A 57,671-nucleotide genomic window follows, 5' to 3' on the forward strand; every position below is an offset into this window, starting at 1 on the left:
TTTGGGTGACCGTCTGCTCTCATTCCTTCTCACTTTATAATGCAAATCTATTTGCTTATATTTTGACAACAAACATAGGAGGGGCAGAACAAGCATAGCGATGTTCGGGGTGAGTCGTCTGCGCCATGCGATATACATCATTCCCACTTTCCCAGGCCCCGGATTTTACCACTCGCAATGAGGATTTTTTAACGTACAGGGTAATAACGCAGATGCGTAATTACATTAATCAGATGTGTAATTACATTAATGCGCCCTGTTTTGCTCGCTATCGGCACCGCCCGTGTTACGTTTTTGCGGATTATTAGTCAATTTGCCGAAACTATAAGTAAATGCCAGCGTGGCTACCTGTGTATCTAAATAATTATGATAGGTTGATGTAGCGCCCACAATATTGGTGATCCTGCCACTTGGGCTAAAGGAGTGGAAAATATCGCGCATGTTTAGTTTAACAGTACCCTTGTTGTTTAATATTTTTTTCTGAATAGCGGCATTAAGCATACCGGTAGGTATGGAAACAAACTGCCCGTAAGTGCCGCTTGTGTTGAAGAACCCGCTCAGCTCCGCGCTCCAGGTTTTTGATATGGTAAACTGGTTACTGCCATTTGCGCTAAAAGTGCTTTTAGATTCATTTAAGTAGCCCGAATAAAATAGCCCCTGGTAAGTGTTTTTATAAACCTCGGCATATAAATTAACCGACCACCACTTGGCAGGCTGCAAATTGGTATTTATAGAAAAATCAATTGTTTTTTGCTGCCCGATATTACCTGTGGTGCTAATGAATACATCCCCGCTTTTGTGAATAGTTTCGTTTTGCACGTCGGTGGTGTAGTTATAGGCTACCGCAATGGTAAACAGGCTTTTAAAACTGTAAGCCAGTTTATAATTATCGGTGAACTGCGGTTTAAGGAATGGATTACCAGAAAAGTAAGTGTATTTATCTACAAAAAAAGTAAAGGGATTTAGGCTGCCATAATTAGGTCGGCCAATTCTGCGACCATAAGATGCCACAAATACATTGTGCCCCGCGGTATCAAGGTTGTAGGAAAAATAAGCCGTAGGGAACAGGTTTGTATAATGATTAGCAAATGATGAATCGGGCTTTTGGGCATTTCCTAACTGATGGCCAGAGCCATTGGTATTCTCGGCCCGTAGGCCTGCCTGTACTGAAAATCTGCCAAAGTTTTTATTGAAGTTAACGTAAGCCGCGTTTAAATTCTCTTTATATAAAAAGCGGTTGGTGTTGTTATAATCAATGGTGTTTACGTTATCAATTATGTTGAAGTAATTGGCGGCATTATCGGTATTTACATAGCTGCTTTTAATGCCGGCCTCTATTTTGGCTTTACCTTTTAGCGGATGGGTATAATCGGCCTTAGCCGAGTAAATATTGATGGTAGCAGGAAGGTTGTCGTTAATAGTTTGCGAATTGGTTAAAGTACCATCGGGCAAATAGGTGGTGTTTATAAATTGCTGGGTGCTGCCAGATGCATCACGAATATAATCCAAATCGAAGGAGAACACCCTGCCCGTGCTGTCAAACTTATGGGTATAATTTAGGTTAATGCCGTTGCTGTTGAAATGATTTTTAGATGAGTTTTGACTGGTAACGGTTGAATCCAGTTGGCCGGTTTGACCATATAGCAAGCTGTACACCGGGCTGTTGTCATGATCGCGTGAGATGTTGCCGGTGTACACTATTCCCAAAGTTGTTTTTGGCGATACATAGTAATCCATCCCTGCTTTAACATTGGTGTTTTTATTGGTTGGTCTGAAATAGGAGATATCCTTTAGGGATGATGTCGGCGTGCCGTTTTCGTCAAAATAATTACGGTCAATTTCAAGTCGCCTGTAAGTTTTTTGCTCGTTGTAGGCAACGTTGGCAAACAGGTTAACCTTGTTTATCCGGTAGTTGAAGTTGATGCTCTCGTCATTACGCCCGTAATGTCCTTGTGCAAAATCGGCAGAGATCACGGCATTGAACCCGCGGGTGGTATTCTTTTTAGTTTTAATGTTGATGACGCCCGCGTTTCCGGCGGCATCATATTTGGCCGGCGGGTTGTCCATAAGTTCTATCTGATCTAAAGATGATGAAGGCAACGAACGTAGGTAAGTGGCTAAATTTGCTGCCGATAGATAGGTTGGCTTATCATCAATCATCACCAGCACGCCCCCTTTTCCCTTAAAGGTAATATTACCATCGGCATCAATCTGCACACCGGGACTTTTTGATAGCACTTCTAATGCATTGGCACCGGTATTGGAAATCAGCGCGCCAACGTTAACTATGGTGCGGTCTATCTTTTGCTGCACGTAAGCTTTTTGGCCTACTACGGATACCTCTTTTAGGGTTTTCCCGGCGGGGGATAAAATGAATGCCGGCAAGCTAACAACTTTTTGCTGGCTTAAAACCACCGGCGCACTTCGATAGTTTTTGTAGCCTATGTAAGTGGCTTTAATAATATAAGTATTGTCTTTTAAACTTTTGAAGACGAAACTACCATCGGCATTAATAAGCTGGCTGCTTACTACGGCCGAGTCTTTTACGGTAAGTAAAACTACCGTCGCGCCATCAAGGGGCTTCTTGCCTTCATCTAAAATAAAACCAGAAATTTTACCTCCCGGAGTTTGTGCCCAAGTATTGTTGAATGTAAATAGCGTGAATAAAGTGAAAAAGAATATGTACAAAAATCTCATAAGCTAAAGACACCGCCCCGGTTACTTTAGTTACACTATTTTTGTAATTTTAAACTGCTGTTGTGTAAACGTTTAGTTACAACCATTTGCTAAACCAATCCAGCGTCATTTTAAAATGCTCCGGCGTGGAGGTATGGAACAGCTTAGGTGTTACATCGCGCATAATTTTATCGCTCGCTTTTTGGGCTGCATAAGCTTGCACGGCCGAGGCATAAGCGATGTTTGCGCCGGGTAGGGGGCAGTTAGGGTCATTCTCGGTACCTACAACCAATAATGCCCGTGGTGCCATCAATCGTAACAGTGATGGGCAATCAAATTCGCCGGTGATGTTGGGTAGTAATTTATCCCATACCGCTTTTACGTTCCGTTTATTTAAAGCGGTGTCGCCAAGGTCTTTGGCGGCCTGTAAATGCGCACCTTGTATGGTTCCTGCCCGTCCCTGCCATTTATCGTTATCTAACGACCATTTGAAACTTTGTACCGAAATATCCAGCACGATCACTTTTATCCTGCTATCAACAGATGCGGCAAGCCATGTTTCGATACCACCCATAGATATACCGCCCATGCCAATACGTTTGGCGTCAACATCGGGCCGGCTAACCAGGTAATCTGTAACCGGCCACAAATCAAAGGCGGTATCAAACAAAAACGGATGGGTTTGGTGGGCTTTGTCTTTATTTTCCCAGGCGGCTGTCGCGGCAGCTACGTATTCTTTTGAGCCATGAGCTCCGCCAGGAATACGTTCGCCATGAAAGCGGGCATCAATAGCCACACCCATAATGCCTCGTTTAACCAACTGGTACATGAACTTTTTGTTGTCTTCCTTACGCCCTCCTGTACCGTGTAAAAAAATTACAGCAGGATATGCTTTAGCTCCGGTAACCGGTTTATAAATGAGGATGGGAACCCTTTCATTTTTTTGGCTGTAAATAAAACCATGCTCTATGATAACCGAATCTGTTTTGGTTATTTCAAAAGATGGATTTAGGGGTACGCGCGGTCTTTCCAGTAGTTTTTTAAAATCAGTAGCAACTTTATCAACAGGAGGATAATTTATTTGCTGTGCGAATGAAACCACCGAGCACAATAATAATATAGTGGCTGCGCAAAATGTTTTGATTTTAAATAACATACGTGGATAGATTTAAGGTTGCAATTTATTAAAGGCACCGCTTAATTATTGTAACAATACTACGATGCAGAGCATTTTGAAAAAGTAGTTATTTTTCGGTATGGATGTGGTTTAGCAGGCAGTAACAACAACGAAGAGGCCCGATGCAAATCAGGCCTCTTGTCAATTTCGGGAAGTTGTTTAAATTTTAATCTATTCTGCTTGCTGTTTCATCAGTTTCCTGGCGCCAAGTAGTGCCAGTAACGTAACGGTTGCCGCGGTTGTTAAGTAATAACCTACATACGCAAGGCCATATTTATGTGCCAATGTTGTTGCCAGGTAAGGCGTAAGCGAGGCACCTAAAATGCCTGCCAGCGTAAAGGCGAGCGAAGCGCCGGTATAGCGTACAGACGCCGGGAAAATACCCGCGAGCGCGGTACCTATCGGCCCATAGGTAAGGCCCATCAAAAACATACCTATCGATAAAAAAACAGCCGTGGTGAACAAGTTACCAGCGGTAAATAAAGGAGCGAAAACAATACCGAATAATATGATACCCGTGGTTGCAACGATGAGCATTTTATTGCGACCGTACTTATCGGCCAGCACAGCGGATAGCGGGATACCCAGGCCGAAAAACAGCATAGATATCATTTGGATGATCAAAAAACTACTTTTAGGGTAATGAAGTGCCGATGTGCCCCAGCTTAAGGTAAATACCGTCATCAAATAAAACAGCAGGAAAGTGGTAATTGTTGCCAGGGTGCCTAAAGTAATGGCAGCGGTATGTTTAACAAAAACATCGGCAACAGGTACTTTTGAGCGCTCGTTATTGTTTATGATCTTCATAAACTCGGGCGTTTCTGATATTTTTAGTCGTATGTATAAACCCAGCCATACCAGCATGGCGCTGGCAATAAAAGGGATGCGCCAGCCATAGGCTATAAAATCGCTTTCGCTCATTGTTTTGCTCAATATGAAAAACGAACCACTGGATAACAAAAAGCCTATTGGGGCACCTAATTGCGGAAACATGCCATACCAGGCTTTTTTGTTTGCCGGCGCGTTTTCTGTAGCCAGTAATACCGCGCCACCCCATTCGCCCCCCAAGCCCAAACCTTGTCCAAATCTAAATGTGGCCAGTAATATTGGCGCTGTAATGCCTATAGCCGCGTAACCGGGTAAAAGCCCGATAGCAACGGTTGATGGCCCCATGGTTAACAATGCGGCAACAAGGGTAGCCTTTCTGCCTTTACGGTCGCCAAAATGCCCAAATAAAGCTGCGCCTATTGGGCGTGCTAAAAAAGCTAATGCGAAAGTAGCCAGCGACTCCAACGTAGCGGAAGTTGGATCGGCCGAAGGGAAAAATAGCTTCGGAAACACCAGTACTGCCGCGGTGGCATAAATGTAAAAATCAAAAAATTCAATTGTGGTGCCAACCAGGCTTGCCGTTAGTATGCGGCTTACCGGGTTTGCTGGGGTAGGTTGCTGGTTCATAGGTTCAAACATATCAAATTTGAACCAATACGCAAATTCGATATGTTTTTAACAGGATGCAAAAAACGTTAGGATAATAAAAGGTTCGACAATAATTTCCAACCGGATTACCCGCTGCTGTTTTTTATCGGGAATGTATTGTAGGCGACCCCTATATATGTTAAGTTTGATGATGAGTACCACACCAAATAGGCCTGCCAGTCTGACTTACATTTGTTGTTAATTATCCGGCATCCGATTTAATAGGGGTATGATTTATAAAAATACTAATGGATACAACAATCGATCAAAATTGCCCCCAGAAAATAGGAATTGCACTATCCGGGGGCGGTGTAAGGGGCGTAGCTCATTTAGGAGTAATGCAGGCTATGATTGATCATGGGATTCAGTTTTCTCATATCTCGGGTACCAGCGCGGGTGCTATTGGGGCTGCCTTTGTCGCCGAAGGATATGCCCCTAAAGAGGTGTTGCGTATTATAAAGGAAAACAGGTTGCTTAAGTTACTGCGCCCGGCTTTTGGCAGCAGTGGTTTAATATCAATTTTACATGCCCGCTTTTTAATATCAAAATACATTCCGCACAATTCATTTCAGGGGCTTAAAACAAATATTACCATTTCGACTGTTGATTTGGGTGAGGCCAGGCTGGTTTATTTTACCAGTGGCGAACTGGATTTGGCGGTATTGGCTTCGTGCTGCCTGCCTGGTATTTTCAAACCTATCGAAATTAATAATCATATGTACGTAGATGGCGGGATATTGAATAATTTCCCGGTAGAGCCACTGGTGGGTAACTGCGACCTGATCATTGGCTCATCATGCAATCATCTGCCGGTGGTTACCTCAATTAAATCTTTTGGTGAGCTGGTTGACAGGGCCGCGATGATTGCCGTTAACTCAAGCCTCAACACCCATAAAATTTTATGCGATATAGTTATTGAACCCCATGGTTTGGGAGGCTACGGCATTTTTGATACAGATGCCGCCGAAGAAATTTATATGATAGGCTACGAAGAGGGACTAAAAACCATCAACGGTAATCAAAAACTAAAAGATATTATCCAGGCAAAAAAAAATAAACCGGCGCTGTAAGTGCACTTGCTTCAATGTTAGAAGCTGTTTTAAAAATGAAAAAAATACCGTTATCGCTTCGTCGCTCTTTATAATGATGTAATTGTAATCGGTTCATTATCAATAATAAAATAGCGTCATTGCGAGGAGGTACGACGAAGCAATCCCCAATTATACAGGGCGAATTTGTAAGCGCACCTGCTTGTTGGGGATTGCTTCGTACCTCGCAATGACGCGTTTTCTTTCGTTATTTAAAAGCTCCCTATTAGGGAATCAAACCATCACTCTGCCTCCAAAAATGAGACTATCTGTATGAATTTTGAGACTATTTGTTGGAGTTGGGCTAAGCTATTTATTTAGTTTTACCATTTGATTAAACCCAAAATTACCTGTTCAACTACCCATGAATAATAATAGTCTTTCTGCAAAGCCGCATTACCCTATACTGGATGGATTACGTGGTGTGGCAGCCATTATCGTTGTTACTTTCCACCTCACCGAACCTTTAGGAACCGGCCACCTGGATATCCTGGTGAACCACGGTTACCTGGCCGTCGATTTTTTCTTCCTGTTATCCGGTTTTGTTATCGGCTATGCCTATGACGACCGCTGGCAAAAAATGACCATCGGCACGTTCTTTAAACGCCGAATAGAACGGCTGCAACCGATGGTGGTATTGGGGATGACCCTTGGGGCGATAGGGTTTTATTTTACAGATTCAACCATATGGCCGCTCATACATACCGTTCCGCTTTGGAAAATGCTACTGGTGATGCTCATTGGTTATACCATTTTACCTGTACCCTTATCAATGGATATACGGGGCTGGCAGGAGATGCACCCGCTCAATAGTGTAGGCTGGTCGTTATTTTTTGAATATGTTGCCAATATCCTGTATGCCATTGGCATCCGCAAGTTATCCAAACCAGCGTTGGGTATATTGGTGTTTATAGCGGCCATAGCGCTGGCGCAACTGGCTATAACCAACGGCGATGTAAGCGGCGGGTGGACGCTCAACGTGGAACAAGTCCGTGTAGGTATTACCAGAACAATTTACCCTTTCTTCGCAGGCCTGCTACTTTCACGCATAGCTAAACCCATCCGCATTAAAAATGCCTTTTTATGGTGCAGCCTGCTGGTAGCCCTTATTTTATACATGCCGCGCATAGGTGGAGCCGCGCATTTATGGATGAACGGGGTGTATGAGTCGGTATGCATCATCATTGTTTTTCCGCTCATTGTTTATTTGGGTGCCGGCGGGGTGATACAAAGCCAAACTGAACTTAAAATATGCAAATTTTTAGGTGATATATCTTATCCGCTTTACCTGTTACATTATACGCTGGTATACTTTTACGTGGCCTGGATCAGTAACCATAAGGGTGTAACCATAGTACAAGCCTGGCCTTATGCGTTGTTAATTTTGATAGGGAGTATCGTTTTGGCATACATCGTCTTGAAATGGTATGATGAGCCGGTTCGTAAATGGCTACGGAAAAAAATGGGATAATATAGCAGGGATAAATTCTGTACCCCCTAAATAAAACGCCGCCCCATCTTGTATTGATGAGGCGGCGTTTTACTGTTTTAGTCAGGGTGAAATTACCAACCCAATTTATGGGAACTTAACCCCGTTGTAATCGGATATATTTACCTCTGGTATAGTGGAGTTGTATTTATTGTTGATCGCCTTAATAAACTCGTTGGCAACTATGGCGTAGCCGCGTGGCGTAAGGTGCACGCCATCTAAAGAGAACAAACCACCGCTTATGTAGTTAGAGTTAATACTTACGCCGTCAACCACCATGCCGTTCTTTTTTATGTTTAGCAGAAAAGTGTACGCGTCAAATACAGCAAGACCTTTTGCTGCAGCTATGGTTTTTATGGTGGTATTGTACGCTGTTACATAATCCTGGGTAAGGGCAATCTCTTTTTCGTCGAGTACGTACTGGTTATCTATAGGAGTATAAGGAGTTAAGCCGTAAGGCAGGGGCCCATATGGCGTTGAAACCGTTTGGCCAATTTTGCTGGTAGGGAAGGTGAGTACTATCAGATCGTTGGCTGTTGCCGCGCGTGGCGCGTAGGTGCTGCCTGCCACCAGCGCGTTAATATATAAAGCCTTCGCGGCCGGGTTTATTTTTTGTACACCCGTCAGTATCGCCGAAACGGTGATGGTGTTAAAGTAAGGGATTGAAGTTACATCTGGTATGGTAGCAACCACGCCCTTTTGGCCTTTGGCGGTAAGGGTATTGATCAAAACATTGTACAAATACGCAAAGGTACTTTTGTCGGTAAGTACATCGCCCGCGCCGCCAGATGTGGCGTAGCTTAAAGCATCGTTATTACCCAGCCAGTTGGAAAAAAAGGTAAACGGTTTGGCCGTAACAAAATCAAGATAAGTGGTGGAGTTTGTTGGCGAATTACCGGGTAAAAGGCGTTCAAAATAGCCGTTAAGGTTGCCGTAAGGCGCATAAGTGATATGCATCAGCTTAATGCCGGGTACACCGTAGTTATTGATATCGCCCGTATATTTAGTGTAAAGGATAACATTGCCAAAACCCGGGATAGCCTGCTGACCCCTGATAGCCAGGTTTGTAGTAACCGGCGTTGTAATTGGAGTGCCATCGGCATTAAAACCGGTTAAAGATAAATAGCCCGATCCGTTTGCCTGGCTGCTGCTAAATAATGGCTGCGCGAAGGTGCCACCGCCAACGGCCTGCATTTGTTTACCAATAATACTTGGATAGGATACCTGCTGGCCAGCCAGGTATAAACCACCATCGGCATAGCCGGCGGTAAGCGAGTTGCCTACCGAAATGTATCTCGAAAAATCTGCCGAACCTGCAACAGGTTTGGGTGTATGAATTTCGGTTTTGCAGGCACCCAATAAAAGTAACCCTGCAATAATATAGATATGCTGTTTAAACGTTTTCATGTAATAATTTCTTTAAGGGTTACCAATGATAGGCCAATGAAACACCAGGTATATATACATTGGTTTTAAATGTGCCCGATAACTGCGATTCGATATTGGTTTGGGTGCGCTGCATTAAATGTTCGTACTCAAAAGATATATCTATATCAAGGTGTTTGGCAAATGTGTAACCCAGTCCAAGGGTGCCGTAAACGCGGTTGGCATCCGGCGCTTCGGGAGTTACATAACCATCTGCAACGGCTGTACTGGCGTAGCCACCTCCAAAACGAAGAGCCAAATTAGTAGTAGCCTTGTATTGCGCGCCACCACGTACGCTTACCGCCTGCTGGTAATTCCTGGCCGAGTGGGTATCCTGTAATGCCGCGGTATTGTTTTTATAATCAAATGATAGTGTTTTGTAAACATCCCATTGAACCAGGTTTACATCAAGGGCCAATATCCACTTACGGCTGGGGTAAAAGCCAAAACCTATGGAGTTTGTAGCCGGTAGCGGAATGGTTGAAGTAAAACTATTAGGCTGCGGAAAGCTGCTTTGTAATGATGTGGGTACGGTAAAAATTGCGTTGCCGCCGGCAATGGTTGTATTCACCTTCGACCGGTGGGTGATACCTATAGTAACGCCGGATTGTGTTTTGAAATAAAGGCCTGCATTCCATCCGTAGCCTTTACCGCTGCCCTTTAGCTCGGCCTGCCCTGGGTCGCCCGAGCTGTTGGCCACAGGGATGGCGCGGGTCAAATCAACACTGCCATGATTATAAACAAAACCGCCGCCAATGCTCAGGAAGTCGGTTAGTTTAAAACTTAATGTAGGCTGAAAATAAACAGCTTTTAGGTTTAGGCTTTCCAACACATATTTGCCCTGCCAGGTATTGCCCCAGTCTGTTAAACCGCCAAACGGTGTATAAACGCCAAGGCCAAACTTCCAGAAGGACGATTTTGGTCCCCAAACGCCGTAAAACTCAAACGGAGTTGCAACCTTGTTAGCGGTTCGGTTTTGTACCGATGTTCCTGAAGGGTTAAAATCTGATTTGAAAAACAGCGGACTGATGCCGCCTTGCAGGTAATTTTCGGGCAGCATGGCTACCGCGCCGGGGTTAAAAAATACCGATGCGCCATCCTGAAGGGTGCCTACCCCGGTATGGCCCATTCCAATTTGCTTTTGTCCCTCCAGGTTAACCTGGAAACCCTGGGAAAAAGCCATCAGCGGCGCTAAAAACAGCGCCAATAGTAAAACTTTTTTCATAAGAATATAATTGGTTCATAACAGGCAAGTGTATGAGGAATACACCTTGCAACTATCAACAATAAAATTAGTGCGGATTAAAAAGAAAAAAAGGGCTATAATGCGGAGATATTAGTCAAAAAGTCGGATAACGTTTTAATATCATGTTAACCGTGAAAAATAGTTAAGATGACTGTGTTTTTTGCGGGTGTTTTTTTAATAATTACATTAAAAAGTTTATATATTGAAAATGTATGAATAATAAGATTGGACAGTTAAGCCTATCAAAATTTGCACACCTTTATGCCGACAAGCTGGCCGGTGCCGATTTTTTTGTAGTTGATGAAAAGCAGTTATTAAGTTTAAGCGAATATCCTTATCGCTCAGACGGGTATATTATAGGCATCTGCACACGAGGCACGGCTAAGGTAGAAGCCAACCTACAAATTTACGATGCCCGGCCCGATGCCATGTTGCTGGCTACCCCATTCCACGTATTGAGGATTTATAACAGCAGCGATGATTTTTTATGCCGCTTTGTTGTTTTTAGCAAAGCTTTTTTAACGGAGAATAGTGTTAACAGTCATTTCCTGGAATCGTTCAGTTATTTTAAAAGCGCATCTATCCCGGTAATTTATCCCGATAGCGCGGATGCAAGGATGATACTGGAAATTTATTTACTAATACAAAAAAAACTGGAGCGTGAGGGGCATCCCTACGATGTGGAAATATCCAGGAGCATTTTAACAACCCTGCTTTACGAAATACAGGCTATTTACGAAAAGCAGCATACCATTATAAAAGGCAAACAAACCCGCAAACAGGAGCTGAACGTACTTTTCCAGGACCAGGTTTTTCATCACTATAAAGAGCATCGTAACGTACAGTACTATGCCGACGCGCTTTGCGTATCGCCCAAGCATCTGACAGAAACCGTTAAGGAAGTTACCGGCCGGACCGCGGGCGAATGGATAGATGATGCTGTAATATTGGAAGCCAAGGTATTATTAAGAAACCACGAGATCAGTGTAGCCCGAGTTGCCGAAGATATCCATTTCCCTGATCAATCCTCTTTCGGTAAGTATTTCAAAAAACAAACCGGCATGTCGCCGTCAGATTACAGGGCGATCTCGGTTGGGGTGAGTTGATGGGGTGGTTGAGTTGGTTGAGATTACTTTGTGCTGCCCCATAAAGTTTTATAAAAAAGTTTGTCATCCTTCGTTCCTACCCATGACGTAATTAAAGGGGTAAAAGCGTCTTTTTTGAGTGTTTTTACTCTTGTATTTATTGTAAATAAATGATTTAAAGGCAGTTAACTAAAGTTCAACTTTTAAAAAAAAGCCAAAAAACTATCCGTCGGTAATAATTATCGATTAGGGCACCCCGGTACAAATGCGTGATGCCTTGATTATATAAAGCTGTACCCGAAGAGGTTAAAAAAAATGACAGGCTACCCATCGGACAAATCTCTGTAAACAGGATCGTACCATACTTTCAGACTCAATTCTTCGGAACNAGTGTTCGTTTTAGCCGAATGCGAGTGGTTTGAACGCTGGCTACGACTCACCCCGGCAACGCTTCGCTGGCCGACCCTCTCTCCGGCTAAAGCCGCATAGAGGGTGAACCCCATTTTTTTGTTTTTTGCCCCTCTATGCGACGCAGTCGGAGAGAGGGGCAAACGGGCGTAGCCTCGTTGGGGTGAGTCGTTCCTTGGTTTGTTTACGTTATTTCCACTTTCAGAGTCCCCGGATTTTATAACTCAGAATGACAGGGTGGAGAGGGCCATTTGGCTTCACGATCTACAGGCTTTAACACCTTCTTGGATATTCAATTAACTCATTTGCCTCTATCTAACTAAATCAATCGCTCCAACCCCTTTCCCGACTTTTTGACTAATATCTCCGCATTGCAGACCTTTCTTTGCTTTAACAAGCCATTTAATTTTACTCCTGATTATAAAACCAATTGCTGCCATAAAAAGGGCGTCCTCGCTAATCGGGAAACCTGCGCAGCCTGAAAATTATTTAGAGTATACCAATACAGCTAAGTGAAATTGATTTTGCCTATCATAAATGATATGGCAAAGTGAGTGCTTAAGAAGGATAAAACATAAAATTAAATACTTGTTTATGAATGCCACTGAACCAATGAAAGCTATAAAAGGCGGGGAGTTTTTGATAAGGGAAACTGCCGCGGATAGTATTTTTATTCCCGAAGAATGGAACGAAGAGCAATTGATGATTGCCGAAACATGTACCAATTTTTTGGCACAGCAGGTAACACCCAACCTGCAACGGATTGACGAGCAGGAAGAGGGCCTGATGAAGCATTTGATGGATGAGGCAGGCGCGCTTGGTTTATTGGGCATATCCGTACCCGAAGAATTGGGCGGTTTTGGCAAAGATTTTAAAACCTCCATGTTGGTTACCGAAAAACTTGGAGCCGGGCATTCATTTTCTGTGGCGTTTTCGGCACATACAGGTATAGGCACCATGCCCATATTATACTATGGTAACGAGGCGCAAAAGCAAAAATATGTTCCCAAACTGGCAAGCGGTGAGTGGAAAGGAGCTTATTGCCTTACCGAACCTGCCGCAGGGTCTGATGCCAACTCGGGCAAAACCAGGGCAAAGCTTTCTGCCGATGGTAAGCATTACCTCATCACCGGCCAAAAAATGTGGATCACCAATGCGGGCTTCGCCGATGTATTTACTGTTTTTGCCAAAATAGATGAAGACGAAAACCTGAGCGCCTTTATTGTCGAAAAAGATTTTGAAGGCCTCTCCCTGAATACCGAAGAACATAAAATGGGCATTAAAGGAAGCTCGACCCGGCAGGTGTTTTTTAACGATTGCAAAGTACCGGTAGAAAACCTGCTTTCTGAACGTCAGAATGGATTTAAGATAGCGGTTAATATCTTAAACTTGGGTCGTATAAAATTAGGCGGCGGCACCGTTGGTGCAAGTAAGGATGTGATTACCGCTTCGGTGCGTTACGCCAATGAGCGGGAGCAATTTGGGCGTGCTATTTCAAAATACGGTGCTATAAGATATAAATTGGCCCAACAGGCCATCCGCACCTATGCTTCAGAGTCGGCGGTGTACAGGGCCTGTCAAAACATGGAAGAGGCTACAGAAATGCTGATCGAATCTGGTCTTGATGAAACAAAAGCCAAATTAAAAGGCACCGAGCAATATGCTATAGAAGCAGCCATCCTTAAAGTGCATGCATCAGAAGTTTTGGATTATGTAACCGATGAAGGCGTACAGATTTACGGTGGCATGGGCTACAGCGCCGAGGCCCCTATGGATAGAGCCTATCGCGATTCCCGGATCAACCGGATATTTGAAGGCACTAATGAAATTAACCGCCTGCTAACGGTTGATATGATGCTTAAACGCGCCCTGAAAGGCGAACTGGACCTGATGGGCCCCGCCCAAAAAGTAGCCGGTGAGTTAGTAAGCATTCCGGATTTTGGAGCGAACGATGACGATAACTTGTTTAGTAAAGAGAAAAAATACATCGCCAATTTTAAAAAAGCCATCTTGATGGTTGCGGGGGCCGCTGTTCAAAAGCTAATGGCGCAATTGGGTAAAGAGCAGGAAGTGCTGATGAACCTGGCCGATATGCTGATAGAACTTTACGTGAGCGAATCATTGCAATTACGGGTAGAAAAATTGGTGAGTTTAAGGGGCGAGGATGCCTGTAAAGAGCAGCTGGATATAATGCGTGTTTACATTAACGACGCGGCCGAACATTTGGCAAAATCTGGTAGGGAGGCATTAAACTCATTTGCCGAAGGCGACGAACGCCGCATGATGCTGATGGGCCTTAAACGCTTCACTAAAACCGAAGATTTTAATACCACTCAGGCCCGTAGAAACATTGCTGCAAAGTTGATTGCGGAAAATAAATACTGTTTTTAGCCAATTAGCAATCTATTTAAGATCGACACCTCCATTTTAATGCCGGGAGGACTGATAAGTGGGCGAAAGACTTACGAAGTTTTTAAAACTTCGTAAGTCTCATGTTTATAACATCAACCTAAAAAATAATGAAAATATTAGTGTGTATAAGCCAGGTGCCGGATACCAGCACCAAAATTGTGCTTAAAAATAATGACACCTCGGTTAATGGTGATGGGGTTACCTATATCATTAACCCATATGATGAATGGTATGCCCTGGTGAGGGCCATCGAACTAAAAGAAAAAGGAATAGCCAGCGACATTCATTTGATAACAGTAGGCAAGGCAAATGTGGAGCCGGTGATCAGGAAGGCCCTTTCCCTGGGCGGTGATGAAGCTATCCGCATTGATGCCGATAGCAATGACGCCTATGAAACCGCCGGTTATATAGCAGCATACGCCGCGCAGGTTGGTTATGACTTGATTTTATGCGGCAAGGAATCTATAGATTATAATAACGGCATTACCGGAACCATGTTAGCCGGTATGTTGGACATGGATTACATTGGTTTTGCAACCGATATCCAGGTTGAAGCAGGCGTGGCTGTTGTAAAGCGCGAAGTGGAGGGCGGCGAAGAAACGGATCAATGTAATTTGCCCCTGGTTATATCCTGCCAAAAAGGTATAGCCGAAGCGCGTATACCAAATATGCGTGGCATTATGGCCGCCCGCACACGGCCTTTAAAAGTAGTAGAGCCATCTAAAATAGCTGCTTTAACAGCGATATTATCCTATGAATTGCCGCCCGCTAAGGCCGGTATAAAAATGATTAGTCCGGATGATATGGATCAGCTGGTGGATCTATTGCACACTGAGGCCCGGGTTATTTAATATCAATTTTATTGCCCATGGCATCTGCACGCGGGCTCATCTTAATTAAAAACACACAACATGTCTGTAATAGTATTGGTAGAACATACCGGGGGAATTATAAAAAAGAAAAACTTTGAGGCGGTACAATATGCCGCGCAAATAGCTAAAAAAACGGCCACTACGTTAACCGCTGTTGTTTTGGGCAACGCTACTAATGCAGAAATGGAAGGGCTTGGCGCATATGGCGCTCAAAAAGTGCTGCATGTGGCCGATACCCGCTTAAACGACTTACACGCCCGGGCATATTGCAAAGCGTTATTAGCCGCCGCCGAAAAAGAAAAAAGCAAAATAATTATAACCCTGCATGATATTAGTGGCCGTACGGTAGCGCCACGGGTGGCCGTACAACTAAAAGCGGGTATAGTAGCTGGCGCGCTTTCAATCCCCGACCTGGAAAAAGGCTTTGTGATTAAAAAAGCCGTGTTTTCGGGCAAGGCATTCGCTTATGTGAATATTTTGAGTGATGTAAAGGTAATTATGCTGATGCCTAACGCCTTCCCGGCTGTTAAAGCCGAAGGTAAAGCTGTGGTAGAACAACTGGCCGTTAGCTTTGATGAAAAAGATTTTGGTGTAAAAGTTAAATCGATAGATAAAGTTACCGGAGAGGTATCACTTGCCGATGCCGAACTGGTAGTATCCGGTGGCCGCGGTATGAAAGGCCCCGAAAACTGGGGCATACTGGAAGATCTGGCAAAAGAGTTAGGTGCCGCCACAGCCTGCTCGCGTCCGGTAGCCGATTCGCATTGGCGACCGCATCATGAGCATGTGGGTCAAACAGGTGGTACCGTGCGCCCCAATTTGTATATAGCTGTGGGCATATCGGGGGCCATACAGCATCTGGCCGGGGTTAACGGATCAAAAACTATTGTGGTTATCAACAAAGATCCAGAAGCTCCGTTTTTTAAAGCCGCCAATTATGGTATTGTGGGCGATGCGATGGAGGTTTTACCAAGATTAACTGCGGCTGTGAGGAAGTTTAAGGAACAGCATAAATAATAAGTGAGGGTTAAAAAGAGTTGTTGCGGTGAAGGTCGAAATGACGTAAACAGGGTGTAGACGACTCACCCCGACGAGGCTACGCCCGTCTTCCCCTCTCTCCGGCTGCGCCGCATAGAGGGGACAGAAAAGTTTTTTTAACCCTCTATGCGGCGCAGCCGGAGAGAGGGTGGTCCAGCGAAGCGTAGACCGGGTGAGTCGTAGCCGGCGTTCTTGCGAATGTTTAAGCGTCGCACATTAATGATGAGTGAAAATGTGGTCGGTAATCGTCGTCGAATAAAATTTAAACAGGCTCTAAATCAATATTTATGGAATATTTTTATGAAGGCCAGGTACTATGGTCGCAAATAGACTCCAACCAGCATATGAGGCACTCCGCCTATGCCGATTTTGCCGCGCAGGCACGCATCACCATGCTCGAAAGCCTTGGGTTAAAACTGCCCACACTTTATCAATATAAAATTGGCCCTGTATTGTTCAGGGAAGAACTGATTTACCTGCGCGAGATAGGGATGAACGAAAATATAAAGATCACCTGCGAACTCATCAGATCGCGGCCCGATGGTTCCCGCTGGGCTATTAGGCATGAGTTGTACCGGGGCGATGGCGTTAAGGCTGCCATCATCAATGCCGAAGGTTCATGGATTGATATGGAAAAACGCAAACTGGCCATATTACCCACAGCATTAAGCCAAAGGTTTATGAAAGCCCCCAAGAGCAGCGACTACATAGAAGAAGATAACACTCCCCAAAATTAAAAACCAACAATGAGCGATTTAAAAGAAACCTTTGAAAAAGCGGTTGCAGATAGTAAGCTACTTCCTTCAAAACCAGATAATGAAACTTTATTACGCCTGTACAGCCTATATAAACAGGCAACAGAGGGTGATATCAATACAGATACCCCGCCGGGCATGTTTGATTTTGTGGCCAAAGCAAAGTATGATTCCTGGTTAAAACTAAAGGGCGTAACTGCCGATGATGCTATGGAGCAATATGTTCAGTTGGTAACAATACTATCAGCCAAAAACAGTTAAATTAATATCCGAAATATTGACAAATGTTTCCGCCGTTTTAACCTTTGCAATATGCTGCATAAACAGATATTTGTTACTATAAACCAACCGGCAATTACCGGGAATAAATTATAAACCATTTTATAATTCTGCCTGTCCTGTTTTTAAAATGATGCCTGCTTATAGCTGGAATGGCCATTTGGCGATTCTGCAAAGCGGCTAATTAGTTCAAAAAAAGAAAGGGATTTTTATAAAAACAATACCTAAAGCAATGTTTGTATCCATAAAACAACCCGCTCGTTTTGTATTGATGCTGCTATTTGCGGTATCTGTAAGTATATGCGCAAAAGCGCAAACAGATAAAATTGAAGGCCAGTGGTACAATGATGTTAAAAGCGCCAAAATATTGATCACCAAAGATGCCGATAACAAGTTTAATGGTAAAGTGGTATGGCTAAAAGAACCCTTAAAAAACGGCAAACCCAAAGTTGATGAGTTGAATGCCGACGAAAAATTGCGTACCAGGCCAAGACTGGGCCTGCCTGTATTGGCCGGCTTTGTAAAAGACGGCGACGATAAATACACCGGTGGAACAATTTATGATCCCAATAACGGCAAAACGTACTCTTGCAAAATAACTTATAAAGGCAAAACCCTCGATATACGGGGCTATATAGGCATTTCGCTTTTTGGGCGCACCACTACCTGGTCGCGGGCCGAGTAATAAAACATATATAAACAAGCTTTACTGATGGATGCTAAACGAATTATAAAAAAAGTAGCAGTATTAGGGTCGGGCGTTATGGGAAGCCGGATAGCCTGCCATTTCGCTAATATCGGCATACAGGTGCTGCTGCTGGATATTGTACCCAAAGATGCCCCTGCCGGTGATAAAAAACTACGCAATAAAATTGTGAACGACGCGCTTGATTTTGCTGTAAAATCAAATCCATCGCCCCTTTATCTTAAATCATTTGCCAAACGCATTACCACGGGCAACTTTAGTGATGATATGCCCAAAATTGCCGATTGCGATTGGGTGATTGAAGTGGTAGTTGAACGGCTGGATATTAAGCGCGAAGTATTTGATACGGTAGAAAAATATAGAAAACCGGGTACGCTTATCACCTCCAACACATCGGGTATTCCCATCCACTTAATGGCAGAGGGCCGGAGCGACGATTTCAAACAGCATTTTTGTGGCAGCCATTTTTTTAACCCGCCCCGGTATTTAAAACTATTGGAAATCATCCCCATCAAAGAAACGCTCACTGCTGTAGTTGATTTTTTGATGGATTTTGGCGGTAAGTACCTGGGGAAAACCACGGTTTTAGCCAAAGACACCCCTGCATTTATCGGTAACCGTATCGGGGTGTTCAGCATTATGAGCGTACTGCATTACGTACAGAAAACCGGGATGACGGTTGAAGAGGTTGATAAACTAACCGGACCGGTAATAGGTCACCCTAAATCGGCAACCTTCCGTACCAATGATGTGGTTGGGTTAGATACCATGGTACACGTTGCCAATGGCCTTTACAAAAACGCCCCGGATGATGAAGCCCGGGAATTATTCAACATTCCATCATTTGTTGATGAAATGGTAAAAAACAATTGGCTGGGCAGCAAAACCAACCAGGGTTTTTACAAAAAAGAAAAGGTAGATGGCGTAAACCAGTTTTACGCGCTCGATTTAAAAACGCTGGAATACAAACCTTCCCAAAAAGTAAAATTCGCATCGTTAGAAACCACCAAGGCGGTTGATAGCCTTGCGGCCCGGTTAAAGATCTTATTCGCGGCAAAGGACCGCGCCGGCGATTTTTATCGTGCTACTTTTTATGAATTGTTTGCCTACGCCAGCAACCGCATCCCCGAAATTGCCGATGAGCTTTACAAAATAGATGCCGCTACCTGCGCCGGTTTTGGCTGGGAGATGGGGCCCTTTCAAAAATGGGATGCTCTGGGTGTTGCAGATACGGTAAAAGCCATGGAAGCAGCGGGCAATAAACCAGCCCAATGGGTTTATGATATGCTTGCCACAGGTGCCGCAGGTTTTTATAAAATTGAGGACGGCAAGCGCCTGTATTATGATATTCCATTTAAAAGTTATAAGATAATTCCCGGTACCGAGAGTTTTATCCTGCTGGATAATATCCGCGCCACAAACACGGTATGGAAAAACAGTGGCACTACCATTACCGATATAGGCGATGGTATTTTAAACCTGGAGTTTCATACCAAAATGAACACTATAGGTGGCGAAGTAATTGAAGGCATCAACAAAGCCATAACCCTTGCCGAAACCGGTTATAAAGGGCTGGTGATATCAAACGAGGGAGCCAATTTTAGTGCGGGTGCTAATGTAGGCATGATATTCATGATGGCCGTTGAGCAGGAATTTGATGAACTGAATATGGTGATCAAAGCTTTTCAAAATACCATGATGCGCATACGGTACTCATCCATCCCGATTGTAATTGCGCCCCACCAGATGGCTTTAGGCGGCGGCTGCGAAATGTGCCTGCATGCCGATAAAGTAGTTGCCCATGCCGAGTTATACATGGGCCTGGTTGAGTTTGGCGTTGGCCTGATACCTGGCGGTGGTGGTACCAAAGAGTTTGCCCTGAGGCTGTCAGATGAACTACAGGATGGTGATGTTGAACTGAATAATTTCAGGGATAGGTTTTTAACCATCGGTCAGGCTAAGGTATCTACATCGGCCTATGAGGCTTTTGAGTTGGGCTACCTTAAAAAAGGCAGGGACGTGGTAGTGGTATCACGCGATAGGTTACTTGCCGAAGCCAAACAACAATGCCTGCAAATGGCAAATGAGGTGTACATACAACCCATCCCGCGCAGCGATATCAGGGTGCTGGGCAAGCAAGCCCTGGGACTGGGTTATGTAGGTGCCAATACTATGTACAGCGGTAATTACATTAGTGAGCATGATGTTAAAATATCCCAGAAACTGGCCTACGTGCTTTCCGGGGGCGATCTGTCCCAACCCTCGATAGTGAACGAGGAATATTTGCTGGGGCTGGAGCGCGAGGCTTTTATTTCGCTTTGCACCGAAAAGAAAACGCTTGAACGCATCCAGTCTATTTTAACCGGCGGCAGAGTGTTAAGAAACTAAGTTTGATACCTATAAATCTAATATAAAATGAACGCATATATAGTGGCAGCCAGTCGTAGCGCCGTTGGGAAGGCTACCCGGGGCGGGTTCAGGTTTACCCGACCAGATACGCTTGCCGCGGATGTTATAAGGCAATTAATGGCATCCGTGCCAAATGTTGATAAAGAACAGGTTGATGATGTAATTGTAGGTAACGCTACGCCCGAGGCCGAACAGGGCCTCAATGTTGCCCGGCTTATATCCCTCATGGCGCTGGATACCGATAAAGTACCCGGCATGACGGTTAATCGTTACTGTTCATCGGGCCTGGAAACCATTGCCATCGCATCAGCAAAAATACATAGTGGCATTGCCGATTGTATTATAGCCGGCGGTGTGGAAAGCATGAGCCTCATTCCCATGGGCGGCTGGCGTATAGTCCCCAATGCCGATGTTGCCCTGGCACATCCCGACTATTACTGGGGCATGGGCCTCACCGCAGAAGCCGTTGCAAAGGAGTATAGCATCAGCCGGCAGGAGCAGGATCAGTTTGCTTATAACTCGCACCAGAAAGCCATTAATGCTATTAAGGCAGGTAAATTCAAGGATGAAATAGTGCCGGTAAGCATTGTGGAAACCTATATTGATGAAAGCGGTAAAAAAAAGAAACGGGAATTTAAGGTAGATACAGATGAAGGCCCAAGGGCTGACACCTCCATTGATGCTTTAGCTAAGCTAAAACCTGTTTTTGATGCCAGGGGCATGGTAACAGCAGGCAATTCATCCCAAACAAGTGATGGGGCGGCTTTTGTGATGGTCGTGAGCGAACGGTTTTTAAAACAGAACAACCTTAAGCCTATTGCAAGGCTGGTTAATTATGCCGTAGCCGGCGTGCCGCCACGTATCATGGGTATTGGTCCACTGGTGGCTATCCCCAAAGTGTTGAAAATGGCCGGTATGAAACAGCAGGATATTGACCTGATAGAGTTGAACGAAGCTTTTGCATCGCAATCGTTGGCTATTATCAAAGGCTTGCAGCTTGATCCCGAAATTGTAAACGTAAATGGCGGCGCGATAGCCTTGGGGCATCCGCTTGGTTGTACAGGGGCCAAACTTTCAGTTCAGCTTTTTAATGAGCTGAAAAGGCGTGACAAAAAATATGGTATTGTTACCATGTGTGTAGGCACCGGGCAAGGCGCAGCGGGTGTATTTGAATTACTGTAAGGGATAACCTTTATATAAATAACTGTTGCCATATGGAAAACGCGACACGATTATTTGATTGCATAGATGCCCAGGCCAAGGCGCCAAGGGCCAATTTGCTAAATGCCAAAGAAAATGGCTCATGGAAATCATACAGCACTGCCGAGGTGCATACCATGGTTTACCAGTTATCCCTGGCCTTGCTTGATATGGGTATTTCTGCCAATGATGGTACTACCGAAGGCCGCGATAAAATAGGCCTCATTAGCAACGGCCGGCCCGAATGGATCATAACCGACCTGGCCGTACAGCAAACCGGCGCCATATTGGTGCCCTTATATCCCAACACAGGCACTAAAGAAATTGAGCAAATATTAAACGAGGCCCAGGTTAAATTTGTATTTGTAGGCGGCCGGGAATTATGCGATAAAATAAAACAGGTGCAGGCAAATATACCGTCGTTAAAAGGCATTTTTACGTTTGATGATATAGATGGATGCCCACATTGGACTGTGTTGCTTAAACCTTTGGCCAATGGTGATCTGCAAAAAATAAAAACGATAAGCGATAAAATAACCGAAAACGACGTAGCAACGCTCATCTATACATCGGGTACCACCGGCCGACCTAAAGGGGTAATGCTCACCCATAAAAATATCATGAGCAACGCTATGGCTTCCGGCGCGGTGCTTAGCCATATACCCCTGGTAGAGAAAAGCGTTTTGAGCTTTTTGCCCCTCAATCACATTTTTGAAAAGATGTGCACCTACGTTTACCTGTACTACGGTTTTGCCATTTACTATGCCGAAAATATGGACACCATCGGCGCGAATTTAAAGGAAGTAAAACCCTCGCTTTTTACAGCCGTACCGCGTTTGCTTGAAAAAGTATTTGAAAAAATTATGGTGCAGGGCCAGCAGCTTACCGGTATTAAGCGTAAGATCTTTTTATGGTCGGTTAAAGTGGCCGAAGCTTACGAAATTAACAACACCAGCTTATCATACAACATTAAACTTGCCATAGCCGATAAACTGGTTTACAGCAAGTGGCGCAATGCAATAGGTGGAAATATAAAAGCGATAGTAGTTGGCAGCTCGGCCTGCCCAGTTAAGCTGGAGCGGATTTTTACCGCCGCCAATATTGTTATTATGGAGGGTTATGGGCTTACCGAAACGTCGCCGGTAATCGCGGTTAATTGTTATGAAAAAAACAAAAGGAAATTCGGTACCGTTGGTCCGCTGCTGAGTGGTGTTGAGGTTAAGATTGCTGCCGATGGCGAAATTATGTGCAAAGGCCCCAATGTTATGGCCGGATATTATAAAAATCCCGAACTCACTGCCGAGGTAATTGAAGACGGATGGTTCCATACTGGCGATATTGGCGAACTGGATAGCGAATCGTTCCTTAAAATAACAGATCGCAAAAAAGAAATATTCAAAACCTCGGGCGGTAAATATGTAGCGCCATTACCTATCGAAAATAAAATGAAAGAAAATTATTTTATCGAGCAGATGATGGTAGTTGGCTCCGAAAAGAAGTTTGTTGCTGCTTTAATTGTGCCTTCTTACACGCATTTAAAGCCATGGTGCAAGGAAAATGATATCCCTTTTTCATCTGGCGGGGAATTAATTAAAGATGCCAGGATAATTGAACTTTATCAGTCAATTATTGATACCTACAACCCCGAATTTAACCACGTTGAGCAGGTGAAAAAAATAACGCTGCTGCCAGATGAATGGTCTATTGATAGCGGGGAGCTTACACCAACCGGCAAAATGAAGCGTAAGATAATCGCCGAAAAATACAAAACCCAGATTGATAAAATGTATCCCTGCGAAATTAGTGAAAACCCAACATTAGCCAGTTAATAAGTATGATGACTACCTTGCAGATAACCATACAGGATGCACTTGCCATCATCACGCTTGATAGAGGCCGCTCAAATCCCATCAATCATCAAATGGTGAAAGAACTCACCGATAGCATAAAAATACTGGAGGAAGATAATGCTGTAGGTGGAGTGATTTTAACCGGCAAGGATGGCTTTTTTTCTTCGGGGATAGATTTGATAGAGGCTTATGATTACAATGAAGAGCAGATCCGTGAGTTTTGGATTGATTTTTTAGTCTTGCAAAATACGCTTGCATCTTTCAGAAAGCCATTGGTGGCCGCCATTAGCGGGCATAGTCCTGCCGGTGGTTGCATATTGGCAATCTGTTGCGATTACAGGGTGATGGCCGACGGGGCATTCATGATTGGGTTGAATGAAATTCCCGTTGGCATTATTGTACCGGGGAGTGTTTTTGAACTGTATTCATTTTGGCTTGGCCGGCATAAAGCCTACCAATATTTAATGGAAGGTAAATTGCTGCCAGTTGCCGATGCGCTTAACGCCGGGCTTGTTGATGAAATTAGCCCTGCGGCGGATTTAATAAACGCCGCCATAAAAAAGGCCAGGGCCTATATGCAACTCAACCCGGTTACCTGGAGCGAAAGTAAATTGAATTTACGCCATGAACTGATGGATAAATTACACGCCGACCAAACTGATGCCTTAAATAAGATGCTGCAACAATGGTGGGCACCTGCAACACGGCAAGGCTTACAATTGATGATCCAAAAATTAAAATCAAAGAATACCCCTGTTAAATAACCTGTTATGACAGATGCTGCAAACCCGGATAACGCCGCTATACCTAACCCTGTTTCAGCAGGTGGAATGTTAAAGGATGATGCCCTGAAAGGTAAAACTATTATTGTAACCGGCGGCGGAACAGGCCTTGGTAAAGCCATGGGTACTTACTTTTTACAATTGGGTGCCAACCTAATAATTACCAGCCGTAAACTGGATGTGCTGAAACAAACGGCCATCGAAATGGAAGCCGAAACAGGCGGTAAGGTATTGCCCATTGCCTGCGATGTACGTAAATATGATGAGGTTGAACAAATGCTACGGCAAAGCCTCGAAACATTTGGTCGGGTGGACGCGCTGCTGAACAACGCGGCAGGCAACTTTATTTCGCCAACGGAGCGCTTATCGGCAAACGCGTTTTCGGCTATTATTGATATTGTTTTAAAAGGCTCGGCCAACTGCTCATTGGCTTTGGGCAAGTATTGGATTGGCGAAAAAATACCCGGTAACATCCTCAATATTGTTACTACCTATGCCTTTACAGGTTCGGCATATGTGGTACCATCGGCCTGTGCCAAGGGCGGGGTGCTGGCCATGACCAGGTCTTTAGCGGTAGAGTGGGGCAGGCACGGCATACGTACCAACGCCATAGCACCCGGTCCGTTCCCCACCAAAGGGGCATGGGACCGCCTGCTGCCGGGCGATATGGCGCAGAAATTTGATTTCAAAAAGCGGGTACCCCTTAAAAGGATAGGCGAACAGCAGGAGTTGGCTAACCTGGCCGCTTTCCTGGTATCAGATTTTTCGGGCTACATCAACGGCGAGGTTATCACCATTGATGGCGGCGAATGGTTACAAGGCGCAGGCCAATTCAACGCCCTTGAAATGATCCCCACCCAAATGTGGGATGATATCGAAAAGGCTACCCGGTCGGCGTAGCAGGATAAGGCAGGCCGTTATTTCGCTATCGGAAAACAATCGTTATTAAGTTGGCTTTAAATTTTTGATGGATTTGATGATCCACTTATATCCCATAGAAAAAATTGATCGTTAAATTGATATCTCCCGAATCAAGTTTTGCTTGCTGATTTTCTGCCTGCTTAAGGGAATTATCGCGGCTCAAAGCAGCAATTAGGTCATAATTATTTACCATCCTTTAATAGCGCCGCCTTTAAAAGCTACTTCCGCGGCTTGTGCAACTTCGGGCGATTGGTAGGCTTTTACAAATCGGGCAACATTATCCTGGGCTTTATTGTCATCCCTTGATACAATAATATTTACATAAGGCGATTTTTCGTCCTCAATGAACAAGCCATCACGTTTGGCAACCAAACCTGCCGGACCGGCAAAAGTATTGTTTATGATGGCTATGGTTACGTTTTGGTCATCAAGAGAACGCGGTAACTGTGGTGCTTCCAATTCTAAAATTTTAAGATTTTTTGGATTACTTACAATGTCATTTATAGTAGGTAATAAACCAACGCCATCTTTTAATTTAACCAAGCCAGCTTTTTGTAAAAGCAACAGAGAACGGCCGCTGTTTGTTGGGTCATTGGGGATGATAATGGTACTGCCATCTTTCAACTGATTGGTGGTTTTTATTTTTCGCGAATATCCGGCCAATGGAAATACAAACGTGTTACCCAAAATGGCAAATTTATAGCCGCGTTGTTTAGCCTGCACATCTAAATAAGGTTTGTTCTGAAAAACGTTCAGGTCAATATCGCCCTGGCTTAAAGCGGCGTTAGGCATCACATAGTCATTAAACTGAACCAGTTCTACATCCAGGTTATATTTTTCTTTGGCAACTTTTTGCGCTGCTTCAGCTACTTTAAACTCAGGGCCCGACTCAACACCCACTTTAATATGGTTGGTGTTATTGGCTTGTTGTTTTCTGCCACAGGCCACTATACTTAGGGATAATATTATTATACCGCTTAAGGTTTTTATATTCATGTTTTTAATTATTTACGATGGTCCACCTTTTTGGCGATGGAGTCACCAGAGATTTGTATAAGAAATACCAGTGCTACTAATAAAACCAAAACGGTATTCATGACCACTATATCGTAACCCACATAACCATATTGATAGCCAATTTGGCCTAAGCCACCCGCGCCAACCGCGCCACCCATAGCCGAATATCCTACCAGGGTGATTAGCGTAATTGATGCCGCGCCAATAATAGAAGGCAATGCTTCAGGCAAAAGTACCTTCAATACAATTTGTAATGGCCGCGCACCCATTGCTCTCGCTGCCTCTATTAAACCGTTGGGTACCTCCATAAGGCTGTTTTCAACCATCCGCGCTATAAATGGTGCCGCGCCAATGCTAAGCGGTACCAGGGCGGCCTGTACACCGATGGAAGTACCAACTAATGCCCTTGTAAACGGAATCATCCATACAATAAGAATGATGAATGGAATTGACCGGAAGATGTTAACGATAATGGATATTAAGCCATTTGTTAATCTATTTTCTGATACCTGCCCCTTACGGGTCATAAACAACAGCACGCCGGTTGGCAAGCCAATAACAAAGCCAAAAAAACCAGATACAAAGGTCATTACTATGGTTTCAAGCAAGCCTTTTAATATCATCCACATCATTGGTTCAGACATAACCTAATACCTCCACCTTAATATGTTTACTGCCATAATAGGTTAATGAATTTTTTGTATTCTCTGGCGTACCACTTACTTCTATCAGCATAATACCATATTTAACTCCACCTGTATAATCCATTTGCGCGCTGATGATGTTGTTATCTACCTGGAAAAGCCTGCTTGCTTCGGATAGGATAGAGGCTTCGGCCGACCGGCCGGAAAATTCCAGTTTTACTACCGGGTGATTTTTGCCCGAAGGCGCTGTTGTTAAACGCTGTTCGTACTCTGCCGGTAAGGCCGTATGGAGCGACGACGCGATAAACTGTTTGGCCAGGGGAGTTTCGGGATATGAAAATATTTCGCTAACAGATCCGCGTTCTATCAGCCTACCATCGCTTATCACTGCAACCTCATCGCAAATGGCTTTAACAACATTCATTTCATGGGTTATCAATAATATGGTGATGTTAAAACGTTGATTAATGTCTTTAAGTAAAGCCAGTATTGATCTTGTTGTAGCCGGGTCAAGGGCACTTGTAGCCTCATCGCACAATAACACTTTAGGTTTACTGGCTAGCGTACGCGCAATGGCTACCCTTTGCTTTTGGCCACCGGATAAATTTGCCGGATATTCGTTCGCTTTTTCTGCCAGGCCAACCAATGTTAAAAGTTCATTTACACGATCATGAATAACAGATTTTGAGGTGTTATCCAATTCAAGCGGAAAAGCTACGTTTTCAAAGACTGTGCGTGACGATAACAGATTAAAGTGCTGAAAGATCATACCAATATGCCGCCTTGCCTTGGCAAGGTCTGAAGCCGGCAGGCTGGTGAGGTTTTGCCCATCAACAATTACCTGGCCGCTTGTCGGTTTTTCAAGCAAATTAACACAGCGAATCAGGGTGCTTTTTCCTGCTCCAGAAGCTCCAATAACCCCAAGAATACGGCCTTGTGGTACAATAAGGGAAACATTTGAAAGGGCAGTTACCTGGCTGTTTTTTTTCTTAAATGTTTTAGTAACATTTTTTAACTCTATCATTTGCCGCAAAAGTATTCCATAACACCGGTAGATTAAGTAAGTTATTGCAAAACTTACACTAAGATTAATTAGGCTGATGCATTAAATCGCATCTTTTTTAAGTAACTGATCAACTTCTTCATTAAATTCTTTGATGAATTGAGTATAGTATTCGCCGGTAGCGGGGCCGGTAAACCCGGTATAAATCTTATCTACATTGCCCTTTTTATCTATAAACAAAATAGTTGGGAACGATAGGAAGGTATTGAGCGCCGGGAAAGATTCTGCTACCGCTTTTTTATCGACCACGCCGCCAAATAGCTCCGTGTAGGTAACACCAAAACGCTTTTTAAAATTCTCCATAGCGGTTTTTACATACACGGGATCATTTTTGCGCTCAAACTGTAAACCAACAATCTCCACGCCGCGGTTTTTGTTTTTCTGGTACCATGGGGCAACAAAGGCAGCCTCATCCATGCAGTTTGGGCACCAGGTACCACCTATGGTAAGGATCACTACTTTATTTTTAAACTTGTCGTCTTTCAAAGAAACCGTTTTGCCGTCGGCGTCTGGTAAGGCGAAATCAAAAGTTTTATAGCCATCCTTTAAATAGGTTAGTTTATACGGATCGGGTAAAGCAGCTTCCGCGTTTTTTGTGGCATTGAAGGCTCCGCCGTTAGCGGTGCCGGTAATCTGGCCTTGCTCATCAAAAGTGCCGGTGTAATAAGATGCACCGCTGCCGATGAAAGATGACAGGTAAAATTCATGTCCCTGCACCACACCTTCAAGGTAGCGCGAATCGCCGGTAATACTCAAAAAGGTAGCTGTTAATTTGTTGCCCTGTTGTTTAAAGAGTCCCACTTTTTTTTCATCAGTACCGTTGCGGCCTTTAAAAACTACATCATATTTTCCCGAAATATCAACAGCGGGTTCTTCGCCGTTTGTAGCAAATCTGTAGGCGTCACCAAAGGTAGCATCCACGGATGTAACCCGACCGCTATGATCCTTTTTGCGCAATACACCGCTTAGTTTTTTACCTTCAATTTTAGCAGCAAGCTCATTATCAAACTGATCAAAGGCTATAAAAATCGAATCTCCTTTGACGGTTATGCCGCTGGCAGCGAAGCGTTCGGGGCCATTTACAAGGTATAGTTTGGCTGTAGCTGTAGTTTTACCTTTCACTTCAAAATTAAAAGGCACTTCTGTTCCATTAGCCTGGTGAAAAACACCACGCCAGGGCCCTTCGGCTATAGCGGATTGAGCAAATGAGGCAGTTGTTGTGGCGGATAATGCAAAAAATAGGAGAGGTGTTAATCTTTTTTTCATGGTAAATTTAATTTAAGGGTATGGTTTCTACCGGTACATCCCAATGGGCTATCACCACTTCAAAGCGTTGCTGTTCGGCTTTGGTGTAACTTTCCTGGTCGGGAAACAGTTGCTTTTTATAGGGGTCAACAATGCTGTAATCAAGCGCGAGGTGCTCCGTTTTAAAAGTAAGCGTTACTTTAAAATCCCAGCGGGTATCTTCGCCGCTGTGCAGTACTGGCGTTTCAGCTTTGATTTCCAGCACATCGCCTTTTTCTTTTAACTTTTTAAGCAGGGGGTAATGGTTCTTTTTCCAAAGTGCTATAAACTCATCTGCGTGCCCCACTTTATCTTATAATAGTTTTCTATAGTAAGGGGTTTCTCCTGGGCAAACAGGGCGGTGCCCCAAAAAAGGAACAGGATAACCAATTTTAATTTCTTCATTTAATTGTTTTTTTGAGGTGTGAGGACGGACTCGAACCGTCGTAAAAGGTTTTGCAGACCTCCGCCTAAACCACTCGGCCACTCCACCCTGACATTGATTTTGTATTGTTTTATACTGTACTCATTGGTGGATATTGAAAAATGATTATTTATTATTTGCACGCCTATAACAACCTCGGGCTGGTACTTATTAAAATCTTTCACCTTTTAATACATGCAGTAATTCCTTTTTCGATATATCAGACAGTAATTTTTCGTCAACATGTGAAAACAACACTTTGTAAAAAGAGTCTATCACATAAGTGGCAAGCAAGGGGATATTATTTTCGATACCGCTATAGTTGTTCCAGGCAGGCATATTGCCTGCATAAATGCCGAACTTATTGGCTATAATATTAGCAGGATCAAAATAAAAATGCAGGTTAAGGCTGTAGTCCCAAATAACTTCGGCCAGGTGGTTATCTGCGGCATCGGGAGTTACTATAAGCAATTGACCGCCCAGGATATCTATCTCCTGCTGAAGTTCGTTAAGCTGCCTGAGATATTTAAGACCATATGTTCCCCATGCCTTACTGTAAAAGCTGATAACAAGCAGGCCTTGTGACAGCTTTCTGATAAGTACCGAACTTTGGCTATGCGCGTTTTCGGGCCTCAGATGCCTGTTTAAATTTTCGGGCTTAAAGTCCAGTCTTTGTATCTTATTGCCTGTAGTTACAGGTTTTAAAACGGGTTGTTTCCTCCGTGGTGCTTCCAATTCCGCAACAATTTCAATATTATTGAATCCCGGATACTTTTGGTAAGTTGTGTACATAGTTAAAACCTTGCCGGCGTTATTAATTCAAACGATTTATAGTAACCGGTGCAAATATAAATATACTCTACTATTTCTATAGATTTTATATAATTAATTATTGTGGCTAAGTAAAGAGCGCTAAAAAGGGTTGCAGCCTGATGTTTTGCTTCAGAAATAATTACGATGGTTGTATCAAAAAAAGCATTTTGGTGTTAATGCCGGTTTGTATTTTTGAAACCTTAGGAACTAATAGCTAATCAATTAACAACCTTGAAAGTGATTTAGCTGCATCCAACGCAGGAGCCAAACCTCAACAAAAAAGCCCGATATTTTCATACCTGGCTTCTTTTTCACATCGCTTTTATAAATAGTTTTAAAGGGTTTTGAATTTTTTAGCATCCTTTGTTTGGCATGATATAAATTACGTTGCCCGAAACAGATAAATTGAAGCCCTTATTTTCTACAGAAGGAAGTGTGAGGTGTTGCCATGTTTTGCCCATGTCTGATGATCGGAATATACCATCTGAACAACCACATATTAAATATTTACCCACTTGTTTGACTGATGAAATGTTTGATGAATATTGACGTAGGCCTAATAGTTTGAGTAATGAACTGTTCCAGGAAGGTTGAAGGCCTTCTCCTATATCATTCCAGGTTTTTCCGCTATCCAGCGAAGTGTATATGGTGTTGGTTTGAGTTATGGCGTTATAGGCTACAGCGGCAAATCCTCCATCAATACGTTCCACTGCGATACCTTCCCCGGCTTCACCAATCACACGGCCCCAGGTTTCGCCATCATCGTTAGATCTTAGTATTCCCAATGTACTTGCAGCCAGGAGTACACCATTTGATTCTGTCATTTTCATTACCCAACCTCCAACATGTACATATTTCCAGGTTTTTCCACTATTGCTGGATTTAAAAAGGGCGTTGTTAGAGCCGATGAAAACTGTACCCTTTGTAGTTTCAAAAACGCTGCATACCTGTCTCTCTTTATAATTCTTGTACATCCAATCCATCGTTTTGTTAATACGTACGGCTTGTTCCTGAAAATTGGTGTACATGGGCGACCAATCACCTTTGTTGTTTGATTTTTTTAAGAATTGCCCTCTGAAACTATACGCAAATATTCCGTTGTTGCCCGGGGCAATTTCGCGCTGGTCACCAGGAAAGACCTCTTTTGTCCAAAAAGAGGTTGTGGCGTTTAGTTCGCTGTGATAAACCGCATTGCCGGTACGTAAATAGAGCCCACTGTCATTTGCAAGCAAACCGTGACTCCACACACCCACTTTCTGCAAATTTTCGGGCAGCCCTTTGCTAATGTTCTGCCATGTTTCTCCGCCATCAATAGATCTGAAAACGATGTTCAGAGGCGCTGATTTGATATCTTCTTTTGTTTTATTCGCTGTCTTTTTTTCTTTTAGTGCGAAAGAGTTTAGCATAAATACTGCCAGGAATGTAGCCGGAACGAATACAAATAATTTTTTCATTTTATTTTCCATACCCTAAAATTTGATATGGCAAACCTACCTGTATATGTTTCTGTATGAAGAATTTGTATTGTAAATTAAAATGTAAATTTTGTAAATAGATGGTAAAATGGATACTTGGTGACTGATTTCGTATGATTTAATTGCACAGCTGGGAACTATCGTTGTATTTACATCTAAAATTGGGAGATGGTAAAAAGAGGCGTTAAAAATAAAAAGCCGGTCAAATGACTGGCTTTTTATTTGACCGATAGTCACATATGTATACGATAGTTAATCTATCTGCACATAAACCTCATGCCAGAGCGCTACCTTGTCAAAAGCATCGAATTTAATTAACAGCATGGCTGTGTAATTTTCAGCTGTATTATCGCATTTAGAGATTTTGACTTGCATTGAGAAAACTACCGACTCTTCGTCAGCTATCGCATGCATTACCTGATATTGGATGGACGACATTGAGCTTTTCATGCCATCCAGGAATTCTTTATAGGTTTTGCGGTTGGCCTCGTAACGTCGCCCGTTTGGCTCAACAACGAATTGATCCGCGAAACATTCTCCTATAAGAGCTTCAGTTAGTGTAGCGTTTTTATTCAAATATTTCTCATTTCATGAGAGAACGGCTTGTGCGAGTTGCAGATTTCGATCTTTTTTGGTTTGCATATTTTCAGTTTTAGGTTGTTTAAATTTCGCCGGCGGCCCGGAGTGGAAGCCACGCCCCAACAAAAAGGCCCGATATTTTCATATCAGGCCTTTTGTCGATTCTAAAGATGTACTCAGAGCGGGAATCGAACCTGTATTGTAAGTCCTTAAATTATAATGAGTTATAAATTGTTAATAGATTATTCAACGATTTGTACAAAAGTATAATTGCCTTAAAAATCGTTACGCCACAAATGTACAAAATTAATGTTAGAAAAGATCGACCGGAATTTTACTTTAAATATTGATATTATCGCTGCACCGTATTAAAGAGGATCAACCTTACGGCTGTCTGCTTTTGCCTAATTTATAGAGATGATTTGCTAACGTATTTTATAGCTTTTGCGATACGATATGTATTGTCTTAAGTGGAGATGGAGGAAATTATTCGATTGATGGTTCTATAATCATTGTCCTTAATCAATCGTAACGAGCTACGCGTTGATTTGTTTTGATACTATTTTTAGATTAAATGTCTTTTAAACTTTAAAATCAAATCTTCTGGATTAAATGGCTTTACTATGCAATCTTGCATTCCTGCGGCTAAGGCTTTTGCTCGCACATCGCTGGTTGCAGATGCGGTTAAAGCCATAATAGGAGTGTTCATGTCAAATTCTCTTATTTTTTCTGTTGCAGTAAAACCGTCCATTACAGGCATTTGTAGATCCATCAATACCAAATCATACTTGGTTTGCCGCATCATTTTGATGGCAATTTCGCCGTTATCGGCAACGGCTACGTTTGCATGCCAACCTTCCAGTAATTGATTGACGTATAGGACATTAAACAGTGTATCTTCAACAAGTAATATTTTTTTATTTTTAAGGTTGAAATCGGTGATGTCGTTCTCCAATTGATTGATTCTGTTTGCATCAACTGTTTTTAGTTCAATAGTAAAATAAAACCTCGACCCTTTTGCTAATTCTGAAGTTACCAGTACATCCGTGTTAAATAGCCCTAAAATGCGGCGCGTTATTGCCAGGCCGAGCCCTGTCCCACCGTACTGACGGGTAATTGAGGTAGAGGCTTGCATAAAAGGGATAAAGATGTTTTCTAAATTTTCTTTGGCTATACCCACGCCCGTATCGTGAACGGCTATTTCGAGCACCGTCGAATCGGTTTTCAGTTTTTGTAAATCAACACGAATGGATATGAAGCCTTTGTAGGTAAATTTAATAGCATTTGAAATAAGGTTATTCAATACCTGGCCAATCCTTAATGAATCACCCTCAAAATAATCGGGAAGGCGGTCGTCCAGAATTAACGACATCCGGTTTTCTCTTTCATTTGCACTGTTTGTGTTGGCGGTAACAATATCTTTGATCAGTTTCTTCAAATTGAACGGAGCTATATCAAGATCAAGTTTACCGGCTTCTATTTTATTAAAATCAAGTATATCGTTGATGAGCACCAATAAATTATTTGATGATGTCTTTAATGTTTTAAGATTCTCTTTCTGATCAGATCTTGAGGGAAGCATTAGGGAAAATATAAGTGACATTTTTAATATCTGTTGCAGTTTGTGGCGGGGTACCGGTAGGGTAAGTATAATAGCCAAGTGAATTTAAATATCCGGCCCCTTCGCTTACAAAAGTGATCCATACATCGGCGGTTTGGGTGATGTTCAAGTCGGCGGTTGCTGATGATTGAAGGTGCTGTGGATGTAATTTTCTTACATCTATAGTTTCGGGTAGTGAGGTATTTATAAATGAAAGTAAATTGGCAGTAATAACATCCGGAACAGTCTCAAGGTATTTAGGCACCCCTGGCTATCATATAGTCCCATATAGGAGTAGGTGGCATTATCGCTAAAAGTTGCAAGTGAATTAAATGACATCATCTTTTTTATTGATGAGGGAATTGCATTAGTTTCAATGATGTTACCGCTAAAACCCGCGGAACCGCCTATTGTACCAGTAACAGCGTTGTTGGATATTACAGCTCTGGAATTGCGCATTAAGCCCGTATACTTTGCATCGATAATTAATGTATCGATAAATGAAGGCAAGTTTACAACAGATTGTACCATACCCCTCGAATCACTCATGGCAGTTAAAACCGGCGATGTTGTGGTTGGGTCGCCGGCATATATGTCTACGGGTACGCCGGCAATAGGCTCATTGTTATTTGATGCCAGATTTATGTTTAAGCTAACTGCCCTTGTTGTGGCAAAATCAAAATTTCCGGGCGCTATTACGCTGTCAACTGCAATGGGAGGTATTGAAACCTGCGAGTTTACATTGGCCGGATCCTTTTTACAGGATAACAAGCAAGAAATTAACCAGATAATTACGAACGTAATGATAAGTTCGATATGGTCGCGTTGGGATTTGTGGGTATTTAACGTCAGCATGTTTTTTGTTTTTAAACATGATGCAATGGATATGCCTTTTTTTAATTTATTGTAAATGAGTTTATTATGTATTTTAAGATTTCCATTTTTGGGAATTTTACTCCTGTGCGGAATGTTTTGTGATATTTAAGATCTCGTATTAATCTTACATTTGGGCCTTTAAAACCTGCGGCCGATAATAATTTTGATAATTTCCCTGTCGGCTTTTTGGGTGAAACCGTAGCCCAAGCCTCCGTTAAATTCCCAGGCCGGGTTAAAGTTAAGGTCGGTGGCTAAAAACAGCTGATGATCCTGCTGGCGAAAGGCGTCATAATGAAAGAAAGGGCCGGTGGTGCCATAGTACTCCAATCCAAGGGCTACAACTTTGGTTACATCGTAGCTGCCTTTAATATTGGGTGAAAAGGTGAACCCTCGGTTTTCGTCAGGGCCTTTAAAGCTTTTTTCTAACGTTGGATTGAGCGATATGTATAATTTGTTCCACTTTTTATCAACAATGGGCCTTATTTCAAGCGTACTTGTGTTTGCCGAAAACGCGCTTTTTTGGAAGCCAAATTCGGTTGAAATACTTACGCCCACGGGCCATTTCCAGCTTTCGGGCGCGGCAACCCTCGGGCGGATGTGCGAGCCGACATACGCCGTGCGGCCGGCATCGCCAATGGAGTTAAAAAAGTAAAACCCGGTTTCAAACCAGGGCGTCCACCCATGCGTTATTTCGATGGTTTCATGCACAACATGATTGGTTGGCAATTCGCCGTTAACTGATGAGGTGCTGCCCTTTACCGTATAGTTGCTGTGCAATTCAAACATTGTTTTACCTTGCTCAACGGTTTCTGAACCGTATACCTGTATCTCATAATTATCCTGGGCTTTCAGTTGTGTAATGGCGGCTAATAATAAAAACGTAAAGAGCAATTTTTTCATAAAGTGAGAAAAGTTTAAAAACCCGTAACTATTTGTACAGATTAGGGGCAAACTAAAATTGCTTTCTGAAGAGATTTTGAAGCTGACGCGGGCCCGAATTTAATAGTTGAAATTGTTACAGACCGCGTACTGTTTGAGGGCGAAAAGTTATTTACGCCAGGCCAATTACAAAAACATGCATCAGGTTTTCATAACTGTAACTGATGGTGAAATGATAATGCATGCAAATTTTTTTTGCAAGCGAAAGACCCAGCCCCATCCCTTGCGAATCTTTTCCTTTTTGAAAGCGGGTGAAAATCTGCTGTTCAATTAAGGGTACATTGGCCCCGGTATTTTTAAAGATCAACTGCTTCTCTGAAAGCTCAATTTCAATCTTTCCGCCATGCAGGTTATGCCTTATGGCGTTGCTGAAAAGGTTGTTAACCAAAATATCTATCAAATATTTGCTGCCGTTTATTTCTTTATGTTTTAGCCGCGTATCACAGGTAAGCTCTTTCGCTTGCATCAGTTCCTGAAACTGTAAAGTTTTTTCAATAATATAAGCGTCCAAATTAATTTGCCCGTCATCTGTAATCAGTTTATTTTCCAGCTTGGCTAACAAGATCAAGGATTGGTTAAGGCGGGTTGATTTATTAATAGACGAATAAATATCGGTGATTTGCGCCAGTTGGTCCGGCCCAAGGGTTTCGTCCTGGATCAGGGTATCCAGCTTGGCGGTAACAACAGCCAAAGGTGTCATCATTTCATGCGACGCGTTTTCGGTAAATTGCTTCAAACTCAAATAATCGTTCGTCACCCGTAACGACATTTCATGAATAGCCTGGTTAAGCTCGGTAAATTCATCAACCTGGCTTGGTTGCCCGTTAAAGCTTGGCGTATCGGCTATGTTAAAATCTTTAATTTCGTGTAAGGTTCCGTAAAACGGTTTCCAAAGACCGTTTAGCAAATACCTGTTGGCGAAAAAAAGCACCAGTACAAGCGCCGAAAGTAAGACCAATGTTATAATAGTAATTACTTCAATAAGATACTTTATACCCTCGCGCGAAATGGTGATCCTTACCTTGTACCTGTTGCCCCTGAAACTTGTTTGATCCTCAACCGCGCGACCCGATTCGGCCTTTTGTTCTTTGGGGTTAAAATAAACGGTGTCAAAAAAGCGCTTCTTAAAATAGGGGGCATGTGTGGGTATAAAAACCGCGTGGTCGCGGTCAAGATCATATTGTTGTGGGTCCTGGTTGTTTGTTCTTATATATTCTTCAGCTTCAATAAGCTGCTGTTGCAATCCGCGGTCCAACTGCCGGTTGGCTATTAAATTTATAGTAAAAAAATAGATTACGGCACCGGTAAACAACACCGCTAAACTAATGTATATGCTTGTGCGGGTGTAATGGTCAGAAAGCTTCATTTGGTGGCAAATTTGTATCCTACCCCGTAAATAGATTTCAGGTAATCTTCGCAACCGGCATCAAGTAATTTTTTGCGCAGGTTTTTAATATGGGTGTAAATAAAATCAAAGTTATCATGCATATCCATTTCATCGCCCCAAAGATGTTCGGCAATGGCGTTTTTAGATATAACCTTCCCTTTGTTCGAAATAAAATACAGCATCATATCATATTCCTTTTTTGTTAACACAATGGGCGTAGCATTTATCTCCACTGTCCGGCCCATAACGTCTATCGTAATTTCATTGAAAATGATTTTATGATTGCTGTTCAACGTTTTTCGCCTGTAAACGGCCATTAACCGGGCCTTTAATTCGGCCAGGTGAAATGGTTTGGTAAGGTAATCATCGGCACCAATATTAAGCCCTTTTAATTTATCATCGAGCGAGTTCCTGGCAGATATAATCAGTACAGCCTCACTTCGCAGCTCTTTTCTTAAATAATCTAAAACCGCGAAGCCATCGCCATCCGGCAAACCAATATCCAGCAAAACACAATCATACTGATACATGGATAGCTTGCCAATAGCCTGTATTAAATTGCCGCAACTTTCACAAATATTCCCATCAACATTTAAATAGGAAGTGATGTTTTCGCGCAGGGCTTGTTCGTCTTCTATTACCAATATTTTCAACGCGTTTTTTTAGTAAAAATAGCTGTTAAACCTGAAGCAAATCTGATCTTTTTGGCCATTTCACCACCATAAAAATGTTTGTAACTTCAGTTTTGCCTCAAAATCAATTAATAGCTTTAGCTACCAATTAAAATACTTAGCGATATTATGGCAAATAAGCGGTATTTGTATGAGGCAATGCCGGCACTTAATTAAAACACCATATGGCAATTATAGCACCTACACGTAAAGATGTAACCCATCCTGGTCAATTAAAAAAATATTCGTGGCCGCTTAGGCTATGGCATTGGTTAAACCTGGTGGTAATTGGCGGCTCACTCATTACGGTGCTCATTAATTCGACCATAACAGACCGGCAGCCCATAAGTAAGCTGGTGCAAACCGAACTTCAAAAATCGGGTGTAACCATTACCGGTCAGGAGGCCGGCTCGGTTGCCCATAGTTTAGAGGATAATGTTTGGAACGTGCATATTTACTTTGGCTATGTTTTGGTTGCTTTGCTGCTGTTTAGGTTATTGCTGGAGTTTTTTCAGTTAGCCGATCAAAAATTTATTCGCCAGTTTAAAAGCGCTTATCACCAATATAAAATTACCAAAAAGAATCGCGAGGCGGCACAACACGAATGGGTTGTTAAATTAATTTACACGGTGTTTTACCTGTTGCTTGTTATTATGGCAGTAACGGGCTTATTCCTGGCTTTTGAAGATGCAATGGCGCCATATAAAGCCATCAGGCACAACGTTAAAGATGTACATGGTTTTTGCATGTACCTTATTATCGCCTTTATTGTGGTACACATTGCCGGCGTGCTTTTGGCCGAAAGAAAAGACACAGGCAAAGGAATTGTGTCAGATATGATAAACGGCGGCAAAAAATAGGTGGCCAGAAAATCAGGGATTAGGCGCGGGGACGATCAAGTTGCTACAATCGCTGGCGCACGCGTGTCGGGTATGCTTTTACGTCAATTAGATTTTTGAAACCCGATAATCAATCGTAGTTTGGTGTAGACTTATCAGCGGGACACACGACACGCGTGCGCCAGCGGGCGGGAGGACCAGGTGATATTAATAATCCATTCAAAAAAATGAAACCGGATCTTAAAAACCTGAAAATAGTATAGCAAAAAATAACCAAACAGAACAAGAAGTTTCTAAAACAGCTCCCGAGGGTTTTAAAGAATGGTGGGACGCAAAACATCCTGATCAACCATTTACTGATGGTAAATAGTAAAAGTAAAGATGAAAGGGCAAAAGAACTATAATTTAGCACAAATAATCCGCAAAGAGATGTATTTAAGATCACATAGCTTTGAGGAGCAAAAGAAATTGCATAGGCGGTATTTTGATCTAATCAAAAAAGCAGCATATCAGGGACACGTTGAAAGCATGTATGATATGGGTAATGAATACGACGATATTGGTTACCTGGGTATTCCAAATCCTTCTTATAATATAAAAAAGTGTTTTTATTGGTATTCCAAGGCTTGCCAAAAAGGACATGCTGAAGCCTGTAATAATTTGTCTGTTTTTTATGCATTAGGAGAGGGCTGTAAGCAAGACTTCTCTTACGCCTTGGAATTGCTTAAACGATCTGGTGAGCTTGGGTCGGTGCTGGGGAAGAGAAATTATAAAATGAAACTCCGGGATTTGGAAAAAACAGGAAAATACTTACTCTCCAGTAGATAACCTCCCCAATCGCTGGCGCACGCGTATGCTTTTACCTCAATTAGATTTTTGAAACCCGATAATCAATCATAGTTTGGTGTAGACTTATCAACGGGGCACACGCGATACGCGTGCGCCAGCGGGGGAAGAACAGCCTGATGACCATGAGCGATAAAATATTACTGCGCAAGCGTTCTGTCATAGAAACCGTCAATGATGAACTTAAGATATATGCCAGGTTGAACATTCAAGGCACAGGTTCTTCGCCAACTTCATAGCTAATATCGTTGCTGGGCTCATTGCCTACTCCTTCTTCCCTAAAAAACCTTCTATCGCCTATCAAACCGTCCACTCTAATCAAATCGTAGCTTTCTGATTAATCGAACTCAGGTTTTTAATAAACCAATTGGATTTTTAAAAGAATATTAAATTCCGGTTTTGTTGATAGGTTCAAAACTGATATAGGAACCCGACCCGGATAATAAGTCCATGATCTTTATGATGATTAATACCATGCTCACCCCAAAGAAGTTCAAAGACTTCTTTCAAAAGAACGTAGCTGCACTGTAAAACAACAAAGCCCGGCAGTTAGGCCAGGCTTCGTTTATTGTACAACTTTACGTTTATCTACAAGCTCCGTACCTTGCACGCAGGCCACCTAAACGCGGGCCACAAGGCACAGCCTTGCGGCAGCGGGGGTACCACAAGCCAGGAGGCCTGCGGTAGCGTTCAAAAAGCCCTGGCGATAGCGGGGCCACAAGGCACAGCCTTGCGGCAGCGGGGGCGTCTCGTCCTAAAAAAGTTTTTTACTAGTTATATATAAATGGTGGAATATATAGTTCTTTTAACCTCATAATTTACCCCGCTGAACATAGACAGTGCCGTTTCGATATCCGGGTCAATTATGGAAGTTAAAATAGTTTTTTTACCATCTGAAGTTAAAATTTCTGCATGATAATACATTTCTGCTGTTTGATATGGAAAATTACCTTTTTCCATTCCTGCAGATTTAAATAACTTGATCGTTTTAATATCACTAAAGTTATAAGTATATAAACTGCCTCTTTTTTTAATAGAAAACGTATTATCAACAATTTCAAAAATTTGATTTTTGGTGGCAATGTAATACTCTATTAATAAATATATTGTTGGAATAGACGGTATACAAATTATTATGATAAAACCAGGTAAAAGAGAACTATCATATCCGCCTGCGTAGTAAAACCCGACTGCTATAATTATTGTTACTACTATGCCAAGCCTTAAAAGAGGCTTCAACATTTTTTTCAAACTCAATGTAAACGTCATGTCTTTTTAATCTAAAGCTATTTTATGAGAAATTTTATTTAAAGGCGGATGCAAAGCCAAAATCAACATTTTCATATCCTGCAGGCGTATACGGTCCAGCGGATGTGACATGTGACGACTGTTCCCAGATATAATCGAATGCTGCGCCAGCAAGAAAACCAGGAATTGAACCAAATTTTGCTCCAACTCCGGCTCCTATTCCGAATGATATGCCTACTCCTGTCTGTTTATAGTAATATTGGGATATTGTTATTTTTCCGCGCTTCACGTCAACATAATTCATTGTTGCTCCTATTAAAGGAGCGTGCTCTGCACCAAGTTGTGTAAATAATTTGGCGGATTTTTCATAGCCCAAAATTTCAGCCAAAAGTTTTCCTTTATCCATATATTCAAAATAACTAGAAGTAAATTCCTGTGCATCATCAGCGTTCACGAAAGGCACTCCCTTACTGGCTTTACTACCTTTTCCCGAAGACTTTTTAGTAGTATCCTTGCTTGCACTGTTCTGGTTGTCCGCCCGAAAGTAATCACCAAGTTCAGGATCTTCCGCCGGATTGGAAGCCGTCATCCACTGACTCATCGTTAAACCATCTGCGCCAACGGTCTCTTTAGTTTCCTCCTCGTCTTTTGTTCTTTTATTATCTTGCTGCTTATCATCGCTATAAACATCCATCCCATCCGGATCAATAAACCTGATCGGATTATTAACCCCATAATTATAAGGCGATAGCCTGCGGTATTTATCGGCCAGCGGGTCAATCCCCGTCCATCTCTCTATCACCGGATCATAGAACCTCGCGCCATAATCATACAAATTCATGTTTAGCTCATCCTGCAGCTCTTTCCCATTGTATTTGTACTTATTATCCGGGCTTGGAACTGTATTACTACCCCTGTTCATCTGCATCCCGAAGGCGTAATAATCCGTTTGCTGGGATATCTGCCCATCCTGCCCTATCAGCACCCTCGTGTTGCCCAGGTGATCTTTCAAGGCATAATCATAAAAATAACTACTGCCTCCGTTCGGCCGGGCTCTCCCTTCTTCTGTTTGTATAAAAGCTATCGAGCCGCTGCCGTCATATTCTATCCCGTTCACATAGTCGCGGTTGCCGCCGCTTAATACCTTCCGCAATTTGCGCCCGGTTGCATCATAGATATAGGTTAGCACACTCCCTGTAGCCGGCGTTACCGTATACGGCAAATTTAAATGGTTATAGGTAAAGGTAAGGCCTTTTTTATTATCTACCCCGTTGCCCGTAGTCTTCCGCTGTTCGAATGTCTCCGACGAACTACTATGCCTGTAGTTTATAACTACCGCAATATGGCTTGTCAGAGCGATACAAAGCCCAATCATAGCGTCGGGCTTGTTATTTATCCCTCACCCGCAATAGGGATTGGCGCGGATACCGGCCAATGTCATTAAGTTAAGAGATTGATAGGTTGCTCCATCGGAGCAAAAGCTTTGTAGCATACGAAAATTGATATTTTTTGCGTGCCGTAGGTACGCTACACAGGTTCCGTACCTACGGCACGGAGCATTATCTCCTATTTTTTTTACAAAGCTCTACCCCCTATGGGGGAGAAAGTCCTTAACTTAATGACATTGGGATACCGGCCGATGTGGCTAAGGCCTGTGTAGTATGAGCAAAAAGCCCGGGCCGCAGGTATTGCCACTCTTAATTCAAAATTCAAAAGTTAAAATTCAAAAGGGTTGGCGGGTGACTTTTGCCCCTTGTTGGTGTTCGGCATTGCGCGCTGTCGCGTGTTGTCACCAACAGCAGGTTCGTATTGTAGCATGTGTTAGCACAGAAAAGATTTTATTAGGTGCTACAATCGCTGGCGCACACGTGCTTTTACCCCAATTGGATTTTTGAAATCCGATAATCAATTGTAGCTTGGTGTATACTTATCATTAGGAAACACTTGTGTGCCAGCGGTGTACCTACGGCACGCGAAAACTTATTTTTCATATACTATAAAGCTTTTGCTCCTACGGAGTAAGCCTTCGCGCTTTTAACTTGGTGACATTGGTTTACACAGTCTGATATCGCCACTTCAAACCGGTATATTCAATAATTCAAATCAATTTCCGAAAGATCTGAAAACAAAAACAGCCCATCGGCTGCATAGCTATCCGGCTCTGCAATAGCATTGGTAAACTGCCCCTTAATGTAGGGTAATAGCATGGGCGTATATCCTTTTAAAGCATCTTTATCCTTTTTACGGTCGATGTAGTCTTTTTTCCCAAACAGGGCTTTGGCCCGGGCCGATCCGGTAAACTGTTCGACATCCATTTTTTGAGCCGAAAGATCGGCTACCGGCAGTTTGGCGGTGCCGGCAAAATCGGTAATAAATACATAATAATTTTCCTTCAGCGCGTCGCTCAAAAATTTTCCTGCCGAAAGGTAAGGGGCGTTGTCCGCAGTAAAATTCGTTTCCAGGTTTGCTTTAACAACCTCTGTGTTTAGGCCGTAGTGAATTGTTTTTTTGCTTAGTTTCTTCAAAATCTGGCCGGCAATGTAGCGGCTAACATCGTTGATTGCTTTTGCCGGGAACTTTTGATTGGGCGACTCTATTTTTAATACAAAATTATTATGAACCAGGTCCTCACCGCACCTCAGGAGTAAGGCTTGATCGACAGCCGAAAGCCGGGTTTTATTAACGCTTACCATCCATGTTTTAATGTCGGCATAAGCGGCCGAATCTGAAGGGGCGACGTTACTCCACTTTTCGCTAAGTTTTAGTCCGTTAGTCTCATCAAGCGGAATTACATAAATAGCCAGGAAATAGGCCGGCGGTATTGGTGTATTGGGTGCAACACCGAAGATATTAACCACATCTGCCGGGTGCGCTAAATTGTAGGCTTTTATCCATTTTATAAATGAGCTAAACTCCCGGTTCTCAAATTTATGCCGACCAGAAAATATGCTTTTAATCAGCGAATCTGTTCGTGCATCATCAGCAGGTACATCGGTTGTTAAATAAGTATTCAGAGGCCTAAGTAGCCAGTCGTCTGTTCGCAATACAATATTCCTGTAGTTTTTTTTAGTAATTAAATAGGCCGAAAATGCGGTGTTAAACTTTTTGGTTTCCTTCACCAATTCGCCAACATCGCCTATACCTATCAGTTTAACGTTATCGGTGTTTTTAAAATCAGCAATTTGCTCAAACAACGGGATAGCTTCATCAATGTTTTTGGAGGCAATTTCCTGCACTTTTTGAGCCTTAACGGCACAGGCAATAAATAAAAATGTAATAATAAAGATGTTTTTCACAGGGTATTAATTGGAGGTTTGTTTTGCGGTTGGGTGAATTTCAGAAAAAAACACCAAAGCGTCAAAAGCATTGTTAAGCCCGGGAATAAACAAATGAATGCCATTTGCATCAATAGCATTGGTATCTTCTTTAATATTCATGTTGCGCAGGTCCTGCTCAAAAAAAATCCCTGCCGCAATGCCGTATTTATTTAGGATGTTATACGCCGCGGTAGTGGGTGCGGAGGTAAATGTTTTGGTGATATATTGGGGGTTATTATTGGGGATAGACGCGTTTTTGTTAATTTCAACTTCGGCGAGTTTTGAAAAATCGCTTGCTATTACGTAGTACCGGTCTTTAAAATAGCGATGCAAATAATTGCCCATATACCCTTGTACCGTGCGGATCACATGCCCGTTGTGTGCCCATACTATGGCTTTACGGTTGTTACTTAAAAAACGGATGTTTTGCGCCATAACGCTATCCCTGAACAAATTTGCCGCGTTGGATTGCTCTGAGATGGCTTTTGAATTTTTAATAAGATAACCCACACCGTTTACCGAGTTGTGAATATAAAAATCCAATAAACGAAGTTCTTCGGCGCTGATTTTAGTTTTAAGCAATGATTGAGAGGATAGCAGCCACTTGTTAAGGATGGTAATTTTAGCTGTATCGGCTATATCCGAAGTTAACTGATACATATATTGCTGGCCTTGCCCGCGGTCGTAAGGGATAATATACTTATTAAGAATAAAGCTGATGATACTTTGGCCCGTGCCAATTTCAAAGCCCATAACCTGTACCATATCTTCGGGATGGTTAAGGTTATATTGTTTTATCCATTTAAGCAAACCCAAACTTTCAGATGCCGTTGCGTTAACAAATTGTGCCTGTTTTACCCACGTGCCAATGTAAGCGGTATCATTTGAGGTTTGATTGGTTAAATAGTTTCTCATGGCCCTCATCCTCCCAACATCCGGCAGTTCAAAAAGAATGTTCCGGTACCCTTTGCGCTCAATTAAATACCGGGCCATATTGGCTTTAAACGCGATGGGCTCATACCCGCCGTGACTAACTTCGCCCAGGGCGATGATCTGAACCGAGTCGGCAATTTTTCCATCAAAAACCGAACTCAGATACTTGTTTGAGTAATGAATTGTTAAACTGTCTGATTGAAATTTTGGGGATTTATTGCTGATGATTTGGCTATAGGAGAACTGATTAAAAATTGCAATAACAACGATGCTTAGCATTACACGGCAAGTCAGTTTAGCGATGCTTAATTTGCCTGCTGCATATGTTGTTTTAGTTATTGACATGTTATCTATTCAACAGTAAATCATTCAGTTCTTTTTCAAAATAATCTATAATCAAATATATAGCTTCGCCATCAGTGTCAAACATATAAGCTCTAAAATCTAAATCATAGATTGCTTTAAGCGGATATGAGGCCTTTTTTATCGATACGGTAGACAAGTTCAATCTCGTTGCCCGTAGTCCTCCGCTGTTTGAATGTCTCCGACTTCGAACTACTATGCCTGTAGTTTATAACTACCGTAATATAACTTGTTACAGCAATGTAAAGTTTGATTATTGCGTCGGGCTTGTTATTTACCCCTCACCGGTTCCCATGTTTTAAAACCAAACGCTCTGCAATTAATCTGGTTTTCCTCAAACAATAAGTACTTTCTCGGTTGTTAATCAATGTATTCTATCTACCTATATGTCAATACATTTATTTAACAAAGCCGGGCACCGGGTGCTTATTGGTTTTACCATTGTACTGCTTGGTTCTCAGCAACTTTCAGCGCAACAAAAAATAACATTAGCGCAGGCTATCAATAGCACTGCTTTATATAATATACAGGTGAGGCAGGCACAGTTTGAGGCGGCTATATCCGACGAAAATTTAAAACTGGCTAAAGGCGACCAATTACCTACTATCAATGGTAGCGTGGCTGCTTACCGGCTTTTCGGGCGGGCTATTGATCCTACCACTTACCAATATGCCAACGCGTCTACCAATATTGCGCAGGGTAGTTTATATGCCAATGTTACCCTTTTCCAGGGCTTTGCCAAAATTAACACCATTAAGCAAACCAAATACCTGTTAGATGCTGATAAAAGCTATGTAGAAAAGGTTAAGAACGACTTAACACTTTCTGTAATGTATACTTATTTGCAGGTGCTTACCAACCGCGATTTGTTGGAGGCTTCAAAACAGCAATTACTTATTGCCAACCAGGAATTAAACCGGCAGCAAAAGTTTTTTAAAGTGGGCCAAAAAACGCTGGCTGATTTGTCGCAGGCTAAATCGCAGGTTGCTAATGCCGAGGCTAACCAGGTCAACGCGCAAAACGAAATGGAGCGCTCATACCTGATACTGGCGCATTTGATGGAACGCGATCAGAACGATCCCTTCCTGGTTGTTGATCCGCCAAAAACGGCTATCGACCGGCTGAATACCGATTTTACCGTAAACGATGTTTATCAAAAGGCGCTGCAAACCAACCCCGATGTGCTCATTGCTACCAGTAAGCGCCTGGCATCTGAAAAAGGTGTAGCCGTAGCGCGTGGCGAGCAGTCGCCAAGTTTATCGTTCGGCGGCGGCATTAATACCAGCTATTCAAGCACGCAAAGTACGGTGGTGGCCACGCAAATTACAGGGGCGGTGCCTATTGGGGTAGTACAAAATTCAAATGCCACGGTTGTTGCGCCGGTTTATCAAAACAGGGCGGTATCTTTTGGAGATCAGCTAAGTAATAATTTTAACCAGGCGGTGGGCTTTACCTTGATGATCCCAATTTCAAATGGTAACAAGGCCAATATCAACATCCGCAAGGCAAAGCTTACTTACCAAAACGCGCTGGCAACAGAAGACCTGGCCAAAAATAACATGCGAAAAACCATTGCTGAAGCGGTTTGGGATGTACACGCCACGCAAAAGAAATATGTGGCGGCACAGGTTACCTTTAAATCGGCAGTGGATGCCTTTAAGGTGATGCAGCAACGTTATTCTGTAGGCCTGGTGAACAGTCTTGATATTAACGTTGCCGAAAACGAACGCAATATAGCCGAGTTCGCTTTAATTCAAACCAAATACGACCTGATACTAAAAAGTAAACTGATTGATTATTATTTGGGGAATAAGATCTCGTTTTAAGTTAGATAAAAGTCCAGACTTACGAAGTTTTTAAAACTTGGTAAGTCTAATTCTCCGCTTTAATAACCTTCTTCCTAACCTTTATACCCTCGGCTTTCTGGGTTACCACCTCTTCAGATGGGAATTGTTTTTGCCACATTTTGTGGTATTGGCCTTTGGCTTTCATCAGGGTATGGTGATCGCCTTCTTCTACTAATTTGCCGGTTTGGAGTACCACTATCTTATCGGCGTTCATGATGGTACTTAAGCGGTGGGCTATCACAATGATGGTTTTCTGTCTTTCGCGCAGCAGGGCGATGGCATTTTGCACGTGCGATTCTGATTCAGAATCGAGCGATGATGTTGCCTCGTCCAGTATCAGGATCTCCGGGTCGCGGTAAAGGGCGCGGGCTATGGCTATGCGCTGGCGCTGGCCGCCGGATAGGTTGGTGCCGTTTTCGCCTAAAAAGGTATTGAAGCCGTTTGGCAGGCGCTCAATAAAATCGGTAATTTCCAGTTCACGGCAAATTTGCAATACGCGTTTCATATCAGGCTCCAGGTCGCCTACGGCTATGTTTTCGGTTACGTTGCCGGCAAAAAGGTGTACATCCTGTGGCACAACGGCCACCAAACGGCGCAAACTATCATTAGTGATATACTGAATATCAAAATCGCCGATGAAGATTGATCCGGATTGCAGCGTATAAATATTCTGCATCAGCGAAAGCAATGTTGTTTTGCCCGACCCGCTTTCGCCCACAATAGCGGTTATTTTGCCTTTGGGGATTTGCAGATCTAAGCCTTCAAAAACATTATTACGTGTGCCATACCTGAAGTGTACGTTTTTAAAATGGATGTTGCCTACCATGTCCGGCGTAATGTCGGTACGGTTTTCTACAGGTTCCTGTTCCATATCCATAATCTCAAAAAGCCTGTCGGCCGCTATGCGGGCGTCCTGCAAGGTTTTATTCATGCCGATAAGCCCGGCAACCGGGCTCATAAAGTAACCGATGATGGAATAAAAAGAAAGTAACTCGCCGGGGGTGATTATTTTATCTAACACAAAAGCCGAACCTGCCCATAGCAACACCACCGTAAAAAAGGTAGATACAAAACTGCTGAAATTGCCTATCCATAAAGAATTGGTAGCCGACCGGAAAACCGTTTTAAGCATGTTGATAAAACGCGTTTCGGTTTTAAAATTGGCAAAGTTTTCCAGCCCGAAACGTTTGATGGTAGGTATGGCATTAACCGACTCTACCAGCTGGGTTTGCAAATCAGCGGCATCTTCCATCAGTTTACGCTGGGTGGTGCGGTTCAGTCTATCAGATAGTTTATAAATGAGCGCGAATAGCGGCACAATAGTAAGCATAATGAGTGCCAGTTTCCAGTAGTAGGTAAACATCAGCACAAATGAAAAGATGAGGATAAAAATATTCACCGCGAACATCACCAGCACCTCGTTAATAAACGAGCGGATCTTAACCGCATCGTTGATCCTCGAAATAATTTCGCCCACGCGCATGCTGTCAAAAAACTGCTGCGGTAACTTAAGCAGGTGTTTATAGTAGCCCAAAATAAGCCGCGCATCTATTTGCTGCCCGGTTTTAAGGGTGATGAGCGTACGGGCGTGGTTTATAAAAACCTGTAAAAAAATAATCACCACCATTACCGTACCCATCAGGTTAAGCAGGTTTCGGTTATCTTCGGGCAGTACGTTATCTACTATTTTTTGCAAAAAAATGGAGGTTGATAAGCCCAGTATGGTGTAAACTACCGCGCCTAACAGCACCTGCAATAACATGGCTTTATGCGGTTTTAGTAAATGCCAGAAACGCTTTTCAACAGATATCTTTTTATCGCCGGCTATGAAAGTTTCATTAGGTGCAAGCAGGATAAGTATTCCCGTCCAAATGGTTTTAAATTCATCATGGCTCAATTGGTGCAGCAGGCCATCGCCGGGGTCCATCACCTCAATATAAGTATCGGTAACTTTATAAATTACTACATAGTGCTGCAGGTGATTGGGCAGCAAAACATGGGCTATGGTTGGTACGGGTATTTCAAAAAGGTTTTCAAACGCGCCTTTAACACCCTTTGCCGAAAAGCCCATGGCCGCCGAAGCTTCAATTAACCCCAGGGCATTAGTGCCTTTTTTATCGGTTGATGCCAGCTGCCTGATGCGGGCGATGGGCATATTGAGATCATAAAAAGCGGCGATAGACGCCAAACAGGCCGCGCCGCAATCCATAATATCATGTTGCTGAATCTGGATGCGTTTCCGCTTGCGTTTATCTTCGGTAACCGACTGCCATTTTTGGTACAACGCGCTTTTTTCAATACGCTTAACTGTACGCGCATACCAGGCTTCTGTTTTGTTTAATAACTGATCGAAATTTGCCATGGTTTATAATTGCGCGGTGGTTTTTGATTGATCTGATTTTGCAGGCAACTTGCCAGGATTTAACCAATCGCTGGTTTTATCATATAGCAACTGGAAAAGGGTGCGGCGGGTTACAAAAAAATTAGCCTGCAAGGTCATCCCCTTTTTAATATGGCCTACGTAGCCATTTTTTAAAACCAGTTCGTTTTTATCTAACAGACAGCGCACTTTAAAATAAGGCTGCTGACCGTTATCGGTAAAAATATCGTTTGATACACTTAGCACTTTCCCGGTAAGCAGGCCCCATTGGTTATAATTAAAAGCATCTACCTGGAAATTTACTTTATTGTTGGGCCTGATCAAGCCAATATCTTTGGGCAGTACGTATACCTCGGCAATCATTCCGTTCTCGGGCGATATTTCGGCTATTACCTCGTTACCGGCAATTACACTGCCTGTTTGCACACCTTTAAGGTTTTGAACGGTTCCGCTCACAGGTGCCCGTAAAGTATACAGGTCTTTTTCCTGTTCAATGGATTTACCCTCCGAACTTAAATTGCGCATTTGCGATTGAAGACTGGTTAAATCGGCCTGCCACTGGCTGGCCTGTCCATCATAAATAAGTTGCAGGGCGCTGGCCGCGTTTTGATAGGCCAGGTGCACCACGTCATACTCGGCCGCCGAAATCGCTTTGTTTTTATACAGGTAGCTATACCGCTCCTCATTACGACTCGCGGCAGTAAGGTTGGCTTTGGCATCCCGGGCTTTTTGTTGTAATAAAACATATTGCTGCCCGTAAAGCGCCGATGTTAGCGGCGGTTTGGTATTCCAGGCTTTGTTTTTTACCAGGGTTGAAAGGATCTGCAAATCTGAAAGCTGGGCGTCATATTCGGCCTGTTGAGTATGGGCGGCCATATCCTGCTGGTTTAGGGCAGCGGCTTTAAGCGTAACCAAAACCTGCCCCTTGGTAACGTGCATGTTTTCTTTTAACACCATTGAATCTATCCGGCCGGACACCAATGCTTTAATCTCATTATGTTCGGTAGTTGATTTTATGGTGCCCAGGCTTTTTACGTTAATGTTTACCTTAACAAAAAACATAGCCACCAGGGCAAGCAAAGTAAAAGTCAGCACCATGCGGTAAATGATGTTGGTTTTTGGATCGTATTTCCTGAAATGATATTCGGCTGTGAGTGATAAAAACTCCGCCGGAAAAACTTTATCGTTATTATCCATTACGTTGCCTGTAAGCTTTATACTAAATTGAAAAACGGCTAAAGTGTTTGCCTAAACCGTACAACCGGTCAAAAAAAATGGGATAGCCTGGCTATCCCATTTCATAAAATGGAACCTGTTTTACTAAACATGGTTCCCGTTTGCAAAAGCATCCAGGTTTACATGGATGCCGTTGCCTGCCGAAAGTTTATAATCCCGGTAGTTATCGCCCTGCTGCCATTTAAACTCCATGGATACCAACGAGTCGGCGCTGCTGCTCATTGTCATGCCGGCACCGTTAGCTGCACCGCCGTTTATCGCCTGAAGGTCGACGGGGGCAAGTTCCTGCAGTTGAGTGGTTTTTGCCTTGGTTTTCATAGTCATGTTATTTAAGATATGGCCGGGCATGCCGGCAATACTATCAAATGTCTTTAATAAAACAAGGGCGGTAACCCGCCCTTGTTTTTGGTGTTTAATTTTTTAATTACACACTTTTTGAGCCCTGGTTAAAAATACCGCCCAGACTTGAAGTAATGCCGTTTCCTAAACTAAAGGAAGAGGCGTTGCTTTGATCGCCGTTTTGGCTTGCGCTTTGGAATGATAATAAATTACCGATACCTAAGCTTCCTAATAATCCACTGCTACTTGATGAAGAATCATTACCTCCGAAGATTGATCCGCCGTTTACTTCCTGTAACTCGGCATAATTCATTTCTTGCATTTTCATGGTTTCTTTGTATTTAAAAAATTTTGCCTACTCTGTTTGTAAGGTTTTCGGCTATCCCTTTAAATTTTACCGAAAAAGCTGTTCGCTAATCTGGTTACAATCATTCAGCTTACAATAATTATATGCTGCTTGAATTTTGGCCGAAAATACCGCCCAGGCTTCCAAGGATGCCGTTTCCTAATGAAAAGGATGTTGATTTGCTTTGGTCGCCATTTTTGCTTTCACTTTGGTATGATAATAAATTATCGATACCCAAAGAGCCAAACAATCCGCCCTGGCTTGATGATGAATCATTGCCGCCTAAACCTAATAATGAACCACCGTTCACTTCACTCAACTCCATTGCATTTAAATCCTGCATTTTCATGGTTTCTGTAAATTTAGTTTTGCCTACTCTGTTAAAGGTTTTCGGCTATCCCTTTTTAACTTAACCGAAACAGCCAAACGCTGCCTCGTCATTTTACCAACAGCTTATAAGCTTTTTGAGCCTTGATTAAAGATGCCGCCCAGGCTTGAAGTAATGCCGTTTCCTAAAGAGAAAGAAGAGGCATTGCTTTGATCGCCGTTTTGGCTTGCACTTTGGAACGATAACAAGTTACCGATGCCAAGGCCACCTAACAAGCCGCTGTTACTTGATGAAGAATCATTACCTCCGAAGATCGATCCACCGTTCACTTCCTGTAATTCGGTGTAGTTCATTTCTTGCATTTTCATGGTTTCTGTATATTAAATTTTGCTTACTCTGTTAAAGGTTTTCAGCGTACCCTCGTTATATTGTTTGATGGTATTAACGATGATTTTTGACGGATAGTTTTAATTAGTAGTTAATGTACTTCCGAAAATTTGTGTTTTTTATAACTATAGGTTGTTGTTATTGGTAAAACAAATAAGGATAAAGCAAGGTTCATTTGCGATTGGCTGAACGTAGTGAACGCTTTTTTACGACGTAAAAAGAGGCATAAGGCTAAAATTAAATCAGAGCCAAAGGGAGTGGTTTTTATTTATTTTGATGTGGAATTTTTAAATCCAAAGTGAAACTGCTTGTAAAATAGCATGTAAAACTTGTCCCCGTTGCCGGTAGTCTTCTGCAATTAGCAGGGCGAAAAAGATCCCTCGTTCCTAACCATGACGTGTTGTAAAAAAGTTGTCATCCTGAACGTAGTGAAGGATCTTCTTCATTAGAAAAGTCGGCGATCTACAGGGCGAAGAAGATCCTTCGTTACTCAGGATGACAGGGTGGAGATGATGATTTTACGTCATTTCCACTTTCACAGGCCCCCGGATTTTATGACTCAAGACTGACAGGGCGGAGAAGCTGGTTTTAAGTCAGTTTCACTTTCGGTGCACGCGGATTTTATTACGCGCAATAACTTTGGGGATATAGTAGTTTGAATTTTCGTTTTTAGGCAGCCTACCCATGACGTGTTGTAAAAAGTTGTCATCCTGAACGTAGTGAAGGATCTTCTTCATTAGAAAAGTCGGCGACTTACAGGGCGAAGAAGATCCTTCGTTCCTCAGGATGACAGGGTGGAGATGATGATTTTACGTCATTTCCACTTTCACAGGCCTCCGGATTTTATGACTCAGACTGACAGGGCGGAGAAGCTGGTTTTAAGTCAGTTCCACTTTCGCTGCACGCGGATTTTATTACGCGCAATAACGTTGGGACTATAGTAGTTTTAGTTCCCGTTTTAAGCAGCCTCTCACATTCAGCTCCTTAGCCGCCGTTAATCAGTTTTGCCATGCCAAATGCCGCGCCGGCCGCCAACGCGCCAATAATAACTACTTTAAACGCGCCGCTTAAAGCGGGTTGCCCTGTAAGTTTACTTTTAAAGTAGCCAAACACAAACAGGCAAATGAGGGTTACCCCGCATGAATAATACAACGCTTCCTGCGCGGTATGGATAATTAGATAGGGCGACAGCGGAATAATACCGCCTACTATATAGGATATACCAATAGTAAAGGCACTTTTGGTGGCTCGGTTGGGATCGGGCTCTTCTAAGCCCAATTCATACTTCATCATAAAATCAACCCATTTCTTTTTGTCTTTAGATAGCTCTTCGGCTATTTCATCCTGCAAATGGGCTGAAAGGCCAAACCCGGCAAAAACTTCTTTAACCTCGGCTTTTTCCTGTTCGGGTACCAGTTCAACTTCGTTGTACTCGCGTTTTAGCTCGGAGTTATAATGATCTGCCTCTGTGCGGCCGGCTAAAAAGCCGCCCAGTCCCATCGCTATTGAACCTGCCACTATCTCGGCTATGCCGGCGGTTACTACCAAAGTGGACGAGCTTACCGCTCCGCTTAAACCGGCGGCCAACGCAAAGGGCACCGTTAACCCATCAGACATACCGATAACAATATCCCTGATGGTTTCTGAACTGGTAACGTGATGTTCTTTATGCATACTCCTTTTTTAGTTTAAATATATCAATTTAGCTAAATGGTTTATTATTTGAAACCAAGGCTTAATGAAACCACATCAGATGTAAGGCCTACGTTTTGTTTGTAGTGACCGTATCTCAATTCCAGCTCGTGTAAGCTTTGCCAGCCCAAAACACCGGTAGGTGGCGCTACCCTGAAACCAATACCAAAAAACTGGCTGTTGAATTTGGCGTACTCGTAGTTACTGGTAAAGTAGGTTTGTGTTGGGCTGTTTTCCTGATAAGGCGCGAAGTATTTGGCGCCCGTTTGGGTGTAATAACGGTAAAATGGCGAAACAGACAAAAACGGCGATATTTTATATACTACTTCAAGGTTGGCTGTGTTTGATTTACTACCCCAGTTATCGGTGTAATAACGATAGTAGGAGCGTAGTATAACATTATCGCCCAGGAAGTAGTTTGCCCTGAAACCTAATGGCAGTTTAAACCGGGACGAAGGAAGCCTTTCTATAGTATCCTTGCCGTTTGAAAAATATACCCGGTGAAACGGCAGACTTAAAAAGCCGTGTTGCGTAACCACATCGGCCAGGAACATGATCTGCAGGCGCGATGTTATAATTTGCGAATAGGAGAACGATGCCGAGTAGGTATTTCTTGGGCTTGAGGGGATGTGTGCTTTGCCGCTTTCGCCCGATGAATAACTGGAACCCCCGCTGGCGCTGGTAACGATGGTGCCTGTTGTAGTTGTTGAAGTGGGTATAAATTCGGAAGGATAAATAAGCTTAACGTGGTCAAAGTATCCTTGCAGTTTAACGCCGAACTCGCCCATTTTATCGGCTGTTTTGGCCGAGAAATGCAGGTCGGCCCCTAATGATTGGTAATTGTATTCGGACGAATAGTAAATTCCCGCGCCATAGCTGGTCCCTTTTTTAGTGTTTTCTACGCTCCAGTCTAACGAGGGGTAAATTCTGCTGCCGCCGGTGTTTGAAGCTCCGGTGATGGAAACCTAGGCAGCTGACGCGGAGGTATGATGATCTATACCCAAACCTACGGCCAGCGTGTTTTTATTCATCGCGTTATTGTACCAAACCAGGTTCATGTTTATCCCGTTCGAAAAATCGGTTACCTTTTCGGTTCCGATGCCCCCGGTAACAGCCGAATGATTACCATTTTGATTGTAATAGCTGGATACAAGGTTTATTTCGTCGACACGTAACCGGCGTGGGCGGTAGCTTACCGTATCATCGGTTGTTGATGTGGCAAGGCTAAAACCAGGTTTAAGCGGGCCGCCGGTAGCATCTGAAGTTGTTTGGGCATAGGTGTGCATCCTGCATATCAGGGAAAACCCCAATACCGACAAGTATATTTTTTTCATGTTTTAAAAAAATCAGGATGTTAACATTAATTGCAACCACAGCCACCACCGGTTTTGCCGGCATTGGCGCCAGACGCGCTTTCGCGGTACGACTGGAAGTTTAATTCGTTTTTTTCCACTTTGCGGTTACTGAGTGCCATCTCAGAATCGTTTATCTTGTTTTTTTGATACTCTTTAAGGTGCACACATGAGCTAAGGCCGGCGGTTAACACCAGGCAGCCCGTTATTTTAATCAATAGTTTAGTAGTCATATAGGGGTTTATTTGATATTTATATTTTTTGAGGTGTAAAGCCTGTCATTATCATCAATAACAATTGCCTCAATATCCTTCATCTGGTTAATCATATCCAGGCCGGCATGTACACCCATTATGGTAACAGGTGTTGCCATAGCATCTGCAATTTCGGCATTGGTGGTTATAATGGTTACGCTTTTAATTCCGGTAACCGGTAGTCCCGTTTTGGGGTTGATGGTGTGCGAGTACTTTTTGCCGTTTATGGTGATAAACTTTTCATAATTACCGGATGTGGCAACCGCCAGGCCCGAAATACTCAGGTAAGAAAATATTTGCCGGGAAGCATCCGGATTTGCGATACCGATAGTCCAGTTTTTACCGTCGGGTTGTTCGCCCCAGGCTGTTAAATCGCCCGATGCATTTACCACTCCGCTTATTACGCCCTGCTGTTGCATAATAAGCTTGGCGCGTTCTGCAGCATAACCTTTACCAATGCCTCCAAAGCCTATCCGCATTCCTTTTTCTTTTAAAAAAATGGAGCACCGGTCTTCGTCCAAAATAATATTGCGGTAATTGATAAGGCGTACCATTTGCTTAGCCACCGCGGCATCGGGCAAAGCCGTCATTTGCTCATCAAAATTCCATAGTCGCTTATCAATAGATCCGTAAGTTATATCAAATGCACCCTGGGTTACTTTTGATATCATGACAGATCGCTTTACCAGTTCAAAAGTTTCCCGGCTTACGGGCGTGGGTGCAATACCCGCGTTTTGATTCACCTGGTTGGTTTCGCTGTCGTTGGCAAACGTGGTGAGCAGCTTCTCAATCCGGCTTATTTCTGCAATACCGGCGTCAATCCTGTCATTTGCCCACTGCTCATTAGCGGCCACCACGCTTAGTTCAAAGCGGTTCCCCATCAGTTTGCAGCTTCGTTTAAAAACTTGATTGTTGAACATACAGTGCATTTATTGATTTAAAAAAAGAGTACTACCACAAAGCGCAATGGCTGTTTTAATTAAAAAGGCGGCTTATTGCTTTACGACCGGTGTGGCCGCCGAAATTTGCTGAACAAACCTCTCTGCCGATTCATTAGGGAACCCATCCCAGTCTTTTAAAATCTTGCCGTGTTCATCAACTAAAATAGTGTAAGGGAACTTTCCGTCGGGGTTAAATTTATCAGCAAGTGCTTCGTTAAGTTTAACTTGTTCTGCGCTTAGCTGATTCTTTTTTTGCCGGGGGAAATCGGCTCTCACCAATATAAGATGATCGGCCGCGTAGGTTGTAAACACATCATTCTCTAAAATTTCCTTCCGCTCGCGGATACAGGGGCCGCACCAGTCGGACCCGGAGAAATTGATTAAGATAAGTTTGTGTGTTTTAACGGCTTCGGTTGTAGCCTGGCTATAATTACCCAACCAGGTAATACTTGTAAATATGGATAGTAAAAGGGAAATGAACAACAACTTCATGGGGTGGTATTTATGAATAAATAAGAACTAATATGCAACCATATGCAGCTAATAAATATAGCCAACGGATGAACGCCACTTTTGTATCGACCAATCGCCCTTGCCATATTTCGCTATTCAATGTTACAAGCAGAATCTGTAGTTGACATGAAAATTGGCCGGCTTAACAATTTTTAACAAACCGATAAAACAATGATGGTAATCAGGGAACTCGCTTTTAGAATTTTATAACTCATTTTGGGCTAAAGCCACCTTGCTTATTTCTTTTACCGCCCCATAAATGGGCTACTGTGTGTACACATCTTTTACAATAAAGAAAAATGTCATTTCGAACGAGCAAGCGCCGGGAAAAGCGTGGCGCGAGGAGAAATCTTGTACGATTTGCACGGCCGAATGCCCGCTTTTAGAAGATTTCTCCTCACCTCCGGCGCGCAATCCCACCCTGGTTCGTTCGATTTCTATGAT

Annotated in this window: 53 protein-coding genes, 1 tRNA gene and 1 pseudogene; 18 read left to right on the forward strand and 37 right to left on the reverse strand. The window is 43.0% G+C overall.

Annotated features, from left to right (window positions below):
- Positions 1-246: 246 nt before the first annotated feature.
- From QWZ17_RS14270 to QWZ17_RS14280, 3 genes are all read right to left on the reverse strand, one after another.
- Positions 247-2,697 (reverse strand): TonB-dependent receptor, encoded by a 2,451-nt coding sequence (locus tag QWZ17_RS14270; RefSeq protein WP_290305921.1) that lies wholly within the window; start codon positions 2,695-2,697, stop codon positions 247-249.
- Positions 2,698-2,773: 76 nt separating this feature from the next.
- A complete protein-coding gene (locus tag QWZ17_RS14275; protein ID WP_290305922.1) occupies positions 2,774-3,832 on the reverse strand; it encodes an alpha/beta hydrolase in 1,059 nt (352 codons plus the stop codon).
- 192 nt (positions 3,833-4,024) lie between these two features.
- Positions 4,025-5,308, reverse strand: coding sequence for an MFS transporter (locus QWZ17_RS14280; protein WP_290305923.1), 1,284 nt, complete (start codon positions 5,306-5,308; stop codon positions 4,025-4,027).
- Between the two features lie 269 nt (positions 5,309-5,577).
- On the opposite strand from QWZ17_RS14280, the gene QWZ17_RS14285 reads away from it, so the two are divergent.
- Together QWZ17_RS14285 and QWZ17_RS14290 are read left to right on the forward strand one after the other, a co-directional pair.
- Positions 5,578-6,399, forward strand: a complete 822-nt coding sequence (locus QWZ17_RS14285) for a patatin-like phospholipase family protein (protein WP_290305924.1) — start codon at positions 5,578-5,580, stop codon at positions 6,397-6,399.
- Between the two features lie 382 nt (positions 6,400-6,781).
- Positions 6,782-7,888: an acyltransferase family protein gene (locus QWZ17_RS14290; protein WP_290305925.1), complete on the forward strand. Its 1,107-nt coding sequence runs from the start codon at positions 6,782-6,784 to the stop codon at positions 7,886-7,888.
- A gap of 105 nt (positions 7,889-7,993) precedes the next feature.
- On the opposite strand, the gene QWZ17_RS14295 is transcribed toward QWZ17_RS14290, so the two are convergent.
- A complete protein-coding gene (locus QWZ17_RS14295) occupies positions 7,994-9,313 on the reverse strand; it encodes an SGNH/GDSL hydrolase family protein (RefSeq protein ID WP_290305926.1) in 1,320 nt (439 codons plus the stop codon).
- A gap of 19 nt (positions 9,314-9,332) precedes the next feature.
- A complete protein-coding gene (locus QWZ17_RS14300; RefSeq protein ID WP_290305927.1) occupies positions 9,333-10,556 on the reverse strand; it encodes an OmpP1/FadL family transporter in 1,224 nt (407 codons plus the stop codon).
- A gap of 233 nt (positions 10,557-10,789) precedes the next feature.
- Here QWZ17_RS14300 and QWZ17_RS14305 point away from each other — a divergent pair, with 233 nt between their 5' ends.
- The 12 genes from QWZ17_RS14305 to QWZ17_RS14360 all read left to right on the forward strand — a co-directional run bounded on the left by QWZ17_RS14305 (position 10,790) and on the right by QWZ17_RS14360 (position 25,273).
- Positions 10,790-11,683 (forward strand): helix-turn-helix domain-containing protein, encoded by an 894-nt coding sequence (locus tag QWZ17_RS14305; protein ID WP_290305928.1) that lies wholly within the window; start codon positions 10,790-10,792, stop codon positions 11,681-11,683.
- A gap of 981 nt (positions 11,684-12,664) precedes the next feature.
- Positions 12,665-14,461 (forward strand): acyl-CoA dehydrogenase FadE, encoded by a 1,797-nt coding sequence (locus QWZ17_RS14310; RefSeq protein WP_290305929.1) that lies wholly within the window; start codon positions 12,665-12,667, stop codon positions 14,459-14,461.
- Positions 14,462-14,589: 128 nt separating this feature from the next.
- The gene (locus tag QWZ17_RS14315) at positions 14,590-15,333 is read left to right on the forward strand and encodes an electron transfer flavoprotein subunit beta/FixA family protein (protein WP_290305930.1); all 744 of its coding nucleotides are present in this window, start codon (positions 14,590-14,592) and stop codon (positions 15,331-15,333) included.
- Between the two features lie 60 nt (positions 15,334-15,393).
- Positions 15,394-16,371, forward strand: a complete 978-nt coding sequence (locus QWZ17_RS14320) for an electron transfer flavoprotein subunit alpha/FixB family protein (protein ID WP_290305931.1) — start codon at positions 15,394-15,396, stop codon at positions 16,369-16,371.
- A gap of 308 nt (positions 16,372-16,679) precedes the next feature.
- Positions 16,680-17,129 (forward strand): acyl-CoA thioesterase, encoded by a 450-nt coding sequence (locus QWZ17_RS14325; protein ID WP_290305932.1) that lies wholly within the window; start codon positions 16,680-16,682, stop codon positions 17,127-17,129.
- A gap of 9 nt (positions 17,130-17,138) precedes the next feature.
- Positions 17,139-17,408, forward strand: coding sequence for an acyl-CoA-binding protein (locus QWZ17_RS14330; RefSeq protein WP_290305933.1), 270 nt, complete (start codon positions 17,139-17,141; stop codon positions 17,406-17,408).
- Between the two features lie 250 nt (positions 17,409-17,658).
- Positions 17,659-18,111: a DUF2147 domain-containing protein gene (locus QWZ17_RS14335; RefSeq protein WP_290305934.1), complete on the forward strand. Its 453-nt coding sequence runs from the start codon at positions 17,659-17,661 to the stop codon at positions 18,109-18,111.
- 27 nt (positions 18,112-18,138) lie between these two features.
- Positions 18,139-20,520 (forward strand): 3-hydroxyacyl-CoA dehydrogenase/enoyl-CoA hydratase family protein, encoded by a 2,382-nt coding sequence (locus QWZ17_RS14340; protein ID WP_290305935.1) that lies wholly within the window; start codon positions 18,139-18,141, stop codon positions 20,518-20,520.
- Between the two features lie 27 nt (positions 20,521-20,547).
- A complete protein-coding gene (locus QWZ17_RS14345) occupies positions 20,548-21,723 on the forward strand; it encodes an acetyl-CoA C-acyltransferase (RefSeq protein WP_290305936.1) in 1,176 nt (391 codons plus the stop codon).
- Between the two features lie 32 nt (positions 21,724-21,755).
- On the forward strand, positions 21,756-23,570 hold the full coding sequence (locus QWZ17_RS14350) for an AMP-dependent synthetase/ligase (RefSeq protein ID WP_290305937.1): 1,815 nt from the start codon (positions 21,756-21,758) through the stop codon (positions 23,568-23,570).
- Between the two features lie 5 nt (positions 23,571-23,575).
- Complete coding sequence (locus QWZ17_RS14355) at positions 23,576-24,355, forward strand: enoyl-CoA hydratase/isomerase family protein (RefSeq protein ID WP_353959494.1); 780 nt, start codon at positions 23,576-23,578, stop codon at positions 24,353-24,355.
- Between the two features lie 6 nt (positions 24,356-24,361).
- Positions 24,362-25,273: an SDR family oxidoreductase gene (locus QWZ17_RS14360; RefSeq protein WP_435404582.1), complete on the forward strand. Its 912-nt coding sequence runs from the start codon at positions 24,362-24,364 to the stop codon at positions 25,271-25,273.
- Between the two features lie 207 nt (positions 25,274-25,480).
- Here the strand turns inward: QWZ17_RS14360 and metQ are convergent, their stop codons facing one another.
- From metQ to QWZ17_RS14440, 16 genes are all read right to left on the reverse strand, one after another.
- Complete coding sequence (gene metQ, locus QWZ17_RS14365) at positions 25,481-26,290, reverse strand: methionine ABC transporter substrate-binding lipoprotein MetQ (RefSeq protein WP_290305938.1); 810 nt, start codon at positions 26,288-26,290, stop codon at positions 25,481-25,483.
- 8 nt (positions 26,291-26,298) lie between these two features.
- Positions 26,299-26,943, reverse strand: coding sequence for a methionine ABC transporter permease MetI (metI, locus tag QWZ17_RS14370; RefSeq protein ID WP_435404583.1), 645 nt, complete (start codon positions 26,941-26,943; stop codon positions 26,299-26,301).
- Between the two features lie 4 nt (positions 26,944-26,947).
- Entirely contained in the window at positions 26,948-27,979 is a 1,032-nt protein-coding gene (gene metN, locus QWZ17_RS14375; protein ID WP_290305941.1) for a methionine ABC transporter ATP-binding protein MetN, read from the reverse strand.
- Positions 27,980-28,060: 81 nt separating this feature from the next.
- Positions 28,061-29,284, reverse strand: a complete 1,224-nt coding sequence (locus tag QWZ17_RS14380) for a peroxiredoxin family protein (protein ID WP_290305942.1) — start codon at positions 29,282-29,284, stop codon at positions 28,061-28,063.
- Positions 29,285-29,291: 7 nt separating this feature from the next.
- Positions 29,292-29,609, reverse strand: a complete 318-nt coding sequence (locus QWZ17_RS14385; RefSeq protein WP_290305943.1) for a hypothetical protein — start codon at positions 29,607-29,609, stop codon at positions 29,292-29,294.
- Entirely contained in the window at positions 29,585-29,707 is a 123-nt protein-coding gene (locus QWZ17_RS14390; protein WP_290305944.1) for a hypothetical protein, read from the reverse strand. The genes QWZ17_RS14385 and QWZ17_RS14390 overlap by 25 nt, the downstream gene beginning before the upstream one ends.
- 15 nt (positions 29,708-29,722) lie before the next feature.
- Positions 29,723-29,795, reverse strand: a tRNA-Cys gene (locus tag QWZ17_RS14395).
- Positions 29,796-29,897: 102 nt separating this feature from the next.
- Positions 29,898-30,518, reverse strand: coding sequence for a redoxin domain-containing protein (locus QWZ17_RS14400; protein ID WP_290305945.1), 621 nt, complete (start codon positions 30,516-30,518; stop codon positions 29,898-29,900).
- A 374-nt stretch (positions 30,519-30,892) separates the two neighbouring features.
- Positions 30,893-32,005, reverse strand: a complete 1,113-nt coding sequence (locus tag QWZ17_RS14405; RefSeq protein WP_290305946.1) for a sialidase family protein — start codon at positions 32,003-32,005, stop codon at positions 30,893-30,895.
- Positions 32,006-32,266: 261 nt separating this feature from the next.
- Positions 32,267-32,590 carry a hypothetical protein gene (locus QWZ17_RS14410; RefSeq protein WP_290305947.1) on the reverse strand — a complete coding sequence of 108 codons (324 nt, stop codon included), beginning with the start codon at positions 32,588-32,590 and terminating at the stop codon, positions 32,267-32,269.
- A 568-nt stretch (positions 32,591-33,158) separates the two neighbouring features.
- Positions 33,159-34,175: a response regulator gene (locus QWZ17_RS14415; RefSeq protein WP_290305948.1), complete on the reverse strand. Its 1,017-nt coding sequence runs from the start codon at positions 34,173-34,175 to the stop codon at positions 33,159-33,161.
- Positions 34,156-34,458 (reverse strand): hypothetical protein, encoded by a 303-nt coding sequence (locus tag QWZ17_RS14420; RefSeq protein ID WP_290305949.1) that lies wholly within the window; start codon positions 34,456-34,458, stop codon positions 34,156-34,158. Before QWZ17_RS14420 ends, QWZ17_RS14415 begins: the two co-directional genes overlap by 20 nt.
- A complete protein-coding gene (locus QWZ17_RS29755) occupies positions 34,398-35,048 on the reverse strand; it encodes a DUF8469 domain-containing protein (RefSeq protein ID WP_494337462.1) in 651 nt (216 codons plus the stop codon). The genes QWZ17_RS14420 and QWZ17_RS29755 overlap by 61 nt, the downstream gene beginning before the upstream one ends.
- A gap of 159 nt (positions 35,049-35,207) precedes the next feature.
- Complete coding sequence (locus QWZ17_RS14430) at positions 35,208-35,969, reverse strand: hypothetical protein (protein WP_290305951.1); 762 nt, start codon at positions 35,967-35,969, stop codon at positions 35,208-35,210.
- Positions 35,970-36,120: 151 nt separating this feature from the next.
- Positions 36,121-37,374, reverse strand: a complete 1,254-nt coding sequence (locus QWZ17_RS14435) for a sensor histidine kinase (RefSeq protein ID WP_290305952.1) — start codon at positions 37,372-37,374, stop codon at positions 36,121-36,123.
- On the reverse strand, positions 37,371-38,048 hold the full coding sequence (locus tag QWZ17_RS14440) for a response regulator transcription factor (RefSeq protein WP_290305953.1): 678 nt from the start codon (positions 38,046-38,048) through the stop codon (positions 37,371-37,373). The genes QWZ17_RS14435 and QWZ17_RS14440 overlap by 4 nt, the downstream gene beginning before the upstream one ends.
- 203 nt (positions 38,049-38,251) lie before the next feature.
- Here QWZ17_RS14440 and QWZ17_RS14445 point away from each other — a divergent pair, with 203 nt between their 5' ends.
- The 3 genes and pseudogenes from QWZ17_RS14445 to QWZ17_RS14455 all read left to right on the forward strand — a co-directional run.
- The gene (locus QWZ17_RS14445) at positions 38,252-38,926 is read left to right on the forward strand and encodes a cytochrome b/b6 domain-containing protein (protein ID WP_290305954.1); all 675 of its coding nucleotides are present in this window, start codon (positions 38,252-38,254) and stop codon (positions 38,924-38,926) included.
- A gap of 360 nt (positions 38,927-39,286) precedes the next feature.
- Entirely contained in the window at positions 39,287-39,733 is a 447-nt protein-coding gene (locus QWZ17_RS14450; protein WP_290305955.1) for a tetratricopeptide repeat protein, read from the forward strand.
- A 119-nt stretch (positions 39,734-39,852) separates the two neighbouring features.
- Positions 39,853-40,088 (forward strand): annotated as a pseudogene (locus QWZ17_RS14455) (transposase); the annotation flags it as partial.
- A 437-nt stretch (positions 40,089-40,525) separates the two neighbouring features.
- On the opposite strand, the gene QWZ17_RS14460 reads toward QWZ17_RS14455, so the two are convergent.
- The 4 genes from QWZ17_RS14460 to QWZ17_RS14475 form a co-directional block, all read right to left on the reverse strand.
- Complete coding sequence (locus tag QWZ17_RS14460) at positions 40,526-41,020, reverse strand: PH domain-containing protein (protein ID WP_290305956.1); 495 nt, start codon at positions 41,018-41,020, stop codon at positions 40,526-40,528.
- Between the two features lie 34 nt (positions 41,021-41,054).
- Complete coding sequence (locus QWZ17_RS14465; RefSeq protein WP_290305957.1) at positions 41,055-42,374, reverse strand: RHS repeat domain-containing protein; 1,320 nt, start codon at positions 42,372-42,374, stop codon at positions 41,055-41,057.
- Positions 42,375-43,089: 715 nt separating this feature from the next.
- A complete protein-coding gene (locus QWZ17_RS14470; RefSeq protein ID WP_290305958.1) occupies positions 43,090-44,295 on the reverse strand; it encodes a TraB/GumN family protein in 1,206 nt (401 codons plus the stop codon).
- Positions 44,296-44,301: 6 nt separating this feature from the next.
- The gene (locus QWZ17_RS14475; protein ID WP_290305959.1) at positions 44,302-45,594 is read right to left on the reverse strand and encodes an erythromycin esterase family protein; all 1,293 of its coding nucleotides are present in this window, start codon (positions 45,592-45,594) and stop codon (positions 44,302-44,304) included.
- Between the two features lie 404 nt (positions 45,595-45,998).
- Here QWZ17_RS14475 and QWZ17_RS14480 point away from each other — a divergent pair, with 404 nt between their 5' ends.
- A complete protein-coding gene (locus QWZ17_RS14480; RefSeq protein WP_290305960.1) occupies positions 45,999-47,438 on the forward strand; it encodes a TolC family protein in 1,440 nt (479 codons plus the stop codon).
- Positions 47,439-47,484: 46 nt separating this feature from the next.
- Here the strand turns inward: QWZ17_RS14480 and QWZ17_RS14485 are convergent, their stop codons facing one another.
- The 12 genes from QWZ17_RS14485 to QWZ17_RS14540 all read right to left on the reverse strand — a co-directional run bounded on the left by QWZ17_RS14485 (position 47,485) and on the right by QWZ17_RS14540 (position 57,206).
- Positions 47,485-49,821 carry a peptidase domain-containing ABC transporter gene (locus QWZ17_RS14485; RefSeq protein WP_290305961.1) on the reverse strand — a complete coding sequence of 779 codons (2,337 nt, stop codon included), beginning with the start codon at positions 49,819-49,821 and terminating at the stop codon, positions 47,485-47,487.
- A gap of 3 nt (positions 49,822-49,824) precedes the next feature.
- A complete protein-coding gene (locus tag QWZ17_RS14490) occupies positions 49,825-51,036 on the reverse strand; it encodes an HlyD family secretion protein (RefSeq protein ID WP_290305962.1) in 1,212 nt (403 codons plus the stop codon).
- A 123-nt stretch (positions 51,037-51,159) separates the two neighbouring features.
- Positions 51,160-51,393, reverse strand: a complete 234-nt coding sequence (locus tag QWZ17_RS14495; RefSeq protein ID WP_290305963.1) for a hypothetical protein — start codon at positions 51,391-51,393, stop codon at positions 51,160-51,162.
- Between the two features lie 106 nt (positions 51,394-51,499).
- Positions 51,500-51,742: a hypothetical protein gene (locus QWZ17_RS14500; protein ID WP_290305964.1), complete on the reverse strand. Its 243-nt coding sequence runs from the start codon at positions 51,740-51,742 to the stop codon at positions 51,500-51,502.
- Positions 51,743-51,860: 118 nt separating this feature from the next.
- Positions 51,861-52,109: a hypothetical protein gene (locus tag QWZ17_RS14505; protein WP_290305965.1), complete on the reverse strand. Its 249-nt coding sequence runs from the start codon at positions 52,107-52,109 to the stop codon at positions 51,861-51,863.
- A 104-nt stretch (positions 52,110-52,213) separates the two neighbouring features.
- Positions 52,214-52,456, reverse strand: coding sequence for a hypothetical protein (locus tag QWZ17_RS14510; RefSeq protein ID WP_290305966.1), 243 nt, complete (start codon positions 52,454-52,456; stop codon positions 52,214-52,216).
- 1,003 nt (positions 52,457-53,459) lie between these two features.
- Positions 53,460-54,149, reverse strand: coding sequence for a VIT1/CCC1 transporter family protein (locus QWZ17_RS14515; RefSeq protein ID WP_290305967.1), 690 nt, complete (start codon positions 54,147-54,149; stop codon positions 53,460-53,462).
- A gap of 44 nt (positions 54,150-54,193) precedes the next feature.
- On the reverse strand, positions 54,194-55,126 hold the full coding sequence (locus QWZ17_RS14520; RefSeq protein WP_353959495.1) for a DUF3570 domain-containing protein: 933 nt from the start codon (positions 55,124-55,126) through the stop codon (positions 54,194-54,196).
- A gap of 6 nt (positions 55,127-55,132) precedes the next feature.
- On the reverse strand, positions 55,133-55,501 hold the full coding sequence (locus tag QWZ17_RS14525) for a hypothetical protein (RefSeq protein WP_290305968.1): 369 nt from the start codon (positions 55,499-55,501) through the stop codon (positions 55,133-55,135).
- 26 nt (positions 55,502-55,527) lie between these two features.
- Positions 55,528-55,752: a DUF4266 domain-containing protein gene (locus QWZ17_RS14530; protein WP_290305969.1), complete on the reverse strand. Its 225-nt coding sequence runs from the start codon at positions 55,750-55,752 to the stop codon at positions 55,528-55,530.
- Positions 55,753-55,760: 8 nt separating this feature from the next.
- Entirely contained in the window at positions 55,761-56,693 is a 933-nt protein-coding gene (locus tag QWZ17_RS14535; protein ID WP_290305970.1) for an FAD:protein FMN transferase, read from the reverse strand.
- 72 nt (positions 56,694-56,765) lie between these two features.
- Positions 56,766-57,206, reverse strand: a complete 441-nt coding sequence (locus QWZ17_RS14540) for a thioredoxin family protein (protein ID WP_290305971.1) — start codon at positions 57,204-57,206, stop codon at positions 56,766-56,768.
- Positions 57,207-57,671 lie beyond the last annotated feature (465 nt).

Origin of the sequence: Mucilaginibacter flavus (genome assembly GCF_030409315.1) — a bacterium.
In the GTDB taxonomy this organism is placed as follows: Bacteria; Bacteroidota; Bacteroidia; order Sphingobacteriales; family Sphingobacteriaceae; genus Mucilaginibacter; species Mucilaginibacter flavus.

What these genes read in the sequence shown, in the direction of transcription:
- QWZ17_RS14415 (WP_290305948.1), bottom strand. Translation starts at nt 34,175, where the DNA reads ATGCTTCCCTCAAGATCTGATCAGAAAGAGAATCTTAAAACATTAAAG.
- QWZ17_RS14540 (WP_290305971.1), bottom strand. Translation starts at nt 57,206, where the DNA reads ATGAAGTTGTTGTTCATTTCCCTTTTACTATCCATATTTACAAGTATT.
- metQ (WP_290305938.1), bottom strand. Translation starts at nt 26,290, where the DNA reads ATGAATATAAAAACCTTAAGCGGTATAATAATATTATCCCTAAGTATA.
- QWZ17_RS14310 (WP_290305929.1), top strand. Translation starts at nt 12,665, where the DNA reads ATGAATGCCACTGAACCAATGAAAGCTATAAAAGGCGGGGAGTTTTTG.
- QWZ17_RS14450 (WP_290305955.1), top strand. Translation starts at nt 39,287, where the DNA reads ATGAAAGGGCAAAAGAACTATAATTTAGCACAAATAATCCGCAAAGAG.
- QWZ17_RS14510 (WP_290305966.1), bottom strand. Translation starts at nt 52,456, where the DNA reads ATGAAAATGCAAGAAATGAACTACACCGAATTACAGGAAGTGAACGGT.
- QWZ17_RS14290 (WP_290305925.1), top strand. Translation starts at nt 6,782, where the DNA reads ATGAATAATAATAGTCTTTCTGCAAAGCCGCATTACCCTATACTGGAT.
- QWZ17_RS14445 (WP_290305954.1), top strand. Translation starts at nt 38,252, where the DNA reads ATGGCAATTATAGCACCTACACGTAAAGATGTAACCCATCCTGGTCAA.
- QWZ17_RS14340 (WP_290305935.1), top strand. Translation starts at nt 18,139, where the DNA reads ATGGATGCTAAACGAATTATAAAAAAAGTAGCAGTATTAGGGTCGGGC.
- QWZ17_RS14350 (WP_290305937.1), top strand. Translation starts at nt 21,756, where the DNA reads ATGGAAAACGCGACACGATTATTTGATTGCATAGATGCCCAGGCCAAG.
- QWZ17_RS14335 (WP_290305934.1), top strand. Translation starts at nt 17,659, where the DNA reads ATGTTTGTATCCATAAAACAACCCGCTCGTTTTGTATTGATGCTGCTA.
- metI (WP_435404583.1), bottom strand. Translation starts at nt 26,943, where the DNA reads ATGATGTGGATGATATTAAAAGGCTTGCTTGAAACCATAGTAATGACC.
- QWZ17_RS14400 (WP_290305945.1), bottom strand. Translation starts at nt 30,518, where the DNA reads ATGTACACAACTTACCAAAAGTATCCGGGATTCAATAATATTGAAATT.
- metN (WP_290305941.1), bottom strand. Translation starts at nt 27,979, where the DNA reads ATGATAGAGTTAAAAAATGTTACTAAAACATTTAAGAAAAAAAACAGC.
- QWZ17_RS14325 (WP_290305932.1), top strand. Translation starts at nt 16,680, where the DNA reads ATGGAATATTTTTATGAAGGCCAGGTACTATGGTCGCAAATAGACTCC.
- QWZ17_RS14270 (WP_290305921.1), bottom strand. Translation starts at nt 2,697, where the DNA reads ATGAGATTTTTGTACATATTCTTTTTCACTTTATTCACGCTATTTACA.
- QWZ17_RS14280 (WP_290305923.1), bottom strand. Translation starts at nt 5,308, where the DNA reads ATGAACCAGCAACCTACCCCAGCAAACCCGGTAAGCCGCATACTAACG.
- QWZ17_RS29755 (WP_494337462.1), bottom strand. Translation starts at nt 35,048, where the DNA reads ATGCTGACGTTAAATACCCACAAATCCCAACGCGACCATATCGAACTT.
- QWZ17_RS14475 (WP_290305959.1), bottom strand. Translation starts at nt 45,594, where the DNA reads ATGTCAATAACTAAAACAACATATGCAGCAGGCAAATTAAGCATCGCT.
- QWZ17_RS14300 (WP_290305927.1), bottom strand. Translation starts at nt 10,556, where the DNA reads ATGAAAAAAGTTTTACTATTGGCGCTGTTTTTAGCGCCGCTGATGGCT.
- QWZ17_RS14500 (WP_290305964.1), bottom strand. Translation starts at nt 51,742, where the DNA reads ATGAAAATGCAAGAAATGAATTATGCCGAGTTACAGGAAGTAAACGGC.
- QWZ17_RS14380 (WP_290305942.1), bottom strand. Translation starts at nt 29,284, where the DNA reads ATGAAAAAAAGATTAACACCTCTCCTATTTTTTGCATTATCCGCCACA.
- QWZ17_RS14505 (WP_290305965.1), bottom strand. Translation starts at nt 52,109, where the DNA reads ATGAAAATGCAGGATTTAAATGCAATGGAGTTGAGTGAAGTGAACGGT.
- QWZ17_RS14490 (WP_290305962.1), bottom strand. Translation starts at nt 51,036, where the DNA reads ATGGATAATAACGATAAAGTTTTTCCGGCGGAGTTTTTATCACTCACA.
- QWZ17_RS14330 (WP_290305933.1), top strand. Translation starts at nt 17,139, where the DNA reads ATGAGCGATTTAAAAGAAACCTTTGAAAAAGCGGTTGCAGATAGTAAG.
- QWZ17_RS14295 (WP_290305926.1), bottom strand. Translation starts at nt 9,313, where the DNA reads ATGAAAACGTTTAAACAGCATATCTATATTATTGCAGGGTTACTTTTA.
- QWZ17_RS14535 (WP_290305970.1), bottom strand. Translation starts at nt 56,693, where the DNA reads ATGTTCAACAATCAAGTTTTTAAACGAAGCTGCAAACTGATGGGGAAC.
- QWZ17_RS14390 (WP_290305944.1), bottom strand. Translation starts at nt 29,707, where the DNA reads ATGAAGAAATTAAAATTGGTTATCCTGTTCCTTTTTTGGGGCACCGCC.
- QWZ17_RS14530 (WP_290305969.1), bottom strand. Translation starts at nt 55,752, where the DNA reads ATGACTACTAAACTATTGATTAAAATAACGGGCTGCCTGGTGTTAACC.
- QWZ17_RS14305 (WP_290305928.1), top strand. Translation starts at nt 10,790, where the DNA reads ATGAATAATAAGATTGGACAGTTAAGCCTATCAAAATTTGCACACCTT.
- QWZ17_RS14275 (WP_290305922.1), bottom strand. Translation starts at nt 3,832, where the DNA reads ATGTTATTTAAAATCAAAACATTTTGCGCAGCCACTATATTATTATTG.
- QWZ17_RS14525 (WP_290305968.1), bottom strand. Translation starts at nt 55,501, where the DNA reads ATGAAAAAAATATACTTGTCGGTATTGGGGTTTTCCCTGATATGCAGG.
- QWZ17_RS14435 (WP_290305952.1), bottom strand. Translation starts at nt 37,374, where the DNA reads ATGAAGCTTTCTGACCATTACACCCGCACAAGCATATACATTAGTTTA.
- QWZ17_RS14465 (WP_290305957.1), bottom strand. Translation starts at nt 42,374, where the DNA reads ATGATTGGGCTTTGTATCGCTCTGACAAGCCATATTGCGGTAGTTATA.
- QWZ17_RS14315 (WP_290305930.1), top strand. Translation starts at nt 14,590, where the DNA reads ATGAAAATATTAGTGTGTATAAGCCAGGTGCCGGATACCAGCACCAAA.
- QWZ17_RS14480 (WP_290305960.1), top strand. Translation starts at nt 45,999, where the DNA reads ATGTCAATACATTTATTTAACAAAGCCGGGCACCGGGTGCTTATTGGT.
- QWZ17_RS14430 (WP_290305951.1), bottom strand. Translation starts at nt 35,969, where the DNA reads ATGAAAAAATTGCTCTTTACGTTTTTATTATTAGCCGCCATTACACAA.
- QWZ17_RS14515 (WP_290305967.1), bottom strand. Translation starts at nt 54,149, where the DNA reads ATGCATAAAGAACATCACGTTACCAGTTCAGAAACCATCAGGGATATT.
- QWZ17_RS14320 (WP_290305931.1), top strand. Translation starts at nt 15,394, where the DNA reads ATGTCTGTAATAGTATTGGTAGAACATACCGGGGGAATTATAAAAAAG.
- QWZ17_RS14285 (WP_290305924.1), top strand. Translation starts at nt 5,578, where the DNA reads ATGGATACAACAATCGATCAAAATTGCCCCCAGAAAATAGGAATTGCA.
- QWZ17_RS14460 (WP_290305956.1), bottom strand. Translation starts at nt 41,020, where the DNA reads ATGACGTTTACATTGAGTTTGAAAAAAATGTTGAAGCCTCTTTTAAGG.
- QWZ17_RS14485 (WP_290305961.1), bottom strand. Translation starts at nt 49,821, where the DNA reads ATGGCAAATTTCGATCAGTTATTAAACAAAACAGAAGCCTGGTATGCG.
- QWZ17_RS14360 (WP_435404582.1), top strand. Translation starts at nt 24,362, where the DNA reads ATGACAGATGCTGCAAACCCGGATAACGCCGCTATACCTAACCCTGTT.
- QWZ17_RS14355 (WP_353959494.1), top strand. Translation starts at nt 23,576, where the DNA reads ATGATGACTACCTTGCAGATAACCATACAGGATGCACTTGCCATCATC.
- QWZ17_RS14405 (WP_290305946.1), bottom strand. Translation starts at nt 32,005, where the DNA reads ATGGAAAATAAAATGAAAAAATTATTTGTATTCGTTCCGGCTACATTC.
- QWZ17_RS14345 (WP_290305936.1), top strand. Translation starts at nt 20,548, where the DNA reads ATGAACGCATATATAGTGGCAGCCAGTCGTAGCGCCGTTGGGAAGGCT.
- QWZ17_RS14495 (WP_290305963.1), bottom strand. Translation starts at nt 51,393, where the DNA reads ATGAAAACCAAGGCAAAAACCACTCAACTGCAGGAACTTGCCCCCGTC.